Source organism: Streptomyces sp. NPDC059373 (assembly GCF_042751495.1).
Lineage (GTDB): Bacteria > Actinomycetota > Actinomycetes > Streptomycetales > Streptomycetaceae > Actinacidiphila.
The window spans coordinates 71,759-128,221 of record NZ_JBHYXC010000014.1 but is presented as its reverse complement, the minus strand read 5'-3'; the positions used below and the strand labels follow the sequence as shown (position 1 = coordinate 128,221).

Annotated in this window: 51 protein-coding genes (1 of these 51 running past the window's edge); 17 read left to right on the top strand and 34 right to left on the bottom strand. The window is 70.6% G+C overall.

What is annotated here, in order from left to right; genetic code table 11:
* Positions 1–1,237: the 5' portion of a gamma-glutamyltransferase gene (gene ggt / locus ACFXJ5_RS20710; protein ID WP_384632736.1), read on the bottom strand. The gene continues 557 nt to the left of window position 1, outside the view; the window shows 1,237 of its 1,794 coding nt (coding positions 1–1,237); the start codon lies at positions 1,235–1,237; the stop codon falls past the left edge of the window.
* 103 nt (positions 1,238–1,340) lie between these two features.
* On the opposite strand from ggt, the gene ACFXJ5_RS20705 reads away from it, so the two are divergent.
* Together ACFXJ5_RS20705 and ACFXJ5_RS20700 are read left to right on the top strand one after the other, a co-directional pair.
* Positions 1,341–2,090 carry a hypothetical protein gene (locus ACFXJ5_RS20705; protein ID WP_384632733.1) on the top strand — a complete coding sequence of 250 codons (750 nt, stop codon included), beginning with the start codon at positions 1,341–1,343 and terminating at the stop codon, positions 2,088–2,090.
* 4 nt (positions 2,091–2,094) lie between these two features.
* Positions 2,095–3,267, top strand: a complete 1,173-nt coding sequence (locus tag ACFXJ5_RS20700) for a low temperature requirement protein A (RefSeq protein ID WP_384632731.1) — start codon at positions 2,095–2,097, stop codon at positions 3,265–3,267.
* Here the strand turns inward: ACFXJ5_RS20700 and ACFXJ5_RS20695 are convergent.
* Positions 3,248–4,135: an SGNH/GDSL hydrolase family protein gene (locus tag ACFXJ5_RS20695; RefSeq protein ID WP_384632728.1), complete on the bottom strand. Its 888-nt coding sequence runs from the start codon at positions 4,133–4,135 to the stop codon at positions 3,248–3,250. The genes ACFXJ5_RS20700 and ACFXJ5_RS20695 overlap by 20 nt on opposite strands.
* Positions 4,136–4,351: 216 nt before the next feature.
* Here ACFXJ5_RS20695 and ACFXJ5_RS20690 point away from each other — a divergent pair, with 216 nt between their 5' ends.
* Positions 4,352–5,944 (top strand): CocE/NonD family hydrolase, encoded by a 1,593-nt coding sequence (locus ACFXJ5_RS20690; protein ID WP_384632725.1) that lies wholly within the window; start codon positions 4,352–4,354, stop codon positions 5,942–5,944.
* Positions 5,945–6,005: 61 nt separating this feature from the next.
* On the opposite strand, the gene ACFXJ5_RS20685 is transcribed toward ACFXJ5_RS20690, so the two are convergent.
* The 3 genes from ACFXJ5_RS20685 to ACFXJ5_RS20675 all read right to left on the bottom strand — a co-directional run bounded on the left by ACFXJ5_RS20685 (position 6,006) and on the right by ACFXJ5_RS20675 (position 7,176).
* Complete coding sequence (locus tag ACFXJ5_RS20685; RefSeq protein ID WP_384632723.1) at positions 6,006–6,344, bottom strand: hypothetical protein; 339 nt, start codon at positions 6,342–6,344, stop codon at positions 6,006–6,008.
* 149 nt (positions 6,345–6,493) lie between these two features.
* Complete coding sequence (locus ACFXJ5_RS20680; protein WP_384632720.1) at positions 6,494–6,745, bottom strand: TfoX/Sxy family DNA transformation protein; 252 nt, start codon at positions 6,743–6,745, stop codon at positions 6,494–6,496.
* 29 nt (positions 6,746–6,774) lie between these two features.
* Positions 6,775–7,176 (bottom strand): ATP-binding protein, encoded by a 402-nt coding sequence (locus ACFXJ5_RS20675; RefSeq protein WP_384632717.1) that lies wholly within the window; start codon positions 7,174–7,176, stop codon positions 6,775–6,777.
* A gap of 325 nt (positions 7,177–7,501) precedes the next feature.
* On the opposite strand from ACFXJ5_RS20675, the gene ACFXJ5_RS20670 reads away from it, so the two are divergent.
* Positions 7,502–8,332 carry an XRE family transcriptional regulator gene (locus ACFXJ5_RS20670; protein ID WP_384632714.1) on the top strand — a complete coding sequence of 277 codons (831 nt, stop codon included), beginning with the start codon at positions 7,502–7,504 and terminating at the stop codon, positions 8,330–8,332.
* 35 nt (positions 8,333–8,367) lie between these two features.
* Here the strand turns inward: ACFXJ5_RS20670 and ACFXJ5_RS20665 are convergent, their stop codons facing one another.
* Positions 8,368–8,811 carry a DUF6278 family protein gene (locus ACFXJ5_RS20665; RefSeq protein WP_384632712.1) on the bottom strand — a complete coding sequence of 148 codons (444 nt, stop codon included), beginning with the start codon at positions 8,809–8,811 and terminating at the stop codon, positions 8,368–8,370.
* 99 nt (positions 8,812–8,910) lie between these two features.
* On the opposite strand from ACFXJ5_RS20665, the gene ACFXJ5_RS20660 reads away from it, so the two are divergent.
* Entirely contained in the window at positions 8,911–9,699 is a 789-nt protein-coding gene (locus ACFXJ5_RS20660; RefSeq protein WP_384632710.1) for a hypothetical protein, read from the top strand.
* On the opposite strand, the gene ACFXJ5_RS20655 is transcribed toward ACFXJ5_RS20660, so the two are convergent.
* From ACFXJ5_RS20655 to iolC, 11 genes are all read right to left on the bottom strand, one after another.
* The gene (locus ACFXJ5_RS20655; protein WP_384632708.1) at positions 9,666–10,445 is read right to left on the bottom strand and encodes an exodeoxyribonuclease III; all 780 of its coding nucleotides are present in this window, start codon (positions 10,443–10,445) and stop codon (positions 9,666–9,668) included. The genes ACFXJ5_RS20660 and ACFXJ5_RS20655 overlap by 34 nt on opposite strands.
* 47 nt (positions 10,446–10,492) lie before the next feature.
* A complete protein-coding gene (locus ACFXJ5_RS20650; RefSeq protein ID WP_384632705.1) occupies positions 10,493–11,140 on the bottom strand; it encodes an MBL fold metallo-hydrolase in 648 nt (215 codons plus the stop codon).
* A 39-nt stretch (positions 11,141–11,179) separates the two neighbouring features.
* Positions 11,180–12,427, bottom strand: a complete 1,248-nt coding sequence (pcaDC, locus tag ACFXJ5_RS20645; protein WP_384632871.1) for a bifunctional 3-oxoadipate enol-lactonase/4-carboxymuconolactone decarboxylase PcaDC — start codon at positions 12,425–12,427, stop codon at positions 11,180–11,182.
* Between the two features lie 66 nt (positions 12,428–12,493).
* The gene (locus ACFXJ5_RS20640) at positions 12,494–13,015 is read right to left on the bottom strand and encodes a hypothetical protein (RefSeq protein WP_384632702.1); all 522 of its coding nucleotides are present in this window, start codon (positions 13,013–13,015) and stop codon (positions 12,494–12,496) included.
* An 11-nt stretch (positions 13,016–13,026) separates the two neighbouring features.
* A complete protein-coding gene (locus tag ACFXJ5_RS20635; RefSeq protein ID WP_384632699.1) occupies positions 13,027–14,163 on the bottom strand; it encodes an ROK family glucokinase in 1,137 nt (378 codons plus the stop codon).
* Between the two features lie 131 nt (positions 14,164–14,294).
* Positions 14,295–15,014 carry a GntR family transcriptional regulator gene (locus tag ACFXJ5_RS20630; protein WP_384632868.1) on the bottom strand — a complete coding sequence of 240 codons (720 nt, stop codon included), beginning with the start codon at positions 15,012–15,014 and terminating at the stop codon, positions 14,295–14,297.
* A 138-nt stretch (positions 15,015–15,152) separates the two neighbouring features.
* Complete coding sequence (locus ACFXJ5_RS20625) at positions 15,153–16,646, bottom strand: CoA-acylating methylmalonate-semialdehyde dehydrogenase (protein WP_384632696.1); 1,494 nt, start codon at positions 16,644–16,646, stop codon at positions 15,153–15,155.
* A gap of 69 nt (positions 16,647–16,715) precedes the next feature.
* Positions 16,716–18,587, bottom strand: coding sequence for a 3D-(3,5/4)-trihydroxycyclohexane-1,2-dione acylhydrolase (decyclizing) (gene iolD, locus ACFXJ5_RS20620; protein WP_384632693.1), 1,872 nt, complete (start codon positions 18,585–18,587; stop codon positions 16,716–16,718).
* Entirely contained in the window at positions 18,584–19,519 is a 936-nt protein-coding gene (gene iolB, locus ACFXJ5_RS20615) for a 5-deoxy-glucuronate isomerase (protein ID WP_384632690.1), read from the bottom strand. The genes iolD and iolB overlap by 4 nt, the downstream gene beginning before the upstream one ends.
* 28 nt (positions 19,520–19,547) lie before the next feature.
* On the bottom strand, positions 19,548–20,426 hold the full coding sequence (locus ACFXJ5_RS20610; RefSeq protein ID WP_384632687.1) for a Cgl0159 family (beta/alpha)8-fold protein: 879 nt from the start codon (positions 20,424–20,426) through the stop codon (positions 19,548–19,550).
* Positions 20,423–21,379: a 5-dehydro-2-deoxygluconokinase gene (gene iolC / locus ACFXJ5_RS20605; RefSeq protein WP_384632683.1), complete on the bottom strand. Its 957-nt coding sequence runs from the start codon at positions 21,377–21,379 to the stop codon at positions 20,423–20,425. Before iolC ends, ACFXJ5_RS20610 begins: the two co-directional genes overlap by 4 nt.
* 263 nt (positions 21,380–21,642) lie before the next feature.
* Between iolC and ACFXJ5_RS20600 the strand changes: the two genes are divergently transcribed.
* The 7 genes from ACFXJ5_RS20600 to ACFXJ5_RS20570 all read left to right on the top strand — a co-directional run bounded on the left by ACFXJ5_RS20600 (position 21,643) and on the right by ACFXJ5_RS20570 (position 28,679).
* The gene (locus ACFXJ5_RS20600; protein ID WP_384632680.1) at positions 21,643–22,656 is read left to right on the top strand and encodes a sugar ABC transporter substrate-binding protein; all 1,014 of its coding nucleotides are present in this window, start codon (positions 21,643–21,645) and stop codon (positions 22,654–22,656) included.
* Positions 22,656–23,732, top strand: a complete 1,077-nt coding sequence (locus ACFXJ5_RS20595; protein ID WP_384632865.1) for an ABC transporter permease — start codon at positions 22,656–22,658, stop codon at positions 23,730–23,732. The genes ACFXJ5_RS20600 and ACFXJ5_RS20595 overlap by 1 nt, the downstream gene beginning before the upstream one ends.
* 5 nt (positions 23,733–23,737) lie before the next feature.
* Positions 23,738–24,592 (top strand): ATP-binding cassette domain-containing protein, encoded by an 855-nt coding sequence (locus ACFXJ5_RS20590; protein WP_384632677.1) that lies wholly within the window; start codon positions 23,738–23,740, stop codon positions 24,590–24,592.
* A gap of 140 nt (positions 24,593–24,732) precedes the next feature.
* On the top strand, positions 24,733–25,644 hold the full coding sequence (locus ACFXJ5_RS20585; protein ID WP_384632674.1) for a sugar phosphate isomerase/epimerase family protein: 912 nt from the start codon (positions 24,733–24,735) through the stop codon (positions 25,642–25,644).
* A gap of 20 nt (positions 25,645–25,664) precedes the next feature.
* Positions 25,665–26,687, top strand: a complete 1,023-nt coding sequence (locus ACFXJ5_RS20580) for a Gfo/Idh/MocA family protein (protein ID WP_384632671.1) — start codon at positions 25,665–25,667, stop codon at positions 26,685–26,687.
* A gap of 6 nt (positions 26,688–26,693) precedes the next feature.
* Complete coding sequence (locus ACFXJ5_RS20575) at positions 26,694–27,548, top strand: sugar phosphate isomerase/epimerase family protein (RefSeq protein WP_384632669.1); 855 nt, start codon at positions 26,694–26,696, stop codon at positions 27,546–27,548.
* 96 nt (positions 27,549–27,644) lie between these two features.
* A complete protein-coding gene (locus ACFXJ5_RS20570) occupies positions 27,645–28,679 on the top strand; it encodes a Gfo/Idh/MocA family protein (protein WP_384632666.1) in 1,035 nt (344 codons plus the stop codon).
* A 61-nt stretch (positions 28,680–28,740) separates the two neighbouring features.
* On the opposite strand, the gene ACFXJ5_RS20565 is transcribed toward ACFXJ5_RS20570, so the two are convergent.
* The gene (locus tag ACFXJ5_RS20565) at positions 28,741–30,945 is read right to left on the bottom strand and encodes an N-acetylmuramoyl-L-alanine amidase (protein ID WP_384632663.1); all 2,205 of its coding nucleotides are present in this window, start codon (positions 30,943–30,945) and stop codon (positions 28,741–28,743) included.
* Positions 30,946–31,291: 346 nt separating this feature from the next.
* Here ACFXJ5_RS20565 and ACFXJ5_RS20560 point away from each other — a divergent pair, with 346 nt between their 5' ends.
* On the top strand, positions 31,292–31,816 hold the full coding sequence (locus ACFXJ5_RS20560; protein WP_384632660.1) for a hypothetical protein: 525 nt from the start codon (positions 31,292–31,294) through the stop codon (positions 31,814–31,816).
* Between the two features lie 80 nt (positions 31,817–31,896).
* Here the strand turns inward: ACFXJ5_RS20560 and ACFXJ5_RS20555 are convergent, their stop codons facing one another.
* Positions 31,897–33,366, bottom strand: coding sequence for a hypothetical protein (locus tag ACFXJ5_RS20555; RefSeq protein WP_384632657.1), 1,470 nt, complete (start codon positions 33,364–33,366; stop codon positions 31,897–31,899).
* Between the two features lie 364 nt (positions 33,367–33,730).
* Here ACFXJ5_RS20555 and ACFXJ5_RS20550 point away from each other — a divergent pair, with 364 nt between their 5' ends.
* Positions 33,731–34,249, top strand: a complete 519-nt coding sequence (locus ACFXJ5_RS20550) for an FBP domain-containing protein (protein WP_384632654.1) — start codon at positions 33,731–33,733, stop codon at positions 34,247–34,249.
* Between the two features lie 68 nt (positions 34,250–34,317).
* On the opposite strand, the gene ACFXJ5_RS20545 is transcribed toward ACFXJ5_RS20550, so the two are convergent.
* Positions 34,318–35,547, bottom strand: a complete 1,230-nt coding sequence (locus ACFXJ5_RS20545; RefSeq protein WP_384632651.1) for a carbohydrate-binding protein — start codon at positions 35,545–35,547, stop codon at positions 34,318–34,320.
* Positions 35,548–35,762: 215 nt separating this feature from the next.
* Between ACFXJ5_RS20545 and ACFXJ5_RS20540 the strand changes: the two genes are divergently transcribed.
* Complete coding sequence (locus ACFXJ5_RS20540; protein WP_384632649.1) at positions 35,763–36,464, top strand: hypothetical protein; 702 nt, start codon at positions 35,763–35,765, stop codon at positions 36,462–36,464.
* A 27-nt stretch (positions 36,465–36,491) separates the two neighbouring features.
* Here the strand turns inward: ACFXJ5_RS20540 and aroA are convergent, their stop codons facing one another.
* From aroA to ACFXJ5_RS20475, 13 genes are all read right to left on the bottom strand, one after another.
* Positions 36,492–37,730: a 3-phosphoshikimate 1-carboxyvinyltransferase gene (gene aroA / locus ACFXJ5_RS20535; RefSeq protein WP_384632646.1), complete on the bottom strand. Its 1,239-nt coding sequence runs from the start codon at positions 37,728–37,730 to the stop codon at positions 36,492–36,494.
* 91 nt (positions 37,731–37,821) lie between these two features.
* Positions 37,822–38,313: a hypothetical protein gene (locus ACFXJ5_RS20530; protein WP_384632643.1), complete on the bottom strand. Its 492-nt coding sequence runs from the start codon at positions 38,311–38,313 to the stop codon at positions 37,822–37,824.
* A 62-nt stretch (positions 38,314–38,375) separates the two neighbouring features.
* Positions 38,376–39,575, bottom strand: coding sequence for a cytochrome P450 (locus ACFXJ5_RS20525; protein WP_384632640.1), 1,200 nt, complete (start codon positions 39,573–39,575; stop codon positions 38,376–38,378).
* 35 nt (positions 39,576–39,610) lie between these two features.
* A complete protein-coding gene (locus ACFXJ5_RS20520) occupies positions 39,611–40,255 on the bottom strand; it encodes a bifunctional 4-hydroxy-2-oxoglutarate aldolase/2-dehydro-3-deoxy-phosphogluconate aldolase (RefSeq protein WP_384632637.1) in 645 nt (214 codons plus the stop codon).
* An 85-nt stretch (positions 40,256–40,340) separates the two neighbouring features.
* On the bottom strand, positions 40,341–41,318 hold the full coding sequence (locus ACFXJ5_RS20515; protein WP_384632635.1) for a sugar kinase: 978 nt from the start codon (positions 41,316–41,318) through the stop codon (positions 40,341–40,343).
* A 148-nt stretch (positions 41,319–41,466) separates the two neighbouring features.
* Positions 41,467–41,889: a ribonuclease gene (locus ACFXJ5_RS20510; protein WP_384632862.1), complete on the bottom strand. Its 423-nt coding sequence runs from the start codon at positions 41,887–41,889 to the stop codon at positions 41,467–41,469.
* A 77-nt stretch (positions 41,890–41,966) separates the two neighbouring features.
* On the bottom strand, positions 41,967–42,836 hold the full coding sequence (locus tag ACFXJ5_RS20505) for a hypothetical protein (protein WP_384632632.1): 870 nt from the start codon (positions 42,834–42,836) through the stop codon (positions 41,967–41,969).
* Positions 42,837–42,857: 21 nt separating this feature from the next.
* On the bottom strand, positions 42,858–44,969 hold the full coding sequence (locus ACFXJ5_RS20500) for an alpha-galactosidase (protein WP_384632629.1): 2,112 nt from the start codon (positions 44,967–44,969) through the stop codon (positions 42,858–42,860).
* 92 nt (positions 44,970–45,061) lie between these two features.
* The gene (locus ACFXJ5_RS20495) at positions 45,062–47,662 is read right to left on the bottom strand and encodes a CBM35 domain-containing protein (protein ID WP_384632626.1); all 2,601 of its coding nucleotides are present in this window, start codon (positions 47,660–47,662) and stop codon (positions 45,062–45,064) included.
* A gap of 483 nt (positions 47,663–48,145) precedes the next feature.
* Entirely contained in the window at positions 48,146–49,237 is a 1,092-nt protein-coding gene (locus tag ACFXJ5_RS20490; protein WP_384632623.1) for a LacI family DNA-binding transcriptional regulator, read from the bottom strand.
* A gap of 14 nt (positions 49,238–49,251) precedes the next feature.
* The gene (locus tag ACFXJ5_RS20485) at positions 49,252–50,598 is read right to left on the bottom strand and encodes an ABC transporter substrate-binding protein (protein WP_384632621.1); all 1,347 of its coding nucleotides are present in this window, start codon (positions 50,596–50,598) and stop codon (positions 49,252–49,254) included.
* Between the two features lie 68 nt (positions 50,599–50,666).
* The gene (locus ACFXJ5_RS20480) at positions 50,667–51,518 is read right to left on the bottom strand and encodes a carbohydrate ABC transporter permease (RefSeq protein WP_384632617.1); all 852 of its coding nucleotides are present in this window, start codon (positions 51,516–51,518) and stop codon (positions 50,667–50,669) included.
* A 13-nt stretch (positions 51,519–51,531) separates the two neighbouring features.
* Complete coding sequence (locus ACFXJ5_RS20475; protein ID WP_384632614.1) at positions 51,532–52,497, bottom strand: carbohydrate ABC transporter permease; 966 nt, start codon at positions 52,495–52,497, stop codon at positions 51,532–51,534.
* 315 nt (positions 52,498–52,812) lie between these two features.
* Between ACFXJ5_RS20475 and ACFXJ5_RS20470 the strand changes: the two genes are divergently transcribed.
* Both ACFXJ5_RS20470 and ACFXJ5_RS20465 read left to right on the top strand, forming a co-directional pair.
* Positions 52,813–53,640 carry a serine hydrolase gene (locus tag ACFXJ5_RS20470; RefSeq protein WP_384632611.1) on the top strand — a complete coding sequence of 276 codons (828 nt, stop codon included), beginning with the start codon at positions 52,813–52,815 and terminating at the stop codon, positions 53,638–53,640.
* A gap of 142 nt (positions 53,641–53,782) precedes the next feature.
* Positions 53,783–54,733, top strand: a complete 951-nt coding sequence (locus ACFXJ5_RS20465; RefSeq protein WP_384632608.1) for an alpha/beta hydrolase — start codon at positions 53,783–53,785, stop codon at positions 54,731–54,733.
* A gap of 77 nt (positions 54,734–54,810) precedes the next feature.
* On the opposite strand, the gene ACFXJ5_RS20460 is transcribed toward ACFXJ5_RS20465, so the two are convergent.
* On the bottom strand, positions 54,811–56,271 hold the full coding sequence (locus ACFXJ5_RS20460; RefSeq protein WP_384632605.1) for an MFS transporter: 1,461 nt from the start codon (positions 56,269–56,271) through the stop codon (positions 54,811–54,813).
* Positions 56,272–56,463 lie beyond the last annotated feature (192 nt).

Here is a 56,463-nt window from a genome sequence, read left to right as displayed (position 1 = left end):
CGGCCACCGTGAGGTGCGTGGTGTTGTCGCCCTCGTACGTGGTCGGCGCTGCGGTGCCCGCGGTGGTGCAGGCGGTCGGGTTGCTGGGATCGCCGGGGGCCAGCGGGCTGGTGAGGACGGCGTCGTCCTTGATCAGGCAGGCGCGGGAGTCGGCGTACGACTGGGAGAGCAGCCCGGCGGTCGGGACGTTCTCGTACGCGGGGTCGCCGACCCAGCGGCCCCGGTCGGCGAAGGCGATGCGGCTGGCCTCGAGGTAGCGGTGGAGGTACTGGGCGTCGGTGAGCTTGGACAGGTCCGTGCCCTCGAGGATGTTGAGGGCCTCGCCGACCGTCGTGCCGCCCGAGGACGAGGGGGCGATGCCGTAGACGTCCAGGCCGCGGTAGGAGACCTCGGTCGGGGCCTGCTGCTTCGCCCGGTACGCCTTCAGGTCGGCGGCGGTGAGGTCGCCGGTGCGCACGACGCGGCTCGAGGCCGGGTCGACGGGCGGGTTGCGGACGGTCTTGACGATGTCGGCGCCGATGTCGCCGGAGTAGACGGCCTTGACGCCCTTCTTCCCCAGCTCCTCGTACGTACTGGCGAGGTCGGGGTTGGTGAAGGTGGAGCCGACGACCGGGAGTTCGCCGCCGGGGAGGAAGAGTTTGGCGGTGTCGGGGAAGTCGGCGAAGCGGGCCTGGTTGGACTCGGTCTGGCTGCGGAAGGTGTCGTCGACGGTGAAGCCGTCGCGGGCGATGCGCTCGGCGGGCCGCAGGACCGACGTGAGGGACTTGGAGCCCCAGGTGTTGAGCGCCGTCGACCAGGTGGCGGGGGTGCCGGGGACCCCGACGCTCAGGCCGCTGGTGACGGCGGCGTCGAAGGGGATGGCCTGGCCGTTCTCGACGAAGAGCTGGTCGGTGGCGCTGGCGGGGGCGGTCTCGCGGCCGTCGATCGTGGAGACCTTGTGGGTGCGGGCGTTGTAGTAGACGAAGTAGCCGCCACCGCCGATGCCCGAGGAGTACGGCTCGGTGACGCCGAGCGCTGCGGCGGTGGCCACGGCGGCGTCGACCGCGTTGCCGCCCTGCCGCAGTACCTCGATGCCGGCGGCCGACGCGTCGGCGTCCACGCTCGCGACGGCGCCGCCGTAGCCGACGGCCACCGGGACCTTCGCCGGTGTCGAGGGCGCGGCCTGGTTCGGGGGCGCCGCGCCCACCGAGATCAGGGCCGCTCCGACGGCGAGCAGCGACACATGGCGACGACGCATACGGGGACCTCCACTTGACGACCGCGACCGTCTGCGCAGCCTAACGGGATTCGTCTCCTCCGTCAGGAACACGTCACCTCGAACGCCGCTACGATTCGCGCTCATGAGCGACGACGTCCGCAACATCATCCTGGGCCTTGCCGCCAGCGCCATCAGCGCAGCGCTGGGCTGGTTCGTCCGCACCTACCTGTGGCGCCGCAAACTCCACCGCCAACAGCGCTTCTTCGGGCTGCCCACCGGCTCCGAGTGCCTGCTGGTGGTCAACCGCGACCCGGGCGCACGGGAGTGGAGCGTGGCGCGCCACGACGTCTTCGCGCTGATCGAGCTGGCCGCGCTGATCAAGGACTGCCGGGCGCACGCCGAGATCCTGCCGCACGACACGGCGTGGCAGGGCTTCGGGGCACGTACCGAGTTCTGCATCGGCGGTCCGGTGTCCAACCAGCGCATGGCGGCCCACCTTCGCTCCATGCTCCCCGGCGTCGAGGTCAACCCCGACAGCATCGGCCCGGACCGGGGCGCCTTCACCATCGACGGCGAGACCTACCGCCTGGACAAGGGCTCGGTGGAGTACATACTCCTGGCCCGCCTCGCCGCCGACGAGAACACCGGGAACAGCCGCCCGGTCTTCCTCTCCAGCGGCCAGACCGCGATCACCAACCAGGCGGCCGTGCGCTATCTCGCCCGCCACTACCCGCGCCTGGCCCGCAAGTACGGGCTGGACGGCTCCTTCTGCCTGCTGCTGAAGGTGGTCAACTCGCAGGCGTACGGCCCCGACGTCGTGGAGGTCGTCGCCGACGTCACCCGGGCGGCATCCACGCCGAACAGCCGTGCGGCAGCCATAACGGCAGAATGACGGCGTGAGCCGACCGAACACCACCGCCCCGAGAACCGCCTGGCTGCGCCCGATGACGGCCCGCGACCCCGCGGAGCCGCATCGCGCGTCCACCCCGCTGGAGCTGCTCTTCGACCTGTGCTTCGTGGTCGCCGTGGCCCAGGTGGCGGCGCAACTGCACCACGCGCTGTCCGGAGACCACGCGTCGACCGGGGTGGTCAGCTACCTCATGGTGTTCTTCGCGATCTGGTGGGCCTGGATGGGCTTCACGTGGTTCGCGTCCGCGTACGACGTCGACGACGTCCCGTACCGGCTGACCACGTTCGTCCAGATCACCGGCATCCTGATCCTGGCCGCCGGGGTCCCGCGCGCCTTCACCGAGCACGACTTCACGCTGCCGGTGATCGGTTACGTCATCATGCGGACCGGGCTGGTCTCGCAGTGGCTGCGGGCGGCGCGCTCCCACCCGCAGGGGCGCGCGACCGCCCTGCGTTACGCCGTCGGGACCGTCGCCATCCAGTGCGCCTGGACCGGCTGGCTCTTCCTGCCCCACTCGTGGCAGACCGCCGCCTTCGTGGCCCTCGGGCTGCTGGACGTCTGCGTCCCCATCTGGTCCGAGGCCGCCGGGCAGACCCCGTGGCATCCGCACCACATCGCCGAGCGCTACAGCCTGTTCACCCTCATCGTCCTGGGCGAGTCGGTGCTCGCGGCGACGCTGGCGGTGCAGCAGGCGATCGACGAGCGGGAGACCCCGCTCGCCCTGTTCAGCGTGGCCGGCGGCGGCCTGCTGATCGTCTTCTCCGTCTGGTGGCTGTACTTCGCCAAGCCCGCGGCCCAGTTCCTGACCTCCAACCGGGCCGGCATCCCGTGGGGTTACGGCCACTACCTGATCTTCGCCTCGGCGGCGGCCGTGGGCGCGGGGCTGGCGGTCAACATCGACTACGCCACGCACCACGCCCACATCTCGCACACCGCGGCGGGGGCCACCGTGACCGTGCCGGTCACGGTGTTCCTGCTCGTGCTGTACGTCCTGCACATCCGGCCGCATCATGTGCCGCTCCTCCACAACCTGCTGTCCCCCGTCGCGGCGGCGCTGGTGCTGGCCATGACCTTCACCGGCATCCCCGTGCTCGCCACCGGACTGATCCTCGCGGCCCTGGTGGCGGCCTCGGTGGTGATCAGCCGGCCGGCTGCCTGACGCAGAGCCGGTCGAGGACGGCGGCCGCCATGGCCTGCTCCCCCAGGGCGTTGGGGTGCGCGGGGGCGGCGGGCGAGGCCGGGGTCAGCGGCTCGATCCAGCGGACGCCGGGGGCCTGGCACATGTCGTGGCCGATGGTCGGGGTGTAGGTGTCGACGTACGTCGCGTGGGCGGCCCGCGCCTGACGGGCGAGCATGGCGTTGACCCCCTTCTCGGTGTCGCGGAGATACGCGAAGTCGCCGTCGGCGAAGGGCACCGAGGGACGGCAGCCGACGCCGCTGTCGGGGAGCAGGTCCGGGTAGCCGACCACGACGACGCGGGCGCGCGGGGCGCGCTGGTGGATGCCGGCGAGGACGGCCGCGACCTTGGGGGCGGTGTCGCGGATGTTGGTCTGGAGCTGGTCCGTGCCGCTCGCGTTGTAGTGCGCCCGGCACGGGCTGCCGGTCGGGTCGGTGGCGGCGACGCCGGCGCAGGTGGCGATGATGCTCCCGAAGCCGACGTCGTTGCCGCCGATCTGGAGCGTGACGAGCTCGGTCGCCCTGGTGACCGCGTCGAGCTGCGGCGGGTTGGTGCCCTGCGCCTGCCACATCTCCTTCGTGGTGGCGCCGCTGCAGCTCACGTCGGTGAGGGCGGTGCGGGCGAGCCGCTGCACCACGAGGGACGGGTAGTTGCTGCTGGAGCGAAGGCAGTTGGCGTCCGTCTGGACCGGGATGAGCGGTCCGGCCGTATACGAGTCGCCGAGGGCGACATAACCGCGGCCGCCGCCATGACCGTGGTCGTGGGCGGCGGCCGGAATGGCGCTGCCTGCGGTGAGTGCGACGGTGGCGCCGAGTGCGGCGACCCCCCGGACCAGTGTGCGTCTGCGCATCTGTGACCCTCCCCCTGTGTCGACGCTGACGTGCTCAGATTCAGCGCACGCGGGGCGGGTGTCAATGGCCGGGACGACAGTTCGCTCAGCGGACTGACGTTCCTTCAGGGCAGTCGACCAATCGTTACTCGTGCGTAACACTCACGAGTATTACCCTCGGTAATCCGACGAGGTTACTCTCCAGTCACTTAGCATCCGGCGTGACTGGAGCCGCACATGGGAACTCACCGCACCGCAGCAGCCTCTGTCTCCGCAGCCCTGCTCGCCACCACCGCGCTGGGAATCACGGCACCGACCGCATACGCCTCGCCCGCGAGAACCACCGCCGGCGTCACCGCCATCGCGTCCGCCCCGACGGTGAGGTCCGTCGACATCCCCGGATCCGGCGGGATCACCCTCCAGAGCAGCGTGACCACCCCCGGCGGCTACGACGGCTCGCAGCGCTATCCGCTGCTGGTGCTGCCCAGCAGTTGGGGCCTCAATGAGGCGCAGTACACCGTCGCGGCCCAGAAGCTCGCCGGCGCGGGCTATGTGGTGGTCAGTTACACCCCGCGCGGCTTCGGCAGCTCCGGCGGCGAGATCGACGTGGCCGGCCCCAAGGACACCGCCGACGCCACCCAGGTCATCGACTGGGCGCTGGCCCACACCCCGGCCGACCCGGACCGGATCGGCATGGCGGGCGTGTCGTACGGCGCCGGGATCAGCCTGCTCGCCGCGGCCGCCGATCCCCGCATCAAGGCGGTCGCCTCGCTCAGCGGCTGGGCCGACCTGGTCGACTCCATCTTCTCCGGCCGCACCCAGCATCTGCAGGCGGTCGCGCTGCTCGGCGGGGCCGCGTATCTCACCGGCCACCCCAGCGCCGAACTGCGGCAGATCCTCTCCGACTTCCTGACCTCCCGCTATGACAAGGAGGACCAGATGCGCGCCTGGGGCAAGCTGCGCTCCCCCATCACCTACCTGGACCGGCTCAACGCCAACGGAGCCGCGGTGATGCTGGCCAACGGCTGGGGCGACTCGATCTTCCCGCCCAACTCGTACGCCGAGTTCTACGACAAGCTGACCGGCCCCAAGCGTCTGGAGCTGCGCCCGGGCGACCACGCCACCAGCGAGGCCACCGGACTGCTCGGGCTGCCCAACGACGTATGGACCGACACCCGGCGCTGGTTCGACCACTACCTCAGGGGATCCGCGAACGGCATCGACGCCGAGCAGCCCGTCCAGCTCAAGTCCCGCACCGGATCCGGCGGTTACGAGGGCTACCGGAGCTGGTCGGCGGTCCCGGCCGCGACCCGTACGATCCCGCTGGCCACCACCAAGCGGATCCTGGCGAACGTCGACTCCGGCGCCGACGGCGGCACCATCTTCCTGACCAGCCTGCTCGACCAGATCGCCCAGATCCCTCCGGTCGTCTCGGTACCGCTGCTGCCGCGCGCCGTCGCGGCGGTCTGGCGGTCCGGCACATACAGCAGCGCCCAGCACATCCGGGGCACCGTCAAGCTGCACACCACCATCAGCCCGGCCGCGGCCACGGGAACCTTCGTCGCCTATCTCTACGACGTGGACGCGCTCGGCACCGGCAAGCTCGTGACGCACGCGCCGTACACCTTCACCGACCGGACGGCGGGCAGGTCCTTCGGCGTCGACCTCGAGCTGTTCTCCACGGCGTACGACGTCCCGAAGGGGCACCGGCTGGCGCTGGTGATCGACACCGTCGACCCGCTGTACATCGAGCACAATCCGGCACTGTCGACGATCACCTTCTCGTCTCCGGCCGGCGATCCGTCCACGCTCTCTGTGCCGGTGAGCTGACATGGCGGAGCCCCCGGGTCACCGACCCGGGGGCTCCGCTCAGTTGCTCAGCGCACGGGGCTCAGGAGCTGGAGGCCTGCGGCGCGGCGCTGGCCTGGCCGCCGCCACCACCGCAGCCGCCCCGGCCGCCGAAGCCACCGGACGGCATGCCGCTCGGCCGGCCCGAGGGCATCCCCGACGGCCGGCCACTCATCTTTCCGGTCGGCATACCGGACGGCCGGCCCGATCCGCCGAAGCCGCCGCCGGGGCGGCCGCTCGGACAGGCGGTGCTGCTCGGCTGGGTTCCGCTGCTGCTGGACGATGAGCCCGAGCCACAGCCGGCCAGCAACAGCGTCGAGGCAGCCAGTAGTGCGACGGCGGCGGGGACCGTCCGGCGGCGAGTCCTCAGGACACGAGTCATGGGTCAGTAGCTCCTCAAAGGTCCGGCGCACGAGACGCCCGGATATCAGCTGTCCCACGAGCCAATCCCATCTGCCCATGCCCGCACTGTGCTGCCACTGTGAATACCGTATGCACATGGTCAAGGGAGGTTTATGCCCAGGAGTTGCGTCAGCCAAGGACGCGGTCGACGAGGGTGTCCCGTTCCGGCTTGGGGATGGCGGTCCACCGAGTCCCGCGGATCGCGCCCTCCAGGGCGAGCAGGGTGTGCGTGCAGGCGTCCTCCGGGAGCTCCGCCCGGATCTTCTCGAAGGCCCGGCCGGCGCCGAGGCGGCGCAGCTCGTCGGCGTCCGTCACACCGGCGCGGCGCAGGCGCTCTGCGAGGACCGCTCCGATGTTCGGCATCTGCTGCAGGGAGTCCATGCCGACATCATGCACCGCCGGACGGTCCGTCAGACCGCGATCTCGGCCCAGACACGCTTGCCGCCCGGGAGGAGTTCCGTACCCCAGCGGAAGGTGTAGGCGGCGACCAGCTGAAGCCCGCGGCTGCCCTCGGCCGTGGTGGGGAACGGCCCGGTGAGGATCAGGCAGGGCAGAGAGCGGGAGCAGTCGCGTACCGAGATGTGCACAAGAGTGAGTCTGCGCCACAGCGTCAGACCGATCTGGCGGCCGCCCGCGTGTCGTACGGCGTTGGTGACCAGCTCGGCGAGCACCACGCTCGCCGTCTCCATCAGGTGGTCGAGGCCCCACACGTCCAGGGTCGCGTCGAGGATGCGGCGGGCCTGACGCGGGGCCTGCTCGTCGCAGGGAAGGAAGACTTCGCCGACGAGCAGGGTGATCGGCGGGTAATCCACGGGTTCGACGGGCTGGGCCGGTTCGGCCGGTTCGGGCGCGGTATTCCGGGGTATTCCGTCGGTGGGCGCCTCACCGGTATCTCGATGGATTGGTGCCTGAGCAGCCAGGTTTTCACGCATATGTCCACCTCATTTGTGGGGCAGGTGGCGCTGAGCATCTCGTGAAGACCCTGTGAAAGCGATACCCCCGCGCTATTCTCACTGCGATATACCCCCTGGTAACTCGACTGGGGGCCGTCTGCGCGGGCGGGAGAGTTCACCCATGTCTGGTCCAGCATCTCCGTCTTCTCCGCTTTCTCCCCCTTCTCCGCCTTCCGGAGATTTCGTGGAGATACCCGACTGGGCCTGGCAGCGGACCGAGATACGCGAGGCCCTGCGCGGCCGCGACGCTGGCGCGATCCTGCGCTTCGCCCAGCAGTACGGCGGGGCGAGCCAGTCGAGAATCGCCGCCGCCACCGGGCTGTTGCAGGGGCGCGTCAACGAAATCGTCCGCAACCGGCGGGTGGTGGTGCGGATCGACGTCTTTGAACGGATCGCGGCCGGCCTGCGTATGCCTGACGAGGCGCGGATGCTGATGGGGCTCGCGCCGGTCCGGTTCAGCCAGTCCGGGCCGCTGGATCTGCTGGAGCATCCGCAGGTCGCGGCCGTGTCGCGTACGAAGGCGGAGGCGGTGACGGAGATCCGGCAGGCGGCGGAGAACGCCCGGTCGGCGGATGTGGTCGCCGTACGGGCCCTGGGCATGATCGCGATGGGCGATTCGCTGCTGCGGAGGGCGTTAACGCGCCCGGACCGTGAATGCGTGCCACGGGTACGCATCATGGTGCTGCATCACGAGAGCCCGGCGGTCTCCCGGATCGCCGAGGAGGTGGGCGAGACGGCCCGCTTCTTCTCGGCGAGCCTGCGCTTCGCGGAGGAACTGCTCGGCGAGCTGGCCGAGGAGGGCACCCTGAAGCTGGAGGTCTACCGCTACCGGACGCCGCCGGTCTGGCGGATGATCCGGTTGGACGACGCCTCCTTCGTGGCGGTCATCGGCGCGCGCAGCGACCCGCACGCGTCGCTGGTCTACCGGTTTGCGCCGACCCCGCCGGCCACGTTATCCGCCGGCTTCGAGCGGTACTTCGAGGCCTTGAGGGACGGCGCCGAACGAGTGATCTGACCGCGCCGGGGCTTGGGGCCTGGCGCTCCCCAGCCCTACGACACCTCGGCGTAGGCCTGCGACAGCTCCGGCGTGCCGCTCTCGGCCCAGCCGTGGCCGATGTCGACGACATCGACCTCGCGTCCGGAGTCGAGCGTCACCACCGGCTGCCCGTTGGGCCACACCCGCCAGGCCGCGCCCGGCACGGTACGGATGATGACGGTGCCGAGGTAGAGGCCGGCGTCGTTGCCCAGCCAGGGCACCTCCTCAGGGTCGTCGCGCCAGCGCGGCAGCAACTGGTCCAGGCGCTCCAACGACGCGGCCGTGTCGTCGAGTTCGACCCCTGCGGACGCGGCCTGCTCACGCAGCAACCCGCACTCCGCCAGCAGCTCCGCCACGCCCTGCGGGTCGTCGGCGATCGGACCGATCACGGCCACACCGCGGGCTTCGCCCTGCCCCGCGCGCCGCTTGAGCCACTTGTCCAGGAACGGGATGTCCATGCGCTCAGCCTGGCACATGCCGGGGAACGACACGTTGTATACGTTCTGTTGCCGCACAATACGTTACGTAAGGATGCCCGGCGATCGAAGGGGCATGCAATGCGCGACGAACACCACGAGCGCGAGGCCGCCGACCGCGCCTGGCGGTTACTGGCGCAGCTCGCCCACAGCGCGCCGGGAGTGGTGCGGCTGGCATCGGGGGCCACGGACGCCGAGATCGACGCGTGGGGCGTGCCGTTGCCGGCCGGTGTACGGCAGCTCGCGCGGCGGGTGCGGGCGTTCCGGATCGCGGAGAGCGAGGAGTACCGGCTCGCGCCGGAGCGGGGGCTGGCGTCGGGCGGGTGGGCGACCGGGCCGCCGGGATCGGCCCATCTGATCCATGAGGCGGGCGGGGACGCGCTGTTCGTGGACGTGGACTGTACGAGCGGGGCGTGGGGCCGGGTGTTCGCGGCGTCGGGTGCCGGGGTCTTCCACGAGACGTGGGCCTACGCCGCCCCGTCTCTGGTCGCCTGGGTCTCCGCGCTGGCGCGGGCCGGGCTGGCGGCGCTGCGCGCGGCCGACGACGAGAGCCTGCTGCTGGAGCGCCTGACCGAGGCCTCGCACGTCATGTCGTACCGCCCCGACCTGCGCGGCACGCCGGTGCCGCAGGCCCGCGCCGGGTCCGACGCGGGCATGGACCCGGAGCTGGCGTCCGTACTCGCCGGGCTGCCGGACGACGCGCTCGTGGTCGACCTGCGCGAGGTCCGGGCCCCGGCCACGCTGCACCTGCCGTGCCCGCCGGCGCTCCGGGGCGGCTATGTGGAGTTCCAGCGCCGGGTCGGCGGGCGGTTCGCCGTGGGCTTCCCCCGGCCGGCTCAGACGTCGAGGTCGACCACGACCGGGGCGTGATCCGAGGCGCCCTTGCCCTTGCGCTCCTCGCGGTCCACGTAGGCGTCGCCGACGGCCTTGGTGAAGGGCTGGTTGGCGTAGACGAGGTCGATGCGCATGCCCCGGTTCTTGGGGAAGGCGAGCTGCCGGTAGTCCCAGTACGTGTACGGGCGGTCGTACTTCAGCGGGCGGGGCACCACATCGCTCAGCCCGGCCTCGCGCAGCGTGGCCAGGGCGGCCCGCTCGGCCGGGGTGACATGGGTCAGGCCTTCGAAGACCGCCGGGTCGTAGACGTCCTCGTCGGTCGGCGCCACGTTGTAGTCGCCGAGGATGGCGAAGGGGCGCTCGCCGGCCGTGTCCTCGGCCGTGGCGGCCTTCAGCGCCTCGAACCAGCGGAGCTTGTACGCGTAGTGGTCGTGCTCGACCTCACGGCCGTTGGGCACGTAGACCGACCAGACCCGGACCGGACCGCAGGTGGCGGACACCGCACGCGGCTCTTCCACCTCCTCGTAGAGCGGGCCGCCGGGCAGGCCCTTCACCACGTCCGCCAGGCCGACGCGGGAGAGCAGTGCCACCCCGTTCCACCGGCCGGTGCAGTTGACGGCGGCCTCGTAGCCGATCGCGCGGAGCTCGTCGAAGGGGAACTGCTCCTCGGTGCACTTGGTCTCCTGGATGCACAGCACATCCGTGCCGGAGCCTTCGAGCCAGGCCAGCAGCCGGGGAAGGCGGGCGGCGATCGAGTTGACGTTCCATGTGGCGATGCGCATGCCCTCGAATGTACCGCCCGCCTCTGACAGTCGGAGGGAGCGGTGCTTCAGCCGAGGTCGAGGCTCTCGCCCGGCGTGAGCCGACCGTGCTCGGCGCCGCCGATTCCCGGGCCGTTGGGGCCGAGCCCGTTGTTGTAGACCATGATCCCGATGTCTGTCAGCAGCCCGTCGTGCACGTCGATCGCCCGCTGCGGCTTGACCTCGCGTACGTAGTCGATGACCTCGCTGATCTTGTTCCACGGCGCGTGCACCGGGAGCAGCAGGGTGTCGACCGGGCTGTCCGGTACGGTCAGCGCGTCGCCCGGGTGGAAGACGCTGCCGTCGACCAGGTAGCCGACGTTGGTGATGCGCGGGATGTCCGGGTGGATCACGGCGTGCAGCTGGCCGTGCACCTGGATGTCGAACCCGGCGGCGGAGAAGGTGTCGCCCTCCCCCACCGTGTGCACCCGGCCCGGGAAGGCCGCCGCGACCTTCTCGGCGACGCTGCTCAGGGTCCAGATCTCGGCCTCGGGGCTGGCCTCCAGCGCGGCCCGCAGTCGGTCCTCGTTGAAGTGGTCGAGGTGTTCATGGGTGACGAGGACGGCCTCGGCGCCCACGGCGGCGTCCTCCTCGCTGAAAGTACCGGGGTCGATGACGAGCGTGCGCCCGTCCTTCTCCAGCCGGACGCAGGCGTGGCCCTTCTTGGTCAGCTTCATGGTGTCCATGATGGCCGACCGGGGCCCGCCCGGAGATCATCAACGTGGTGCTGTTTCTTCCTGGATAACGCGCTGCGCGACCGCGAAGGCGGAGTTGGCGGCCGGCACCCCGCAGTAGACGGCGGTGTGCATCAGCACCTCCTTGATCTCGGCGGGGCTGAGCCCGTTGCGCAGTGCGGCCCGGGTGTGGAAGGCCAGTTCGTCGTAGTGGCCCCGGGAGGCGAGGGCGGTGAGGGTGATGACGCTGCGGGTGCGGCGGTCGAGGCCCTCGCGGGTCCAGATCTCGCCCCAGGCGTAGCGGGTGATGAATTCCTGGAAGTCCTCGGTGAACTCGTCGGCGCCCGCGCCCGCCCGGTCCACGTGCGCGTCGCCCAGCACCTCGCGGCGCACCTTCATCCCGGCCTCGTACGGGTCCGGGCGCACCTCCCCCGCCGGCCCGGCCGGTTCGGGCGCGGCAGGGGCGGCGACGGAAACGGGAGCGGCGACGGGCTCGGCCACCGGTACCGGCACGAGCACCGGCGGCCCGGCCCAGGCGGTGCCGAAGTGCCGTACGAGAAGGTCGGTGACGGCGGCGGGCTGCTCGACCGGGACGAGGTGCGAGGCGCCCGGCACGATGGCGAGCCGCGCGTCCGGTATGCCGGCGACCAGGACCCGTGCGTCGGCCGGGGGCGTGACGGGGTCCTCCGCGCCGCCGAGGACGAGGGTCGGCACGGTGATGCGGGCCAGTTCCTCGCGCAGGTCGTGGGCGGCCATGGCCTCGCAGGCGGCGATGTAGCAGCCGGGGTCCGTGGTGCGCACCATCTGCACCGCCCACTCGACGATGGCGCCCTGGGTCGCCCGGAAGCCGTCGGCGAACCAGCGCTCGGGGGCGCCGTGCGCGATCTGGCCGAGTCCGTTGGCCCGGACGATCACGCCGCGCTGCCGCCACTCGTCGGGGGTGCCGTAGCGGGCGGAGGTGGAGATCAGGGCGAGGGAGGCGACCCGGTGCGGGGCGCGCAGGGCGAGCTGGGTGCCGACGGCGCCGCCGATGGAACAGCCGGCGTAGCCGAAGCTGTCGATGCCGAGCCCGTCGAGGGTGGCGAGCAGCCGGTCGGCCAGCTCGGCGGTGGCGGTGGCCGGCTCCGCGGGGGCTCCGCCGTGGCCGGGGAGGTCGTAGCGCAGGACGCGCCACTGCCGGGTCAGCTCGGGCACCTGGCGGTCCCACATGTGCCAGGTGGTGCCCAGGGAGGGACCGAGTACGAGTACGGGAGCGTCCTCGGGGCCGTCGAACCGGTGCTGGAGGGTCATGTTCTCGTCGCTCACCCGCGTCACGCTACCGAGGGAACCTGGACCCGGGGCCACCGCCCCCTGGGTTCAGAAATTCATCGTGGACACGACATAGACCATGGGGTAGTTCGGATTCTTCAGGTCCACGGTGATCCGGTGGTCCGGCTTGTCGCCGTGCTGGGTCAGCTTCACCCCGGCCCAGTCCTCCCCGGCGGCGAAGGCCCAGCGGACCGTCCGCTGCTGCTTCGCGGTGACCGTGACGGTGCCGTCCTTCAGCGCCTCGCGGCTGGTGCCGACCTGGGCCAGGAAGGTGTCGAGGCCGCCCGCGCTGGTCTGGAACTGCACGTAAAGGGTGCTGGTCGCCCAGGAGTTGGTCTCCAGATAGCCGACCTGCTGCGACCCGCCCGGGATCGGGATCTCGTAGATCCGGCGCTGCACCCTGGTGGGCCAGTAGTGCGTGATGGTGGTCGCGGCGGCCTGCTTCTGCTTCTCCTCGCCGCCGTCCCGGCTCTGCTCCGCCGAGATGATCACATAGCCGATCGGCACGAGGACCAGCAGCGGTACGACCGTCCACTGGACCCAGCGCGGCGGCTTTCTCGGGGTTGCCATGCGTACGGTGCTCACTTGCCGAACACTCCCGCGTATCGCTCGTACCGCTCCACCCTGCGGCGGTTCGCCCGCCGGAAGCGCCGGGCCACCAGGCGCGCCAGGTCCGCGGCCCCGACCATCCCGGCCTCCGGGCCGAGCTGCGCCTTGGCGATACGGGCCTCCGGCCGGTAGCCGCGCCCGGTGAGATGCCTGCGGAAGGCCTCCCGCGCCGGGCCGATCAGCAGGTCGTCGGCCGCGCTGACGCCGCCGCCGATCACGAAGCAGGACGGGTCGAGGGCGGCCGCGAGGTTGGCGATGCCCACGCCCAGCCACTGCCCGATGTCCTGGAACAGCTCTATGCACATGGCGTCGCCCTCGCGGGCCAGCTCTGTGATCAGCGGCCCGGTGATGTCGGCCACGTTGCCGCCGACCCGGTCGATGATCCCGTACGCGACCGGCGACTCCGCCAGCGCCAGCTCCCGGGCTTCCCGGACCAGGGCGTTGCCCGAGCTGTACTGCTCCCAGCAGCCCCGGTTCCCGCACGGGCAGCGGTGCCCGCCCGGTACGACCTGCATGTGGCCGAACTCCCCGGCCACCCCATAACGCCCGCGCTTGACCTGGCCGTCCTCCAGGATCGCCCCGCCGATGCCGGTGCCGAGGGTGATCATCACGAGGTCGTTCTCGCCGCGCCCCGCGCCGAAGCGCCACTCGGCCCAGGCCGCGGTGTTCGCGTCGTTGTCCACCATCACCGGGACCAGCAGGCGCTCGGTCAGCCGGTCCTTGAGCGGCTCGTCCCGCCACGATAGGTGGGGCGCGAAGAGCACCCGGGACCGGTCCGCGTCCACCCAGCCGGCGGCCCCGATGCCCACGGCGTGCACGTCGTGCCGCTCGGACAGGTCCAGGACCAGTTCGGTGATGGTGTCCTCGACCACCTTGGGACTCTTGGACTTGTCCGGCGTCTCCGTCTGCAGCTTCTCCAGGATGTTGCCGTCGGCGTCGACCACCCCGGCCATCACCTTCGTCCCGCCGATGTCGATCCCGACGGTCGGCACACGCGGTGCGGTGAGATGGGACCGGCGCTCCCGCCGGCCCACCGTGCTCAGCAGTGTGCTGCTGCTCGACGAACGTGCTGTGGCGCCCCGGTAGGTCCGGTCACGGTACGTGCTCATCGACTCAGGTCGTCTCTCCGGATCGGGTACGGGTGGGCGGGCTCGGCGCGGATGGTTCCCCTGAGATTCTGCCTCACCGGCGGGCCTGGTGCGGCGGCGCTCGTCAGCCCCGGCCGAAGGTCGGGGGAGGGTCAGGAGCGTACGAGGAGCTGGAACTCGAAGGCGTAGCGCGAGGCCCGGTAGATGTGCGTGCCGTACTCGACCGCGCGGCCCTTGTCGTCGTACGTCGTCCTGCGCATCGTCAGCAGTGCCGCGCCCGCCTCCTCGGCGAGCAGTTCGCTCTCCTCGGCGGTGGCGCTGCGGGCGCCTATGGCCTGCTGGGCGCTGTGCAGGGTGACGCCGGCGCCGCGGAGCAGCCGGTAGAGGCCGGTGGCCTCCAGCTTGTCGGTGTCGAGGTCGAGGAGGTCGGTGGGCAGGTAGTTGGTCATGTACGCCATGGGCTCGCCGTACGTCGACCGCAGCCGTTCCAGCACGACCACATCGCTGCCCTCCGCGATACCGAGCGCGGCGGCGACCTCGGCGGAGGCGGCCTGGACCTCGTTGCGGCGCACGTGGGTGGCGGGGCTCTGGCCGGCGGCCTGGAGGTCGTCGTAGAGGCTGCTCAGCTCCAGCGGGCGCTTGACCTGGCTGTGCACGACCTGGGTGCCGACGCCACGGCGGCGTACCAGCAGGCCCTTGTCGACCAGCGACTGGATGGCCTGCCGGACGGTGGGGCGGGACAGGCCCAGCCGTCCCGCCAGCTCGATCTCGTTGCCGAGGAGGCTGCCCGGGGAGAGCCGGCCGTGCTCGATCGCGCCCTCCAGCTGCTGGGCGAGCTGGTAGTAGAGCGGGACCGGGCTGGACCGGTCCACGGCGAAGTCGATGAGGGCGGACTCTGGCTTGGACACAGGGGGAGAGTAACCGCCCGTGCGGGCGCCATGGAACTCAGACATCACATTGTCCGAACATAGAGACCTTCCCTGTTCCCCCTGTGTCCATCGCCGGCGTCCTCAGTTGTGGCTGGGGAAGCCGAGGTTGATGCCGCCCTCCGAGGGATCGGGCCAGCGGGTGGTGACGACCTTGCCACGGGTGTAGAAGTGGATGCCGTCGTTGCCGTAGATGTGGTGATCGCCGAAGAGCGACTCCTTCCATCCCCCGAAGGAGTGGTAGCCCACCGGCACCGGGATCGGCACGTTGATGCCGACCATGCCCGCCTGCACCTCCAGCTGGAAGCGGCGGGCCGCGCCGCCGTCCCGGGTGAAGATGGCGGTGCCGTTGCCCCAGCGCGAGCTGTTGATCAGCTTGATGGCCTCGTCGTAGGTCTCCGCGCGGACCACGCACAGCACGGGGCCGAAGATCTCGTCCTTGTACGCGTCGGCGGTCACCGGCACCTTGTCCAGCAGTGAGACGCCGACGAAGAACCCGTCCTCGTGGCCCTCGACCGTGAGCCCCGTGCCGTCGACGACGCCCTCGGCGCCCTGGGCGGCGGCCCCGGTGACGTACGAGGCGACCTTGTCGCGGTGCTCGCCGGTGATCAGCGGGCCCATCTCGGAGGCCGGGTCGTTGCCGGGGCCGATGACGAGGTTCTTGGCCCGCTCGGCGATCTTCCCGACCAGTTCGTCGCCGGTGTCGCCGACGGCCACGACCACCGAGACGGCCATGCAGCGCTCGCCGGCCGAGCCGTACGCGGCGTTGATGGCCTGGTCGGCGGCGTAGTCGAGGTCGGCGTCCGGCAGGACCAGCATGTGGTTCTTGGCGCCGCCCAGGGCCTGGACACGCTTGCCGTGCTCGATGGCGCGGGCCTGGATGTAGCGGGCGATCGGCGTGGAGCCGACGAAGGAGACGGCGGCCACGTCCGGGTGCTCCAGGATGCGGTCGACCGCGACCTTGTCGCCCTGAACGATGTTGAGCACCCCGTCCGGCAGCCCCGCCTCGGAGGCCAGCTCGACCAGCCGGAAGGAGGCGGAGGGGTCCTTCTCGCTGGGCTTGAGCACGAAGGTGTTGCCGCAGGCGACGGCGAGCGGGAACATCCACATCGGCACCATGGCCGGGAAGTTGAACGGCGTGATGCCGGCGACGACGCCCAGCGGCTGCCGGATCGAGGAGACGTCCACCCCGCCGGAGACCTGGGTGGACAGCTCGCCCTTCAGCTTCTCGGCGATGCCGCAGGCCAGTTCGACGATCTCCATGCCCCGGGCGACCTCGCCGAGCGCGTCGGAGTGCACCTTGCCGTGCTCGGCGGTGATCAGCGCGGCGATCTCGTCGCGCCGGGCGTCCAGCAGCTCGCGGTACTTGAACAGAATGCCGGTGCGCTTGGCCAGCGAGACCTGCGACCAGCTCTCGTACGCCTGGCTCGCGGCAGCGACGGCCGCGTCCACGTCCTCCACGGAGGCGAAGGCAACCTGCTTGTCCTGCTCACCGGTGGCCGGGTTGTATACGGGGCCGTAGCGGTCGGAGGTGCCCTCGACGGGCTTGCCGCCGATCCAGTGGGTGATGGTCCTCATGAGGGCGAGCCTTTCTGGGTGGTTTCCGCACCCTTCGGGCGCGGTGTTCTCAAACGCCGGACGGGCTGGTTACAGGTGGCGGCGGCGGTCGGCGACGTGGCGTTCGTACGTCTTGCGGGCCTCGATGGCGGCCTCGCGGGAAGCGACCTCGGCCACCGGCACGTCCCACCAGGCCTGCGCGGCGGGGGCGGTCGGGGTGGGGTCGGTCTCGACGTAGACGCAGGTCGGCCGGTCGGAGGCGCGGGCCGCGGCGAGGGCCGCGCGCAGTTCGCGTACGGTCTCGGCGCGGATCACGTCCATGCCGAGGCTGGCGGCGTTGGCGGCCAGGTCCACGGGAAGCGGGTCGCCGCTGAAGGTGCCGTCGGCTGCCCGGTAGCGGTAGGCGGTGCCGAAGCGTTCGCCGCCGGTCTCCTCGGAGAGGCCGCCGATGGAGGCGTATCCGTGGTTCTGGATGAGGACGAGGTTGACGTTGATCCCCTCCTGGACGGCGGTGACGATCTCGGTCGGCATCATCAGATACGTTCCGTCGCCGACCAGCGACCAGACGGGCGTCTGCGGCGCGGCCATCCGCACCCCGATGCCGGCCGGGATCTCGTAGCCCATGCAGGAGTAGCCGTACTCCAAGTGGTACTGGCGGGGGCTGCGGGCGCGCCAGAGCTTGTGGAGGTCGCCGGGGAGGGATCCGGCGGCGTTGATGACCACGTCGTCGTCGCCGACCACGGAGTCCAGGGCGCCCAGCAGCTGGGTCTGGGTGGGGCGGGCGTCCTCGTCGGGGGCGGCGTAGGCGGCCTCGACCACGCTGTCCCAGCGCTCCTTGCCGGCGCGGTACTCGGCTTCGTACGCCGGGTCCACGCGGTGGCCGGCGAGGGCCGAGGTGAGCGCCTCGAGCCCGGCGCGGGCGTCGGCGACCAGGGAGAGGGCGCCGAGTTTGTGGGCGTCGAAGGAGGTGACGTTGAGGTTGAGGAACCGGACGCCGGGGCCCTGGAACAGGGTGGAGGACGCGGTGGTGAAGTCGGTGTAGCGGGTGCCGACGCCGATGATCAGGTCGGCCGTGCGGGCCAGGTCGTCGGAGACGGCGGTGCCGGTGTGGCCGATGCCGCCCAGGTCGGCGGGGTGGTCGTGGCGCAGCGAGCCCTTGCCGGCCTGGGTGGAGGCGACGGGGATGCCGGTGACGTCGGCCAGCGCCTTCAGCGCCTCCTCGGCCTCGCTGTGGTGGACGCCGCCGCCCGCGACGATCAGTGGCCTGCGCGCCGCGCGAACGGCTGCCGCGGCGTCCGCGAGCGCGGCGGGGTCGGCGGCCGGACGGCGTACGTGCCAGACCCGCTCGGCGAAGAACTCCTCGGGCCAGTCGAAGGCCTCGGCCTGTACGTCCTGCGGCATGGCGAGGGTGACGGCGCCGGTCTCGGCGGGGTCGGCGAGGACCCGCATGGCGTTGAGGGCGGCGGGGATCAGCGACTCGGGACGTACGACCCGGTCGAAGTAGCGGGACACCGGCCGCAGCGCGTCGTTGACCGAGATGTCGCCGGAGACGGGGTGCTCCAGCTGCTGCAGCACCGGGTCGGCGACCCGGGTGGCGAAGGAGTCGCCGGGCAGCAGCAGGACGGGGATGCGGTTGACGGTGGCCAGGGCCGCGCCGGTGACGAGGTTGGTGGCGCCCGGGCCGATGGAGGTGGTGACGGCCTGCGCGGAGAGCCGGTTGAGCTGGCGGGCGTAGCCGACGGCGGCGTGCACCATGGCCTGCTCGTTGCGGCCCTGGTGATAGGGCATCACATCCTGGGCCTCGATGAGCGCCTGGCCGATGCCCGCGACATTGCCGTGGCCGAAGATGCCCCAGGTCCCGCTGATCAGCCGGTGGCGTACGCCGTCCCGCTCGGTGTACTGGGCGGACAGGAACCGCACCAGCGCCTGGGCTACGGTCAGGCGGCGGACGGACTGGCTCATCGGGACCTCTCGGGGGACTCGGCTGGGGGCTCGGCGGAGGGCTGGGCGGGGGCTTCCGGGACGGCGGTGTAGAGCGGCAGGCGGGGGTCGACGGGCTGCTGCGGCCAGGTGTCGCGGATCCAGGCGTGGTCGGGGTGGTCGCAGATCAGCCAGGCGCGCTCGGCGCCCGGCCCCGCCATGACGTTGAGGTAGTACATGTCGTGGCCGGGGACGGCCATGGACGGGCCGTGCCAGCCGTCGGGGATCAGGACGACGTCACCGTCGCGGACCTCGGCGAGGACGTCGGTGTTGCGGCCGTGGCCGGACGGCGAGACCCGCTGGTAGCCGATGCCGACCTTGCCGTGGGCGGACGCGATCTCGAAGTAGTAGATCTCCTCCAGCCGCGACTCCCCCTCGCGGTCCTCGTCGTGCTTGTGCGGCGGGAAGGAGGACCAGTTGCCGGCCGGCGTGATCACCTCGACCGCGATGAGCTTGTCGCACTCGAAGACCCCGGCGGCGCCGAAGTTGTTGACCTGGCGACTGCAGTTGCCGCTGCCGCGCAGCTCGACCGGCACCGACGAGGCGGGCCCGTAACGGGCCGGCAGCCGCCGCTCGCAGCGCGCGCCGGTGAGGGCGAAGCGCCCACCGGCCTTGCTGGCGATCGACACGTGCCCGTCCCGGGGGACGTACGCGAAGTCGCTGACGCCCGAGAAGACGCTCTCGCGACCGGCGAGCCGGAAGGTCGCGCCCTCGACGGCGACGGTGCAGGAGCCGGACAGCGGCAGCACGATCCACTCGCTGTCGCCGGTGGCGAAGTCGTGCCAGCCGCCGGGCGGCAGTTCGAGAATCCTCAGGGAGGAGTATCCCCAGCCGGCCCGCCCGGGGTCGATGTCGACGGCGTAGGGGCCGTCGGCGGCCTTGCCGGCCGCCAGGTGGTATTCGGTGCTGGTCATGGTCCGAGCCTCCCCTTGTCCGTCTCCGTCACAGCAGACCGACGGCCGTGTCGACGGCGGTCTCGACACTTCCCTCGGCCGGGTAGAGCAGCGAGCGCCCGACGACCAGGCCCTGGACGGTCGGCAGGCGCAGCGCCTTGCGCCACTTCTCGTACGCGGCGTCCTGCTCCTTGCCGACCTCGCCGCCGAGCAGGACGGCCGGCAGTGTCGAGGTCTCCATGACCGCGGCCATCTCGTCGACGTCGTTGGTCACCGGGACCTTCAGCCAGGTGTACGCGGAGGTACCGGCCAGGCCGGAGGCGATGGCGATCGACTTGGTGACCGCCTCGGCGCTCAGGTCGTTCACCACCTTGCCGTCGAGGCGGCGGGAGATGAAGGGTTCGACGAAGATCGGGAGGTGCCGCTCGGCCATGTCGTCGATGGCGCGGGCGGTGGAGAGCAGGGTGGTCAGGGAGCCGGCGTCCTGGTAGTCGATACGCAGGAGGAGCTTGCCCGCGTCGAAGTTGAGGCGGGCTATGTCCTGGGCGCGGTGGCCGGTGAAGCGGTCGTCGAGCTCGAAGGCGGCGCCGGACAGGCCGCCGCGGTTCATCGAGCCCATGACGACCTTGCCCTCGAGGGCGCCGAGCAGCAGCAGGTCCTCGAGGATGTCGGCGGTGGCGAGCACCCCGTCGACGCCGGGGCGCGAGAGCGCGACGCAGAGCCGTTCCAGCATGTCGGCGCGGTTGGCCATGGCGAACTTGCGGTCGCCGACGGCGAGTGCGCCGCGCGCCGGATGGTCGGCGGCGACGATCATCAGCCGGCCGCTGTCGCCGATCAGGGGGCGTCGCAGGCGTCTGGCTGCCGCCTCGGCGATCGCCTCCGGGTGCTGGGTCCGCACCTTCACCAGGTCGGAGATGCTGATGCTCAACGGTCGCTCTCTTCTCGCAGGAGGTCCTCGACCTCGGTCTCGGTGGGCATCGCGGACGAGCAGGCGAGCCGGGATGCGACCAGGGCGCCGGCGGCGTTGGCGTAGCGCATGATCCGCTCCAGCTGCCAGCCGGCGAGCAGGCCGTGCACCAGTGATCCGCCGAAGGCGTCGCCCGCGCCGAGGCCGTTGACCACCTCGACCGGGACCGGCGGCACCTCGGCGACGGTGCCGTCGCGGTGCACGGCGAGGACGCCCTTGGGGCCCTGTTTGACGACGGCGAGTTCGACGCCGGCGTCGAGCAGCGCCCGGGCGCAGGCCATGGGTTCGCGTACGCCGGTGGCCACCTCGCACTCGTCGAGATTGCCGACCGCCACGGTGACGTGCTTCAGGGCCTGGGTGTAGTAGCCACGGGCCTCGGCGGGGTCCTTCCAGAACATCGGGCGCCAGTCGAGGTCGAAGATCGTGATGCCGCTCCTGGCCCGTGCCTCCAGCGCGGTGAGAGTCGCCGAACGGCTGGGCTCCTCGCAGAGCCCGGTGCCCGTGATCCAGAAAACGCGTGCCTCGCGCACCGCGTCCAGGTCCAGCTCCTCGGGACGAATCTCCAGGTCGGGGGCCTTGGGCAGGCGGTAGAAGTACAGTGGGAAGTCATCGGGCGGGAAGATCTCGCAGAAGGTGACCGGCGTCGGATAGGCGGCTACCGGGGTCACCCAGCGGTCGTCGACGCCGAACTCCTTGAGGGCCTGATGGCAGTACTCGCCGAAGGGATCGTTCCCGGTGCGGCTGATCACTGCGGTGGAGCGGCCGAGCCGGGCGGCGGCCACCGCGACGTTGGTGGCCGAGCCGCCGAGGAACTTCCCGAACGTCTCGACCTGCGGCAGCGGCACACCTGTCTGGAGGGGGTAGATGTCCACCCCGATCCGGCCCATCGTGATCAGGTCGTACGGCTCGGTCATGGGCTGTGCTCCTTGTCGTCCGTGTCGCCCTCTGGTGTAGTCCTGCCGCAGGAGCGATGTCAACAGTATGTCCTTACATTCGAACGTCCGGACCCTCTGAGCTGCAGGACGTTACTGTGTCGTTACGTCGAGATGAATTGATGTCCTGACAAAGTCTTGACAGCGGCTCGGGGGAGGAGTTTGCTCCCGTTCTGCAACGGCAGCGTTAACGCCCAGCGCGCTCTCTTCCTTTCCCCCTCTCACCGCAGCGAGGTGCAGGACCGATGGAACGCAAGATCAGAACCCGCAAGGCCATGGCCATCGCCGCCGCTTGTGCGGCCGGCATCGTTCTGGCCGCCGGCTGCTCCAGCAGCTCGGGCGGCAAGAAAGCCACAACGGCGGCCGACAACGCCTCCGCCGGCAAGGCCACCACCGCCCGCATCAAGGTCGCGATGATCACTCACGCCGCCCCGGGCGATACCTTCTGGGACCTGGTCCGCAAGGGTGCCCAGGCGGCTGCGGCCAAGGACAACATCCAGCTTGTCTACTCCAGCGACCCCAATGCCGCCAACCAGGCCAACCTGATCCAGAACGCCATCGACCAGAAGGTCGCCGGCATAGCGGTCACCCTGGCCCATCCCGACGCCCTGAAGAGCGAGATCGCCAAGGCCAAGGCGGCCGGCATCCCGGTGGTCGGCTTCAACTCCGGCGTCGCCGACTGGAAGCGCCTCGGCGTGCTGTCGTACTTCGGCCAGGACGAGATCATCGCCGGCCAGGCCTTCGGTACGAAGCTCAACTCGCTCGGCGCCAAGCACGCGATCTGCGTCGAGCAGGAGCAGGGCCAGGTCGCGCTGGAGGAGCGCTGCGCGGGCGTGAAGAAGACCTTCAAGGGCAAGACCGACATCCTGTACGTCAATGGTGCGGACATGCCGTCGGTGAAGTCGACGATCACCGCCAAGCTCCAGCAGGACAGCTCCATCGACGAGGTCGTCACCCTCGGCGCGCCGATCGCGATGACCGCCCTCCAGTCGGTGTCCGACGCGGGGAGCAAGGCCAAGGTGGCCACCTTCGACCTCAACAAGGCCGCGGTCAACGCCATTCAGAGCGGCAAGATCCAGTTCTCCGTGGACCAGCAGCCGTACCTGCAGGGCTACCTCGCCGTCGACGCGATGTGGCTCTACAAGTACAACGCCAACTACAGCGGCGGCGGCGCCGCTCCGGTGCTGACGGGTCCGGCGTTCGTCACGAAGGACAACGTGGGACCGATCGTGAAGTTCGCACAGAACGGGACGCGGTGATCTCCATGCCCCAGCAGGCAGCGCCGGCGGCGGCTTCGCCGCCGGCCTCCGCCCCCAGGAAAACCGACGGTCGGACCGTGCAGCGTTCCCTGGTGTTCCGACTGCTGGCGCGGCCCGAGATCGGCGTCTTCCTCGGCGTCGTCGCGGTGTTCCTCTTCTTCTTCGCCGTGGCTCCGACCTTCCGGCAGGCCAGTTCCATGGCCACCATCCTCTATCAGTCATCGACCATCGGGATCATCGCTCTGCCCGTGGCCCTGCTGATGATCGGCGGCGAGTTCGACCTCTCGGCCGGTGTCGCGGTGATCACCTCGTCGCTGACCGCCAGCATGGTCAGCTACCAACTGACCATGAACGTCTGGGTGGGCGTGATCGCCGCCCTCATCGTGTCGCTCGGCATCGGCGCCTTCAACGGCTGGCTGATGGAGAGGACGGGCCTGCCGAGCTTCCTGATCACCCTCGGCACCTTCCTGATGCTCCAGGGCATCAACCTCGCGGTCACCAAACTCGTGACCGGCAATGTCGCGACCAACGACATCAGCGACATGGAGGGCTTCAACCAGGCGAGGAAGGTCTTCTCCTCCAGCTTCACCGTCGGCGGAGTCGAGCTCAAGATCACGGTGGTGTGGTGGCTGATCTTCGCCGCGCTGGCCACCTGGGTGCTGCTGCGCACCAAGTACGGCAACTGGATCTTCGCGGTCGGCGGCAACAGGGACAGCGCGCGAGCGGTCGGTGTGCCGGTGAAGTTCACCAAGATCACCCTGTTCATGGCCGTGGGCTTCGGCGCCTGGTTCGTCGGCATGCACCAGTTGTTCGCCTTCAACACCGTGCAGTCCGGTGAGGGCGTCGGTAACGAACTGCTCTACATCGCCGCCGCGGTGATCGGCGGCTGCCTGCTCACGGGCGGCTACGGATCCGCGATCGGCGCGGTGTTCGGCGCCTTCATGTTCGGCATGGTCACCCAGGGCATCGTCTACGCCGACTGGAACCCCGACTGGTTCAAGGCCTTCCTCGGCGTCATGCTGCTCGGCGCCACCCTCATCAATCTGTGGGTCCGCTCCCAGGCGACCCGGAGGTGACCGCCATGACAGACACCACCGCCCCCGCGCCCCTCGTCGAGCTCAGGGCCATCGGCAAGTCGTACGGCAACATCCGCGCACTGCACGACGTCGATCTCGTGGTCAAGCCGCAGAACGTGACCTGCGTGCTGGGTGACAACGGCGCCGGCAAGTCCACCCTCATCAAGATCATCTCCGGGCTGCACCAGCACACCGAGGGTGAGTACCTCATCGACGGCAAGCCGGTGAAGCTCAGCTCCCCGCGGTCCGCCCTGGACGAGGGCATCGCCGCCGTCTACCAGGACCTGGCGACGGTGCCGCTGATGCCGGTCTGGCGTAACTTCTTCCTCGGATCCGAGATGACCCGCGGCCCCTGGCCGGTCCGGCGTCTGGACATCGAGGCCATGAAGAAGACCGCCGACGAGGAACTGCGTGCCATGGGCATCATCCTCGACGACCTCGCCCAGCCCATCGGCACCCTGTCCGGCGGCCAGCGCCAGTGCGTGGCGATCGCCCGCGCCGTCTACTTCGGCGCCCGCGTGCTGATCCTGGACGAGCCCACCGCCGCGCTCGGCGTCAAGCAGTCCGGTGTCGTACTGAAGTACATCGCGGCCGCACGCGACCGCGGCCTGGGCGTCATCTTCATCACCCACAACCCGCACCACGCCTATATGGTCGGCGACCACTTCACCGTACTGCGGCTCGGCACACTCGAACTGAGCGCCGACCGCAGCGAGGTGAGCCTGGAGGATCTGACCAACCACATGGCCGGCGGCGCCGAGCTGGCCGCGCTGAAGCACGAGCTGGCGCAGGTGCGCGGAGTCGATGTGGAGGGGCTGCCGGAGCTCGGCGACGTCGCCGCCGAGAGCAAGGCATCGTGACAGGACGTCCGAATGTCAGTACCACGTATTGACGACCGCCCAGACGGACGGCGAAGCTTCACCCGACGGAGCTTCGCGGGCACCCCATCCGCACCGACCATGTCCCCGGTCAGCGAAGACCGGTGAGAGGAGCCCTCCTCATGACCGCCCCCACCCCCGCTCTGGACCGGATCCGGATCGGCTCGGCACCCGACTCGTGGGGCGTCTGGTTCCCCGACGACCCGCAGCAGGTCCCCTGGCAGCGCTTCCTCGACGAGGTCGCCGGCTCGGGGTACTCGTGGATCGAGCTCGGCCCGTACGGATACCTGCCGACCGATCCGGCCCGGCTCACCGAGGAGACCTCCCGCCGGGGGCTGACCGTCTCCGCCGGGACCGTCTTCACCTCCCTCCACAAGGGCGAGGCCGTCTGGGACGCCACCTGGAACCACGTCAGCGAGGTCGCGGCGCTCACCCAGGCGATGGGCGCCCGGCACCTGGTCGTCATCCCGTCCTTCTGGCGTGACGACAAGACCGCCGAGATCATCGACGACGTCGAGCTGAGCAGCGCGCAGTGGCACGACCTGGCCACCGGCATGGAGCGGCTGGGCCGGCAGGTCCGCGACACGTACGGGCTGGACATCGTCGTCCACCCGCACGCGGACACCCACATCGACACCGAACGGCACGTCGAGCAGTTCCTCGACGCGACCGACTCCGATCTGGTCAACCTGTGCCTCGACACCGGGCACTACGCCTACTGCGGCGGCGACAGCGTCAAGCTGATCGAGACGTACGGGGAGCGGATCGGCTACCTGCACCTCAAGCAGGTCGACCCCGAGATCCTGGCCGACGTCGTCGCGAACGGCGTCCCGTTCGGGCCCGCCGTCAAGCGCGGCGTGATGTGCGAGCCGCCGGGTGGGGTGCCCGCGCTGGAGCCGGTGCTGGTCGCCGCGCAGAACCTGGGCGTCGACCTGTTCGCCATCGTCGAGCAGGACATGTACCCCTGCCCGCCGGACCAGCCGCTGCCGATCGCCCAGCGCACCCGCAAGTTCCTCCGCTCCTGCGGGGCCTGACCACTACTTCGAGGGACGAGATGACTCAGCAGGGAACACTCGGCGTCGCCGTCATCGGCACCGGACGGATGGGCGCGGACCACGTACGCCGGATCAACGACGTGATCAGCGGTGCCCGCGTCGCCGCCGTCGTGGACATCGACGCCGAGCGCGTCAAGGCGATCGCCGGCGGCTTCGAGGGCTGTGCGGCGTACACCGACCCGGCGCAGGCGATGGCCGACCCCGGGGTGGACGCCGTACTCATCGCCTCGCCGGGCCCGGCGCACGAGGCCACGCTGCTGGCCGCCTTCGAGCAGGACCTCCCCGTGCTGTGCGAGAAGCCGCTCACCCCGGACGCCGCCTCCGCGCTGCGGGTGCTGGAGGCCGAGCAGAAGCTGGGGCACCGCCGGGTACAGGTCGGCTTCATGCGCCGGTACGACCGGGAGTACATGAAGCTCAAGGCGCTGCTGGCCTCCGGCGAGCTGGGCCGCCCGCTGATGCTGCACAACCGGCACCGCAACGCCTCCGTACCGCCCGGCTTCACCAACGCCATGCTCATCAACGACTCGGTCGTGCACGAGATGGACGTGACCCGCTGGCTGCTGGACCAGGAGATCACCGCCGTCACGGTGCTGCGTCCGAAGGCCTCCGGGAGTGCCCCGGAGGGCCTGGACGACCCGCAGTTCGTGATCTTCGAGACGGACGGCGGCGCGCTGGTCGACGTCGAGATCAACGTCAGCTGCGGCTTCGGCTACCAGGTGCAGGCCGAGGCGGTGTGCGAGAACGGCACGGCCCGGATCGGCGATGTCCACGACCTGCTCGTCAACACCGCCGGCCGCTGGGGCGGCACCGTCGCCCCGGACTTCGTGGAGCGCTTCGAGGACGCGTACGACCGCGAGGTGCAGGCCTGGGTCGACGCCACCCGGCGCGGCGAGGTCACCGGCCCGAGCGCCTGGGACGGTTACGCGGCCGCCGCCGTCTGCGAGGCGGGCGTCCGCGCGCAGAGCGAGGGCCACCGGGTCGAGGTCGAGCTGATCGAGCGCCCCGCGCTGTACAGGAGCTGAGCCGATATGAAGATCGCTCTCGACCCCTACATGATCCGTCACATCCCGCTGCTGGAACTGCCCGCCGTGGTAGCCGAGTTGGGCTACGACTGGATCGAGCTGTCCCCCCGCGAGGACTTCATCCCCTTCTTCCGCCACCCGCGCATCGATGACGGCACGGTACGGAAGTTCCGCAAGGCGCTGGACGCGGCCGGCGTCGGCGTCTCCTCCGTACTGCCGCTGTTCCGCTGGTCGGGGCCGGACGAGGACGAGCGGCAGGCGGCGGTGCGCTACTGGAAGCGGGCCGTCCAGATCACCTCCGACCTGGGCGTCGACAGCATGATCTCGGAGTTCAACGGCCGTCCGGAGGAACCGAGTCGCAGCGAGGCCCAGTTCTGGAAGTCGATGGACGAGCTGCTGCCGCTCTTCGAGCGCGAGGGCATCCAGCTGGCCATCGAGCCGCACCCGGACGACTTCATCGAGAACGGCTACGACGCGGTCAACATGATCCGTGGCATCAACCACCCGAACGTGAAGTTCCTCTACTGCGCGCCGCACACCTTCCACATCGGCAACGACGCGCCGGGGATCATCGCCTACGCGGGCGATCTGCTGACCCACGTTCACCTGGCCGACGTCCTCGACCACACGGCGTCCTCCGGCAACCGCTACATCCTCAACCCGCCGGGCACGGCGGCGCGGGTCCACCAGCACCTGGACATCGGCCAGGGCGAGGTCGACTTCGACGAGCTGTTCAAGGCGCTGCGGGACAACGGCTTCGACGGCACGCTGACGGCCTGCGTCTTCGCGTGGGAGGACCGTGCCAGCGAGTCCAACCTGTTCATGCGCGACGCGATCAGGGAGTACGTCGCCTCCTGGTGAGGTCCCGTCAGCCGCGCGGGCGGGGGGTCGCCTCCCCCAGCTCCCCGTCCGCGCTCACCTCACCATCACCCCTGCCACGGAAGGGTGTTCACCACCATGCGCATTGCACAGCTCGGCGTCGGCCGCATCGGTACCTTTCACGCGGCGACCCTGCACGACCATGCCGACGTCCGGGAACTGCTGATCGCCGACGCCGATCCGGCGCGGGCCGCGGCGGCCGCCGAGCGGCTCGGGGCCGGTGCCCGGGCTCTCGGGTCCGTGGACGAGGTCTTCGCGCCGGGTGCCGTGGACGCCGTCGTCATCACCTCGGCCACCGCCGCGCACGCCGAGCTGATCCGCCGGGCCGCGCGGGCCGGGCTGCCCGCCTTCTGCGAGAAGCCGATCGCCTCCGACCTGGCCGGGACCATGGCCGCCCTGCGGGAGGTCGAGGCGGCCGGGACCGTCCTGCAGATGGGCTTCCAGCGCCGCTTCGACCCCGGCTACCGGGCCGCCCGCGAGGCCGTCCGCCGTGGGCGCATCGGGCGGCTGCACACCGCCCGGGCCATCACTTCCGACATGGCCCCGCCGCCCCCGGAGTTCATCCCGCTGTCCGGCGGGCTCTACCGGGACTGCCTGGTCCATGACTTCGACATCCTGCGCTGGGTCACCGGCCACGAGATCACCGAGGTGTACGCGATCGGGGCCAACGGCGGCGCGAGCTTCTTCGCCGAGGCCGGCGACGTCGACACCGCGGCCGTACTCCTGACCCTGGACGGCGGGGCGCTGGCCACCGCCACCGCCACCCGCTACAACGGCGCCGGCCACGACATCCGCCTCGAAGTCTGCGGCACCACCGACACCCTCGCCGTCGGCGTCGGCCCCCGCACCCCGGTCACCTCCGTCGAAGCCGGTTCCGCGCCCGGCGTCCCCGACCCCTGGACCGGTTTCCTCGACCGTTTCGGCTCCGCCTACCGGGCCGAACTCGCCGCATTCCTGCGGGTCGTGGCCGGTGACCTGGTCAATCCCTGCGACGGCCGGGACGCTCTGGCCGCGCTGCTGGTCGCCGAGGCCTGCGAGGTGTCGCGGCACGAACGTCGGCCGGTGGAGGTCGCCGAGATCGCCGACCGGGCTGCCAAGCCGGAGGCGGCCTGACACGTCGGCGCCCGGCCCTCAGGCCTGGACAGGACCTGAGGGCCGGGCGCCGACGTTCACCTCACTTGATGTAGACCAGGCCGTCGGTGGTGATCGTCGGGCGGCCGCTGGTTCCGACCACGACGATCTTGACGGTGTGCTTGGCACTGCTGGACCAGCTCTTGGTCCAGATCGCCTGGCGGTACTTGGTGGTGCTGGACTTCAGATCCACCGTGGTGACCTTGACCCCGTCCACGTAGACGTAGGCCTGGCCGGACGTGGAGGCACGGGAGACCACCCAGGCCGCCGACCGGCCGGTGAAGGTCCATGTCAGAGCGGCGTTCTTGGAACCGCTGGAGTAGGACTTGCCGCCCAGGTAGCTGCTGGACGACTTCGTGGTCCACGTGCCGGACTTGACGGCCGAGGTCTCCTGCAGGATCACCGGGGTGAAGGCGGGCGAGGACGTGCGGTAGTTGCCCGCGTAGTCGTAGGCCCGCATCGACCAGGTCGTGGCCGCGCCGGACTTGACGGTGTGGTTCGCGCTGGTGGTCGTCGGTCCGTACGTCACCGCCGTCGGGGCCAGCAGCTTGACCTGCTTCAGCGCGGCGTTGTCGGCAGCCGCCCAGCTCAGCTTGACCGGCACGGCACTGGTACTGACCGTGCCGGTGCGCAGGGAGAGTCCGGGCGTGGTGGTGAAGGTCGGCGCCGTCGTATCGGCCCGGAAGGCCAGCGCGGCGGTCGTCGTCGTCTTGCCGGACTGGTGTACCGCCCGGATCTTCACCGTGTGCGTGCCGAGCGCCAGGGTGGTCTGCGCGGAGGTCGCGGTCCCGGCAGCCGTGGCCGCGACCTTGTCGTCCACCAGCAGCTCGAACTTCGAGATCAGCGAGGCCGGCGTGGTGGCCGACCAGTTCACCGTGATCGCGCCCTTGGTGTAGTACGTCGAACCCGAAAGGGCCGCACCGGACACCGACCCGACGGCAAGCCCCTGCACCGGGCCCGCTGCCCAGGTGCGGATGGTGGGCAGCTGGGCGTAGAGCAGGTTGCCGGGGCACTCGGTGTTGTAGCCGTCGCGGTGACCGGAGATCCGGTTGAACGTGTACGTCGAGCCCGCGGTGAACGCGGTGCCGGTGTAGTTGCTCTGGGTCGCGCCCGCGGTCAGCTGTACGGTGCCGGCCGGGTCACCCCCGTACTGACCGAGCTTCCACGCGGCGATCTCGGCGACCGAGGCCAGCGCCGCCTGGGAGGGCGCGACCGCGCTGTAGTCACCGAGCATGGAGATGCCGGTGGACTCCCGGTTGAATCCGTAGGTGTGCGCGCCCAGGACCGGCAGGTCCACGCCGCCCTTGCGGCCCTCGAAGATCGTGCCGCACTTGTCGACCAGGAAGTTGTAGCCGATGTCGTTCCAGCCGTTGCTCTTGACGTGGTACTCGTAGATGCCGCGTACGATCGCCGCCGATTCGTCGCAGGTGTAGTCGTTGGTGCCCGCGGTGTGGTGAACGAACACCGCCTTCACGTCGGCGTTGTACTCCGAGGGGTCCGGGCTGATCGACTCGTCCGCGCCCCAGTCGGCGCGCGACACGATGGACGGCTTCGGTGCGGTCGACGCCGGTGCGGTCGGAACGGTGGCCGTCGGCGAGGCCGAGGCGGTCGGTGACGCGGAGTCCGTGGGCGACGCGGAGTCGGTGGGCGAGACCGAGGTGCTCGGGGATATCGAGTCCGTGGGCGACACCGAGTCCGTCGGCGAAGCGGAATCGGTCGGCGAAGCGGAATCGGTCGACGACGCCGAAGCGTCGACGGCGAAGGCCGCCGACTGCGGATGGGCGTCCGCCGCCTTGGCCTCCTCAGCGGTCACACCGGGATCGACCAGGTCCAGCCGCAGACCGGCCGGCAGACCGCTCGACGCCGTTCCGTCCTCGGCCACGACCCGCGCCTCGACGGCATTGGACGGACCGACCCACAGCGGCTCACTCGCGCCGCGGACGCCGGCCCCGACCTCGTCGGGCTGAGCGTCGCCGGCCTCCAGCTTCTGCCAGCCGCTCCACTCACCCGTCTCGCTGCTGCGGGTCCGCACCTGGGCCGTGCCCTTGATCTGCGCCTTCGCGCCCTTCCAGCTGACGCCCAGCATCGAGAACGACCCGGTGTCCGTCTGCGGCAGCTCCCGCTTGTGACTGCCCGCCTCCTTGAGAGCGAGGGCGTGTACCCCGCCCTTGCGGACCTTCGTCCGCCCTCCGTCATCCGACGGATTGGCCAACGCGACAGCCACCACACCGGTGCTCCCGAGCACCACCGCGCCGACGGTCAGCCAAACCCGGCGCTTCAGACTCAGCGGCCTGTACGCATGCGTTCTACGCGGGCTCAATGCCCCCCACCCCTCATGAGTTTCTTGCGGCCCACCAGTCACAGAAGGGGCCCCGTTCTGTTCAGCGTCCGCAGCCCCGAAACCGTCACAGCAGACCGATCGTAAACCAAGCTCACCCCATGGCTTCCAACCGCATTGTCATGGCATAGACAAAGTCCCGGTCAAGCCGAGTCCGCTCATAGCAAAGGGTCTACCCGCATAGAACTCCCCGGTGCTGTCATGCCCACATCCGCCCGGAACTCTGCCGGGCAGCACCGATCGGGAGACCCCCACCATGTCCCGAATACCCCGCCCCTTCACGGCGGCCCTGTCCACGCTGGCCCTCACCGCGGCCGGCCTCACCCTCGCCACCGGCACCGCGCACGCGCAGACCTGCAGCCAGGACTACCTGCCGCTGCCCGACCCGTCCTGCCAGCCCGGTGTGTACAACTCGGACGTCACCCAGTCCACGATCGACAGCACGATCTGCGTCTCCGGCTGGACCGCGACCGTACGGCCCTCAAGCTCGTACACGACCGCCCTGAAGAAGACTCAGATCGTCGAGTACGGCTACACCGACACCTCGACCTCCGACTACGAAGAGGACCACTTCGTCCCCCTCGAACTCGGCGGCTCCCCCAAGAGCGCCCTCAACCTCTGGCCCGAGCCCGAGTACGGCACCAAGACCGCCGCCAACAAGGACACGGTCGAGAACAAGCTCAAGAAGGCCGTCTGCGCCGGCACCATCACGCTCTCGCAGGCGCGCACCCACATCGTGAGCGACTGGACCACCGCCCTGTCGGACCTCGGCCTCAGCTGAACCGACCCCGCACCACCGCACCCTGCGCCCCGCCGCCCGCACCGGCGGGGCCGCACTCGTCGAAGCCGCCCGGACGGGGGCTAGTAGCCCGTACCGAAGGTCGACACGACGTAGGCGCACTCGGTGTAGATGTAGCCGTACTTGAGCTTGGCCGTGTCGGTGCCCACGGTCGCGGTGGAGGAACCCGCGGACTTGTGGAGGAAGTACGTCGTGCCGGCGGGCAGCATGATCGTCTTCTTGGGGTAGTTCGTACCGCCCTTGCACGCGGAGAAGGACGCCGTCAGCTCGCTGGAGTACGTCGAGCAACTGCCGCACGCCTTGAGCTTGAAGCTGCCGGTGACGGGGCCGGTGTAGAGGATCTCGACCTCGTCGGGACTGTCGTTGCTGACCGTGACGGAAATGCTGCCGCCCGAGGACATCGAGGGCAGGTGCTTGCCGGCGGCGGGCGTCTCCTTGGCGATCTCGGCGGCTATGGCTGTCTTCTGGGCGCGCGAACGGTTCTTGTCATTCCGGTACTTGTTGACAAAGCCGTTCAGCGTGTCGAGCGCCGCGCTGAAGTCGCCGTCCTTGTACTCGGCCACACCGCAGGCGTACGTACCGGACTGCACCTGCCGGTCGGCCTTGGCGGCGTCCTTGCTCAGAGCGGCGGCGACTCCCGCCTTCTCGCCGGGCAGCACCGAGGCCTGGACGCTGAGGGTGGTCAGCCGCACGTTGGCCGAGCAGGGGTCCTTGCCCTTCAGGCCCTTGGCGGCCTCGTCGATCATGGAACTGACGGCCGGCTCGACCTTCGCGGCCTGCCGGGACTTGGGAAAGGTGGTCAGCAGCTCGCCGAGGTCCCCGCCGTCCGGCGTGGCGCTCGCGGCGGAGGCGAGGTCGTCCACCCCGCACTCGTAGAGCGAGGTGGCGAGCCGGTCGTCGGGCCAGGTGACCAGCGAACCGAGGTCCTTCTCGCCGACGGTGTCGGGCAGGGTGCGCAGGTACTTCAGGGGCGCTATCGCCTCGCAGTACTTCTTCTCGTCGTACGGCGATCCGACCGTGCTGTAGTACGTGCTCAGGCTGTCCGGAACGCGTTGGGCCGCCCTCGAGTCCGGGTGGCCGTCCTTGAGGTCGCGGTAGACGGCCAGCGCCTTGCGGTAGTCGGACTCCGCCGTGCCGAAGGACGTGCCCTTGGCAGCCTTGACCAGCCGGTCGGCCTCGTCCAGGCGGCCGAGAAGCATCTGCTCCGTCGCCTCGTCACGCGCACCGTCGTACAGGACCACGCCCCCGACGGGCACCGCGAGGAGCACCAGGGCGAGCGCGATGGCGACGTACGACCGCGGCGGCCAGGCCAGCGGGGTGCGCAGGCCGCGGAAGGCGCCGTGAAGGGCGGCGAGTGCCAGGAAGACGACGTACGCGGTGATGACGCCGCCGGCGACACCGTCCGGGTCAGCGGGTAAGGCGATCAGCAGCAGGACGGCGGTCGCGATCCAGCACACGGCCGTCGCGAACCAGCGGCGCAGCAGGGCGTAACCCAGCCCGAGACCGGTGAGGTTGAGAAGACCGACGGCCACGGCCCGCAGCGGGTCCGCCGGCCCGCGCGGTACGGGAGGTACAGGCGGTGCGGGCGGCATCGGCGGCACATAAGGCGGATGGGACGGCTGCGGCGGCACCGCGAAGCCCCCGAACTCCCCGGATCCCTCGGCTCTTTCCGCCCCGCCCTGCTGGTCCCAGGCCATCGCGACTCCCCCCAGTCGTCGAACGTGCACCACGCGTTCGCGATTGTAACGCTCCGCACCCGCCCCGGAAAAGACCTTTGAGCCCCTTTCAGCCGAGGTCAGGGGGTTTTCTGGCTGCGTATTGTCCACCGCTGTGAGCTGCGGCCCGCGCCGTAATTCCCGCGACACCGCATCGCCGCGATGTTAAGTTTCCGGCACCATGGACCCGATCGACGAGACCCAGATCCGCGGATCGTTCGCCAACTGCTCGAAGGGCGAAGCCCGCAGGCTGAGCCTCCCCCGGGGTGGTCTGGACGCCCTCCCCTGGGCCGACCTGGACTTCCTGGGCTGGCGCGACCCCGGCGCCCCGGACCGGGGCTACCTTGTCGCCGAGCGGGACGGCGAGCTGGTCGGGCTGACCCTGCGGGCGCCGTCGAGCGGGCGCCGGAGCCTCGTGCGGACCAGCCTGTGCTCGGTCTGCGTCACCTCCCACGCGGGCTCCGGGGTCGAGCTGCTGACCGCGCCAAAGGTCGGCGCCGCCGGCCGCCAGGGGAACACCGTCGGCATCTACATGTGCGCCGACCTGGCGTGCTCGCTGTACGTACGGGAGAAGAAGACGTCGATGCTGGTCCGGCGGTTCGAGGAGACGCTCACCGTGGACGAGAAGATCGCCCGCACCCGTTCCAACCTGGCCCTGTTCATGGCCAAGGTCTTCGACGGCGCCGGGGCGAAGCCGTAAACCACGCGCTCGGCGACCCGGTTGCGGGCCGCCGAGCGCGTGGCGTCAGGCGTATGAGGGGGATCCGCTCAGCAGGCGCCCTCGTCGAGCCAGACACCCCATTCACCGGTGGTGCCGGGCACCTCGTTCTGGGTCCACCACTTGGCCTTCCACTTGTGGCCGCTGTAGGAGACCTCGTTGCCGGCCGTGTAGATGGCGGTGCTGCTCCAGGCGGCCACCGTGCAGGTGCCGGGGTTGGTCGGCGTCGGCGTGGGGGTCGCGGTGGGGGTGCTGGTGGGCGGAGTCGCGCCCGCGAACTTCACCGAGTACTTGGTGAAGTCGTACGCCGACTGCGTGACGCTGCTGCACGTGCCCGAGGTGGTGCCGTTGTTGTCGGGCGGCGAGCACTGGCGGTCGCGGTTGACGGACCAGAAGGTGAAGCGGGCCATGCCGTGACTGGTGGCGTAGTCCAGGACGGTCTGGAAGTCGGCCTGGTAGAAGTACTCGCCGGTGTCACTGCGGCCGTTCATGCCGGAGAAGCCCTCGTGGGCGTACGCCGTGGCGGCACTCCAGCCGAAGGTGGACTGGAGGATGGAGTTGAAGCTGGTGAGCGCGCTGGTCTGGGCGGCTGCGTTGTTGAAGCCACCGTCGAACGGCATGATCGAGAAGTTGTTCGGCGTGAAGCCCTGCGACTTCGCCTCGTTGAGCATCTGCGTCCCGAACCAGCCGGTGCCGGCGGCGGTGCCGGCCGTGGTGACGGAGATGTAGATACCGGGGTTGTTCTGCTGGAGGATCTTGGCGGCGCCGATCTCGTTGTGGATGGCCGCCGTGTTCTCGTACTCCGGCTCCTCGAGGTCGAAGTCCATCGCCTTGAGGCTGTACTTGTTGATGACCTGCTGGTACGCGGCCGCCGTCGCTTCCGGCGTCCCGCAGGTCTGGCCGAGCTTGGTGCCGCCGTAGCCGCCGATGGAGACGGATACGTCGCCGCCCTTGGCCCGGATGGTGTTGATCACGCCTGCGACGGCCGTGTCCGAGGAGACGGCGCCGCCGCCGTCCCAGGTGGGCGTACAGCCACCGCCGTTGGGGGCCAGAATGAAGGCCAGTTGGAAGGCCTTCAGTCCCGTGGCGTCCATGACGGCGCCGGGGTCCGGCGGATTGTTGTCCAGCGGCATGAGATAGGGCGCGGCGGCATACCAGTTGCTGCTGAGTGTTGCAGCGGTAGCCGTCTGACCGGTGGCGACGACGCCGGCCAGACCGGCGACCGCGAGTGCGGCCGCCAATCCGGCGGCGGCGAGTGAACTGAATCTGCGCGTGCGCACGGAACCCTCCGAGGGGGGAAGAGGGCCGCAGCCCTCAACGGAGTGGTACAGACCAATGCCCCATAGGGTGGCCCGTTGAAGCGACCGCGTCAATGGATTGGACTGGACCAATTCACCCGGGGTTCACAGGGGCGACAATCGGTCGAGTGAGGCCGTGGAGGTGGCTGGTGATTCGCCGGTGGTGGTTCCTGGGGTTGTTGCGGGGTGGCGGTGCGGTGTCCGAACACCGGGCGGCGGGCCGGAAATTGTCCAGGGAACAGCAGGAACTGGTGCTGCGCGAGTGGGAGGTGCTGCGCGAGCGGCTGCAGGGCTACGCATCGGCGCGGGTGGCCGACGCGGGAGATGTGCTGCGCGAAGCGGAACTCCAACTGACCGGGCGGACCGCGCAGAGCGCCGTGCGGCGGAACTACGAGTGGGCGCTGGAGGCGTACGAGGCAGCGGGGAAACTGCTGGACGAGGCGGCGGATCTGCCGGACCTGGCGGCGGCGGTGATCCTGGCCGAGCGTGCGGTCGAGCGCTTCGCGGCCGCGCAGTCCATGAGCGCCGGGCAGCGGGTACGACCGCCGGTGACCCGGTGTTTCTACAACCCTCTGCACGGCGCACGGCAGCCGGCGCCCCGAAAGACCGGCCGGCCCGCCCGCAGGATCGGCCGACGCGAGGCAGCGGCGGACCGAAGGCCGGCCTGCGAATCCTGCCGCCGGGCGATCCTGGCAGGCCACATGCCCGACGTCCTCCCCGCGTTGATGCCCGTCAAGGCGTCACGACGGCGGACGGTGCGGGTGTTCGTGCCGTATTACGTGCTGCCCCAGCAGTGGTCGCTGTGGTCGGCGACGGCGTGCGGGGCGTACGGCGACGACTCGCCGGGCCTGGTGCTGCGCGGCGAGCACCGGCGCCGTACGCCGGAGATCGCGAGGTGAGCGGTGGAGGGACGAGCGGACGCCGGCTCACAGACCCCAGGCGCGGCGCAACTCGCCGAAGGCGTCGTGGAATTCGGGGAAGGTCTTCTTCACGCAGCCCGGCTCGTCGAAGGTGACGCCACCGGGGATGCGGAGGCCGGCGACGGCGAAGCTCATGGCGATGCGGTGGTCGCCGTGGCAGGCGATCTCGGTGGAGGTCGGGACGCCTGGGTGAATCTCGATCCAGTCGCGGCCGGTGTCGACGCGGATGCCCTGGCGGCGGAGATTGGAGGCGCAGGCCTCGAGCCGGTCGCACTCCTTCACCCGCGTGTTGTAGACGTCCTCGATGCGCACCGGCCCGTCGGCGAAGGGCGCGATGGCGGCCAGGGTCGGCATGGTGTCGGAGATGTCGCGCATGGCGGCCGTCACGCCGGACAGGCGGCCCGTGCCGGTGACCGTGGTGGCGTCGGGGCGGATGTCGACGCGGGCGCCCATGCGCTCGAGCACGTCGACGAAGCGCAGGTCGCCCTGGAGGGCGTCGGTGCCGAGGCCGGGGACGGTGACCTCGCGGCCGGTGAGGGCGGCGGCGGCGAAGAAGTAGCTCGCGGTGGAGGCGTCGGGCTCGATGTCGTACGTGGTGGCGCGGTAGCCGCCGGGCGGGACGGACAGCGTGTCGCCGTCGCGTACGACCTCGACGCCGAAGCGGCGCATCATCGCGAGGGTGATCTCGACGTACGGGGCCGAGACGAGCCCGGTGACGCGGATGCGCAGGCCCTCGGCGGTCAGTGGGCCGGTGAGGAGGAGGGCGGTGAGGAACTGGGAGGAGAGGCCGGCGTCGAGTTCGATCTCGCCGCCCTTGATGCCGTCGGCGACGACGGTGAGCGGGAGGTGCCCATCGGCCTCCTCGTGCCGGATGTCCACGCCGAGCGTGCGCAGGGCCTGGGTCAGGGGCGCGACGGGGCGGCGGCGCATCTGCTGGGAGGCGTCGAAGCGGAAGGTCCCGTGGCCGGCGGCCGCGAGGCCGGGCAGGAAGCGGGCGACGGTGGCCCCGTCACGGCAGTAGACGTCGGCCTCGGCGGCCGCGGGCCCGGCCGGGGCGCCGGTGATGCGCCACTCGGCGGGGCCGGGCTCGAGGTCGTAGCCGAGGGCGGTCAGGCCCTGGGCGAAGGCCTCGGTGTCGTCGGAGACCAGCGGCCGCCGCAGGACGGTGGTCCCCTCGGCGGCCGCCGCCAGGAACAGCGCCCTGTTCGTGATCGACTTCGACCCCGGGACGGCGACTACGGACACGGGTGGACCTCCGGCGGTGCGGGTGGGACGTACCGGGGCATCCAATCACGGTGCCGGGGCAGGGGCCGTGACGTTCCGCATGGCGGCGCCGCTACTCCCCCTCCCCCAGCCGCCGCCAGACCATCTCCGCCGGCACGGCCGCGCCCACCTGCAGCGCTGCGTCGTCGAAGACCGCGTACGGCGAGTGGTTGAAGGGCGCCTTCGCGGCGTCGGCGTCCGGCGGGCAGGCACTGAGGCCCAACTGCACGCCGGGGACGGCCTCCAGGACGCGGCTGAAGTCCTCGGAGGCCATGATCGGGTGCTCGGCGGTGCGCCGGCGCTCGGGTCCGTAGAGGTCGGTGACGACGTCCTGGCCGAGGCGAACGGCCTCGGCGGCGGCGATCACGGCGGACGACGAGGTGGCGCGGGCGCTCGTCGCCCTCCCGGAGACCCGGGTGGTCGCCACCTGCGTCGGCGAGGCGGATCGCGTCGCCGGGCTGTGGCTGCCGGGGCTCGCGGACACGCACCGGCCGGCGGCGATGATGGCCGTACGGTTTCCGGAGGTGCGGATCGTGCGGTGGCTGACGGGGCTGTGGACCGTCAAGCGGATGGGCCGGCTCCTGGACGACCGGGGACGGGCGCGGGGGCCGGCGCCGTATGTCCGGCCTACGGCCCAGCCGTGGGCGTGAAGCGGACGGGGAGGTCGCGGACGCCGCGCATGAGCAGCCCGGGGAGCCAGTCGAGCAGCGCCGGGTCGGTGTCGAGCTCCAGGGCGGCGGTGCGCTCGAGGAGCGAGCGGACCACGATCCGGCCCTCCATGCGGGCCAGCGGTGCGCCGAGGCAGTAGTGCAGTCCGTGGCCGAAGGCGAGATGGCCGCGGGGGTCCCGGCGGATGTCGAAGCGGTCGGGGTCGTCGAAGCGCAAGGGGTCGCGGTCGGCGGAGGCCAGGGCGACCAGGACGACCTCGCGGGCCGGGATGACGGCGCCGGCGATGTCGACGGGCTCGGCGGTGAAGCGGTAGGTGGAGGTCTCGACCGGGCCGTCGTAACGGAGCATCTCCTCGACGGCGCCGTCGAGAAGGCTCATGTCGGCCCGGAGGGCGGCGAGTTGGTCGGGGTGGTCGAGCAGGGCCCGTACGCCGTTGGAGATCAGGTTGACCGTGGTCTCGTGCCCGGCGATCAGGAGCAGGAAGGCCATGCCGGTCAGCTCGGAACGGGACAGCCGGTCGCCGTCCTCGGCGGTGGTGCGGATGAGCGCGCTCATCAGGTCGTCGCCGGGCGAGCAGCGCTTGTCCTCGATCAGTTCGTTGAGATACGCGGACAGCTCCACGAACGCCGCGCGCTCGGCCTCCGGGCTGGTGGGGGCCACCGCCTCGTTCGACCAGTTGCGGAAGGCCGCCCGGTCCAGGTCGGGCACGCCGAGCAGTTCGCAGATCACGGTGATGGGCAGCGGGTAGGCGAGCGCGTTCACGAGGTCGACACGGCCGTCCGGGGCGGCCAGCATCGCGTCGAGCAGCTCGTCGGTGATCCGCTGGACCCGCGGGCCCAGGGCCTCGACCCGGCGCATGGTGAACTCCCTGGCCACGAGCTTGCGCAGCCGGGTGTGGTCGGGCGGGTCGGAGTTGAGCATGTGTACGCCGAGGAGCTCTTCCTCGTACGTGTTCCAGCCCATCAGCCGGAAGTTCTTCACCAGGCGGGGGTCGGCGAGCGCGGCACGGGCCTCCTCGTGGCCGACCACCAGCCACAGCTCACCCCCGTCGGGGGTGCGCACATGGTGCAGGGGGCCCTGGGCGCGCAGTTTGGCGTAGACCGGGTAGGGGTCGGCAGTGAAATCGTCGCCGTAGACCGTCAGATCCACCGTTTCCATCCTGGCACCGTAACTCTGCGGGCAGGGCGGCCGCGTCAGTCTTGCGGACGATCGCCGGAGGCTGCCTCCTCCAGACGGCCGAGAAGATCCGCCACCCGCTTGACGACGACATCCCGGTCGCCGTCGGTCAGCGCGGCGCCCATGCCGCACGCGGCCGCACCGGCGGCTATCCACTGCGGGGCGTCCTCGAGGGTGACCCCGCCGGTCGGCAGCAGCGCGGCCTGCGGGAGGGCGGCCCGTACGTCCCTGATCCAGCCGGGACCGTAGGCGGAGGCGGGGAAGAGCTTGAGGGCGTCGGCGCCCAGCTCCAGGGCGCGGACGACCTCGGTGGGGGTGCTGACGCCCGGGAAGACCGGGATGCCGTAGCGGTGGCCGGTACGGATGACCTGCTCGTCCAGGCTCGGGGAGACCAGGAAGCGGGCGCCCGCGTCGACGGCCATCCGGGCGGAGGTGGCATCGAGGACGGTGCCGGCGCCGATGATCGCGTCGTCGCCGACCTCGCGGACGAGGGTGGTGACGGCTTCGAGTGCGAAGGGCGTGGTGAGCGATATCTCGATGGTCGTGAGCCCGGCGGAGAGCAGACTGTCGGCCGCGGCGGCGGCCTGGTCGTAGCTCTCCTTGCGGACGATGGCGAAGACCCGCTGGGCCAGTGCGGCCCGGGTGATCTCCCAGCGGTACACGGCGGATCGCCGTCCTTCCTTGGGGTCCCCCCGGCCCCGAGGCCGGGGGAGGTCGGTCTTCAGCTGCTGAAGCGTGGTCAGGGTCTCAGCGGTGCACGGAGTCCGTGCCGTGTGCGAAAGCGGCGAGCGCGCGGTCGCGGCCCGCCGCCATGGGCAGTCCGGCGGTGTCGGTGGGCGTCTGCACGACCAGGGCCGCGACGGTGGCCGCCTCGGCCAGCGCGGGCTGCGGCGGCAGCCCGCGCAGCCAGGCCGACAGATATCCGGCCGCGAAGGCGTCCCCCGCGCCCACCGGATCCGCCACCGGAACCGCGAAGGGCTGTTGCGTCCAGCGCCCTTGGGCGGTGACCGCGCAGGCCGAGTGGTCGGCCCGCTTGATCACGACGGCTCTCGCCCCGCCCGCTATCAGGTCGTCGGCGGCGTCGTCCGCCTCATGGCCGGTCAGCAGCTCCAGCTCATCTGCGCCGGCGAACACCAGGTCGGCCTCCGCCAGCAACGGCCCGACGGTCTGCGCCCATTGGGCCGCCCCGCCGAGCTTGTGGCGCACATTGGGGTCGAACGACATCGCGAGCCCGGCCTTACGGGCCCCGTCGATCAGCCTCCGGGTCGCGGCGGCGGCCACGGCGGAGAGCATCGGCGTGATGCCGGTGATGTGCAGCAGCCGCGCGCCGCGCAGCGCCTCGGCCCGTATGTGCTCCGGCGCGAGCAACGAGGCGGCGGAGCCCGACCGGTAGTACTGCACGTCGATGCCGCCGGCCGCGAGGCTGTCCCGCAGCAGCAGCCCGGTCGGCGCCTGCGGATCCACCTCCGCGTACGACACGTCGACCCCGTCCGCCCGCAACTCGCTCAGCACCGCTTCACCGGCCGGATCCGCCCCCGTGCGGCCTATCCACCGCACCCGGTGGCCCAGCCGGGCCAGCCCCACCGCCACATTCGACTCCGCCCCCGCCACCGACCGCCTGAACCGCACCGCGCGCTCCAACGGCACCCCCGGCTCGGCCAGCATCAGCAGCATCGCCTCGCCGCAGGTCACGACCTCCGGCCGCGCCACTTCCTCCCCTGCCACCGCCGCCTCCCCGTGCGCCCCCGCGCTTCCCCGTTCGGTCCTCGCACCACAAACGCTATCCGCTGCCACCGACAACAGGGGGCACGGGCGCGTAAAAGGGCGCGGCCGCCGTGGACGGCGGCCGCGCCCGGAGGCGGCGGAAACGGGCTCAGCAGGTGAAGTCGATCAGGTCGAACGTCGCGTAGTGGTCGGACGTGTAGTAGTCCTCGTCCGTCGCCTGACCGGTCACGATGCGGCGCGCGCCGCGCGTGGACGAGCCCGGTGTCTTGACCGTGTACTCGTGGTAGTACCCGGAGGCCTGGCTCGGCAGGACTCCCTCACTGTTCCGGAAGACCGTCCCGTCCTGGCTGTACGGGAACGGCCCGTCGGAGGCGATCAGGTCGAGCGTGTCGTACGCCTGCGAGGGCAGCGACGAGTAGCAGATGTCGCCGACCGACGCGGCCGACACCGTGCTTGTGACCGCGGCCGTCGCGGGGGTGGGGGACGCCGCGACGGCCGGGCCGCCCAGGAGAAGTGCAGAGGCGAGGGCCCCGAGGGCCCCGATGCGAACAATCCGTGGGGGGAATTTCACCATGGCCCAACGGTAGTTGGGCCGACCCGGGGCCGGGGCTACCGTAATCAGCCATTTACATGTTCACATCAAATCTTCTACGCGTGTTCACCTGCGGGCCGAGGTGGCCGGCGCAGCAGTGCACGCAGCGGGCCCGGCACCTTCAAGCGGCCGGTGAAGCGGCCGAAGTCGACCGCGTACAGGGTCTCGTTCGCCCACCAGAACAGCCGGTCGTCGCACGGATCGTCGGCGGTGCAGAAGCCGACGCGGGCGCGCTCCAGCAGAGCGCGGGCCGCCTCGTCGACGCCCTCGGGCCGGACCGGGCACAGCAGCACCTCGCTGTAGCGGGGCAGCGCGACCAGCACGCCGTACGGGCACGGGCCGGGCAGGAAGCGCTCCAGGGCCGGCAGGGCGCTGGTGACGTACGGACTGCCGGGCTTGCTGACACTCCTGACCTGATGGTCGTCGTCGGTGACCGTGAAGGACGGCAGCTCGTCGCGCAGGGTGTTGGCGAGGGCGTGGCTGCCCGGGTCGTGGATGACCAACTGGTCGGCGCGCTCCCGGCTGAGGCGGCCGCGGCCGTCGAGCATGATGACGATGTCGAGCAGATCCCCGTACGGGGTGCACATCAGCTGCTGCCGCTCGGCCTCGGGCAGCCTCGGGGTGACCTGGACGCGCAGCCGCTCCTCCAGCGGGCCGAGCCGGTCGCGCTCCGCCATGGCCGCCGTGACCTGGGCCGCCTTGGCGGCGAGCCAGGCCTCCACCCGCCCCGGCCAGGACGCCTGCGGCACAGCGGCGCAGGCCGCCGTGATCGCGTCGAGCGAGATGTCGGCGTGGGCGTCACCGACCGGCAGTACCAGCCGTCCGCTGTCGGCGTCGAGCATGGCGTGCGGCGCCAGCACCGGCAGCAGGTCGGCGACCAGCGCCCGTATGTCGGTCGCGACCGCAACCTCGTGTTCCGTCTCCATGCGCCCGTTCATACCAAACCGTCAGACCTCCCGCACCAAGTGGATCAGCGCGCTCGCGTTGTCGTCCGGGGCGAGATCCAGCGGCAGTCCGTGGCTGGAGAGGACGGCGCCGTGGTGGACCGCGCCGGTCGCGGCATCGCGATAGCGGGCGACGGGGTCGAGGCCGCGGAGGGGAAGGGCGGGGTCGGGGTGGCCGAAACGGCGGGCGCGGCGGGCGACGATGACGGCGGCTTCGGAGCCGTCCGGGGCGAGGTACTGGACGGCGTACAACTCACCACCGCCCAGCCGGTACTGGAGGCCGTGCTGGACGAGGGGGCGGACGGTCTTGTACGCGGCGACGAGTTCGGCGGCGCGCGACAGCTCGACGTCGCTCCAGCGGGTGAGGTCGCCGCCGATGGCCAGGAGGCCGGCCATGGCGACGTGGAAACGGAAGTCGAGGGGCAGGCTGCGGCGGGTGTAGGGGTTGGGGCTGTCGGTGACCCAGGCACCCATGACGCGGGCGGGGTAGAGCTGGGAGAAGCCGTGCTGGATGTCGAGGCGGTCCAGGGCGTCGGTGTTGTCGGAGGTCCAGACCTGGTCGGTGCGGGCGAGGATGCCGGGGTCGAGGCGCCCGCCGCCGCTGCTGCAGGACTCGATGCGCAGGTTGGGGTGGGCGGCGCGCAGCCGGTCGATGACGGCGTAGAGGTTGCGTACGTGGCCGGTCCACAGCAGCTCGGCGTCGCCCTCGGCGTCGGGCCAGCCGGCCTCGGTGAAGGGGCGGTTGAAGTCCCACTTGAGGAAGTCGATGTCGTTCTTGGTCAGCAGCTCGTCGAGCCGGTCGTACATCCAGGCGGCGACATCGGGGCGGGCGAGGTTGAGGACGAGCTGGTTGCGGTGCTCGGTGCGACGACGGGTGGGGTGGTGCAGGACCCAGTCGGGGTGGGCGCGGTAGAGGTCGCTGTCGGGGTTGACCATCTCGGGTTCGACCCACAGGCCGAAGCGCATGCCCAGCTCGCGGACCCGGCTGATCAGTGGCGTGAGGCCGTCGGGGAAGCGCTGGGGGTTGGGGGTCCAGTCACCCAGGCCCGCCGCGTCGTGCGTACGGGCGCCGAACCAGCCGTCGTCCATGACGAACAGCTCGACGCCGAGCGCGGCGGCCCGCTCGGCGAGCACGATCTGCCCCTCGACGCTGACGTCGAACTCGGTGGCCTCCCAGGAGTTGTAGAGCACGGGCCGCAACTCCCCAGGGTGCGGCAGCACATGGTCGAGCAGATAGCGGTGCCAGGCGCGGCTGGCGCCGCCGAAGCCGCCCTCGGTGTAGGCACCGGCGCTGACCGGGGTGCGCAGTTCGGCGCCGGGGAGCAGTTGCCAGGTGATGGGTGCGTGGCCGAAGCCGGCCGAGACGGCGACACGTTCGGTGGGGAGGCGCTGGACGGTGAGCTGCCAACTGCCGCTCCAGGACAGGGCGCAGGAGTGGACAGCGCCGTGCTCCTCCGTGGCGGTGCCGTCGTCCAGCATGACCCAGGGATTGGCGTGGTGGCTGGTGGTGCCCCGGCGGCTGCCCAGCACCGTCTCACCGTACGGCAGCCCGGTGCGGGTGAGCTGGGTCTCGGCGCCCCACTGGCCGTGCACCTGGCTGAGCCGGTAGTCGGCACGGCGCGGGACGGTCCAGGTCGCGGAGTCGGCGCGGACCACCGTGACGGGACCGTCCACCGCTTCGCTTCCGGTGTGCCGGAGCACCAGGTGACGCTCCATCACATCACTGCGAGGACGCACCCGGAAGTGCGCCTCGACGGTCAGTGGGTAGTGCCGGTCGGCGAAGGCCAGGACGAGCGTGTCGTCGGTGCGGTACTGCCCGGTGAAGCGCAGCTCCAGATCCCGCACGCCGTCGGCGAAGCGGACCTGGAGGGCGGCGTGTCCGTAGCGCAGGGCGCCCGCGGCGTCGAGGGCCAGGGCGCCGTCCGCCGCGTCCTCGAACTGCCGTCCCGGCAGCGGCCGTTCGAGGAGCGAGGTGGCCTGTTCCAGGGTGAGCACCGGGCCCCAGTGCAGGCCGCGCAGCCGGTCCTCCTCGTCGAGGTGCAGGACGTACGAGGAGGCTGGTCCGGACAGGACCCACAGCCGGTGGTCGGGGTCGTGGGCGATGTACGGGGGCATGGCGGCAGGCCTTTCGGGCGGGGGTGCTGCGGGGAGCGGTGGGCGGGCCGCCGCCGCGGCGAGGCGACAGCGGCCCGCAGGAGGCGATGGCGTCAGCCGAGCACCGGCGCCACCTCGATGTAGTCGATGTCGGGCGCGTAGCCGGAGGAGTTGGAGAAGGCCAGGGTGTTGGTGCCGGCCGCGAGGGTGACGGTGGTGGGGAGCGTCCAGTAGTCGTTCCAGCTGTAGGTGTTGCGGAAGGTGAGCGTGCCGGCGGTGCCGCCGTTCACCGACAGGTCGGCGGTGCGGGACTCGACGTTGGTGTTGTAGTTGCCGGTGCCGGAGCGGTCGTTGTCGGAGTAGTGGATGACGACGGTGTACCGGCCTGCGGCCGAGGCGCTGACGCTGCCGAAGGTGAGCTTGTTCGCCGAGCCGTTGCCCACGTAGCCGACGTTCTTGCCGCCCGAGGCCCAGCTGTCGGTCTGGGTGACCGCCGTGCCGGTGAGGGTGGCGTTCTCGGCCTGGTAGGTGGTGACGCCGGTGGTGGACCCGGCGCCGGTGACCTTCAGATCACGCAGCGAGATGGTGGCGCTGCTGCTCGGGGTGATCTTGATGCGGTTGATTCCGGCGGAGAGGAAGAGCTTCGTGCTCGTCGTGGTGGCCGAACCGCCGGAGGAGCCCAGAGTGGCGACGGTTGTGCCGTTCAGGGCGAGGGCGGTGGAGCCGCCGGCCGAGGTGTAGTCGGTGCTGACGGTGTAGTAGCCGTCGGTGGCCGCGTAGCCGTCGAAGGTCGTGCTGCCGCCGCTGGTCAGCACCACCGCGCCGGTGCCGGTCTCGCCGACGCTGCTGTACGAGTACGTGGCGCTGCCGCTGGTGTCGGCGAAGGCGGCCTCGTACACGGTCTCCGGGGTGCTCGGCACCGCGGTCAGATCGATCTTGTCGAGGGTGACCTCACCGGTGGCGGTGCCCAGGGAGGAGTTGGAGACGGCGAGCGCGATGGTGTGGCTGCCGGCGCTGAGCGTGACGGGGACGGTGACGGTACTGCGGTACTGCCAGTTGAGGGTGGACGGGTATTTCACGAACTGCGGGTTCGCGCCGTCGACGGTCAGCACCTGCTGGGAGGGGGTGCCGTGCTGGTTGCCGTAGAAGATGCCGAGGTTGTACGTCCCCGCGCTGGGGACCGAGACCGAGAAGGCGACCTTGCTGTCGGAGGCGCTGAGGTAGCCGACGTCCTTGGTGCCGGAGGTGGCGTAGCCCTGGTAGTTGGACGCCGTGCCCTGGGTGACGACGGAGGCGTCGGTGATGGTGGCGTTCTCGGCCTCGTAGGAGGCGCTCCACGGCACGGTGGGCGCGGTGGCGGTGCCGCCGCCGTTGGGGGTGACGGTGATGCGGTAGGCGGACATGGCGTTCAGGCCCGTCAGCGGGACGGTGATGCTGCCGCTGGAGGGGGTGTAGGCGGCGCGGGATATCGTCAGCGGCGCCGCCGAGGCGCCTTCGTACCCGCTCCAGTTGAGGGCCTGGACGGTGACCTCGACCTGGCTGCCGAAGGTCGCGCTGGGGATGTTGTTCAGCACGACGTTGGTGTCGGAAGCGGAGCCGCCGACGATGACCTGGGCCTGCTTGCGGGTGGTGTCGAGGGATGCCATGCCCTGCAGGGTGTCCGTGGTGTTGGCCGACGGCGGGGTGACCTTGACGGTCTTGCCGGTCAGGCCGGCGTACCAGCGCCAGAACCACCAGGTGCTGTTGGGTGTATTGGTGCGTATGGCGGTATTGCCGTCGAGGTTGCCCGCCATGTCCCAGTAGGCCTGCTCGCCGTAGGACTTGGTGTTCTCCAGCATCGAGGTCCACTGCACCATCTGGCCGGGCACCGACAGGTCACGCCGGTCGGCGTACTCGTCGATGTTGATGGGGCGCGCGCTGATGCTGCGGGCGGTCTCCAGGGCCCGGTAGGTGGTGTAGTGGCTCTGGTAGTCGGCGAGCGAGCCGGGGTTGAGCTCGTGCCAGGTCATCCAGTCCGGCAGCTCGGAGTTGGCCTTGGCGTAGGTCAGGAAGTCGCCCAGGAACGTGGAGTTGTACGAGGCCGTGTTGGGCCCGCCGATGACCGCGGCCGGGTAGTCCGCCTTGATGCGGTCGTAGACGGTCGACCAGTCCGCGAGGAACTTGTCGCGGGCGGTCTGGTAGGTCGAGGTCGTGGAGGAGTTGAGACCGGTGTACCAGATGCCGTCCGGCTCGTTGAACGGGACGAAGACGACGTCGGACGCGTACGAGCTGGCCTTGATGGCGTTGACCACGGTGTCGACCTTGGTCAGGTAGTCGGCGATGCCCAGGTTCTGGTAGGGCCAGTCGGAGTACATGTCCTGGATGTTGCAGAAGAGCTTGCCGCCGCCGTTGCGCTTGAAGGACGCGGCGACCTTCAGGATGTCGCCGTTGGGGTGCTGCGCGCCGCCCGGCGGCTTCTGGGAGACGGTGGTCAGCTTGAGCGGCGCCAGCAGGTTGTCGCCCGGGACGCCGTCGTCGCTGAGGCCGTACAGCGAGCCGTTGGCGCCGTGCAGCACGTCGCCGGTGGTGGTGCCGAGGTCTGCGGTGAAGGTCTGGGTGGCGGCGGAGGCGGGGGAGGACGTCCCCAGCGTGGTCAGGAGCAGTGCTGCGGTGGCGAGCAGTGCGCCGGTCAGGGCGTGCCTGGGGCGTCGCATGCGGCTCGTGCGGGTGGGCATCGGTACCTGGCTTCCTCCTCCCGCTGCGCTGCGGGAGGGCTAGGTGGGGCTGTGGGATGTGAACGCTCACATCCCCCGCGAATGTGAGTGGCTCGGGTGGAGCTCGGTTCCGCGAGTGCGTGGGTCGGCGTTCTGGGGCAGCTTGCTTACGGCCGCCGCTGTTTGAGCGGCTCGGTAGGGCGTCGTGCTTGGGGGCCACTTTTTGTGCGGCTCGGTAGGGCTTCGTGCTTACGGCCCGCGCTTCGTGCGGCTCAGTAGGGCTTCGTGCTCGAGGGCCACTTTTTGAGCGGCTCGGTTCGCCTCCGTTGCGCTGAGTCACTGTGGGGGCACCTCCCAGACGGAGTCTGGGGGAAGTCGATCGTGCTCGCTCGCTCGTTCCTCGCGAACTGCGCGCGTTCTCCTTTACGACAGCGACCGCTCCACTTCGGCTCACTCGCCGACGGCGCACCCGGCACCGAGGGATGAGGGATTTTGGGACAGGTGTCAGGGGTGCCGTGCGGGGGCGGGGCCGCTGCTCTCGCGGACGATCAGTTCCGGCTCGGCCCAGAGGGGGAGGGCGGGGGCGGTCTCGGGCTCGAGGAGGCGGTGGAGCATGCCGAAGCAGCCACGGCCGAGGCCTTCGAAGTCGAGGCGGACGGTGGTCAGGGCGGGGTGGACGTAGGCGGATTGGGGGGCGTCGTCGAAGCCGACGACGCTGAGGTCGGCCGGGACGTCACGGCCGGCTTCCCTGGCGGCGCGGAGGACGCCGAGGGCGAGGTCGTCGTTGCCGCAGAGAACGGCGGTGACGGCGGGGTCGGCCAGGAGGGGGCGGGCGGCGAGGTAGCCGGAGCGGGGGCTCCAGCCGCCGTCGAGGGGTTCGGGGAGCGGTTTACCGGCGGCGCGGAGGGCGTCGCGCCAGCCTTCGGCGCGCTGGCCGATGCGGGTGGTGGAGGACGGGATCTGGACGTAGTGAACGGTTTCGTGGCCGAGGCCGAGCAGGTAGCGGGTGGCCTGGGCGGCGGCCGCACGGTCGTCCAGCCAGACCTGGGGCCGGTCGCCGGGGCGGCCGTCCTCGGGGCGTTCGACGACCGCCGCCGCCGGGAACTCGGCGGGCAGTGCCTGGAGCGCCCGTACGCCGGGGGCGTCGAAGGCGATCACCAGGACGGCCTCGCCGGGGCGGCTGACCCGGCCGGCGACGTCCGCGGGCTGCTGGGCCGAGCTGGCGTCGAGGACGCTGATCCCGACGGTGAAGTCGGCGGCGCGGGCCGCCTCCTCGATGCCCTTCAGGGTCGCCGAGGCACCGTAGAGGGAGGTGTCGGAGGTCAGCACGGTCACCGAGCGCACCGCGCCGCCGGCCAGGGCCCGGGCCATCCGGTTGGGGGTGTATCCCAGCTCGGCGATGACGTCGAGGACGCGGGCGCGGGTCGACTCCTTGACCCGGGGGTGGCCGTTGACGACCCGGGAGACGGTCTGGTGGGAGACGCCCGCCTCCTTGGCGACGTCCCAGATGCTGACGGCCCGGGGGCGGTCGGCAGCGGCTGCTTCCGGGGCCGGCGGCCCCCCGCTGGGACGGGGGGCCGGGGTCGCTTCCTGCATGGTGGGGTGAACTCCTAGTCGGTGATGGCGGCGTTGGACTCGGTGTTCACCTTGTCCGCGGCCTCCTTCGGGGTCTGCTGGCCGAGCCAGACCTGGTTGAAGGGGTCGAGCACCTTCACGTTGTACGTTGACGAGGAGGTGGTCAGCGGGTAGCCGATCGTGGTGCCCTCGGCGCCCTTGGAGAAGGCGCTGACGTCCACGCCCCGCTTCTTCCAGTACGCCACGAAATCCTTGTTCAGGCCGGGGATCGACGGCCACACCGTACCCGCCGACACGATGATCTTCTGCGACTCCTCGGAGCCGAGCCATTTGATCAGCTCCCATGCCTCCTTCGGGTGCTTGCTCCCGGAGTACAGGGCCTGGCTCAGACCGTTGTACACGGTGCCCTGCCCGACCGGTCCTGCGGGCAGCAGGGCCAAGCCGAAGTTGCCCTTCAGCGAGGTCTGGTAGGCGCTCAGGTCCCAGCTGCCGTCCCACACCACGGCGGCCTGCTTACGGGCGAGCACCTGCGGCAGCGAGGCGCCGTTGGGGGTGTTGGTGACCGAGGCCGGAACCGCCACGTGGTACTTCAGCCGCAGGTCCTGGACGAACTGGATGGCCTGGACGCAGGACGGCTGGTTGATGGTCCACTTGCCCCAGGCCTTGTCCTGGAGCTTGCAGCCGTTCTGGGTGGCGAAGTCCCACCAGTCGGTCTGGCCGTTGGGCGAGGCCAGCGCGAGACCGTACTGCTTGACGTGCTTGCTGTCGAAGCCGGACTCGTTCGGGTGCTTGCCGTTCTGGTCGACGGTGAGCTTCTGAAGCGCCTTGACGAAGGTCCCGCCGTCGGTCGGGTTCCAGGTGAGGGCGGACAGCTGGTCCTGGGTGAGGCCGGCGGTCTTGAGCATGGTCTTGTTGTAGACCTGCTCGATGGTGTCCCAGTCCTTGGGGAGGCCGTACTGCTTGTCGCCCTGCTTCCAGCCGGCGGTGAGCTTGGCGTCGTACACCGACAGGTCGACCTTGTCCGCCTTGATGTACGGGGTCAGGTCGGTGAGCACGCCCTGCTTGGCGAACTGCGGGAAGTACGCCACGTGGTCCCAGAAGACGTCCGGCGCGGTGCGGCCGGCCATCTGGGTCTGGAGCTTGCTCCAGTACTGCGCCCAGGCGTTCAGCTCGATCTTGACCTTGATGTTCGGGTGCTTCTTCTCGAAGGCGTCGACGGACTTCTGCACGGCCGGCTTCTGAACCGCGTCCCAGATCCCGTAGCGGAGGGTGACCGTGCCCCCCGAGGCGCTCGAGCCGGACGAGCCGCAGGCGGTGGTGAGGCCGAGCAGGACGGCGCCCGTGGCGGCGGTCGCCAGGACTCTTCGGGAGCGTGCGGACATGGTGGAGGTCCTCTTCTCTACGGGGGCGGGTGTGCGTGGGGGTTTTGGGGGAGCTTGGGACGGCCGGTCTACTTCAGCCCGGTGAGGGCGATCGACCGGACGATGTGGCGCTGGAACAGCAGGAAGACGGCGATCAGCGGCAGCAGCGCGAGCGCCGCGCCGGCCAGCACGATGTGCGGCAGGTCGGAGACATGCTCTCCCTGGAGGGCGGCGATGCCGACGGTGATCACCTTGGTGCGGTCGCTGTTGGTGATGATCAGCGGCCAGATGAGGTTGTTCCAGGTGTTGATGAAGGTGATCGTGGCCAGCGTGGCCAGGATCGGCTTGCTCAGCGGCAACATGATCCGTACGAGGATCGACAAGGTGCCGGCCCCGTCGATCCGGGCAGCGGCCTCCAGGTCGTTCGGGATGGTCCGGAAGTGCTGCCGCACCAGGAAGATCCCGTAGGGGGTGCCGAAGACGGTGGGCAGGATCAGCCCCGCGTAGGTGTCGACCAGGCCCATGTCCCGCATCATCAGGAAGAGCGGTACCAGGGTGATCATCTGCGGCACCATCATGGTGGCGATGTAGCCCCAGAACAGCAGGTCCCGGCCCGGGAACTCCAGCCGGGCGAAGGCGTACGCTCCCATGGCGCTGAAGACCACCTGGCCGGCGGTGACGGTGACCGCGACCAGCAGGGTGTGCAGCAGGAAGGACGACATGCCGTACTGGTTCCAGACGGCGGTGAAGTTGCCGAAGGTGGCCGGGTGGGCCGGAGCCCAGGCGTCGGTGGTCAGCAGATCCTGGGGCCGCTTGAACGAGGCGTTGAGGATCATCAGGTAGGGCGCGATGGACAGCAGAGCCCCGGCGAGCAGGACCGCGTAGAGCGTGGTGCGGCCGAGGGCGGTGCCGATGGTGCGATGGGTGCGGTCGGTACTCATGACGGGGGCGCCCTCAGCTGAAGTCGTAGACGGTGCGCTTGCGGAAGTACAGGAACTGGGCGGCCGTGACCAGCAGGATCAGCGCGAAGAGCAGCATCGCGAGCGCGGAGGCGTAGCCGCTGCGGAAGAGCTGGAAGGCCTGCTGGTAGATGTGGTAGTTCATGGTGTCCGTGGAGCCACCGGGGCCGCCCTGGGTCATGACGTAGACGGTGTCGAACATCTGGAACGACCCGATGACGTTGGTGACGAGGACGAAGAACATCGAGGGGCGCAGCAGCGGCAACGTGATCTTGAAGAACCGCTGGAGGGTCGTCACCCCGTCCATGTCCGCGGCCTCGTAGAGGGACTCCGGGATCGCCTGGAGACCGGCCAGCAGGAAGAGCATGGTGTAGCCGGTGTACTGCCAGACGTTGACCGAGGCGAGCACCGGCATCGCCCAGGTGGTGGACGACAGCCACTCCGGGCCACTGATGCCCAGCAGCGACAGGAACTGGTTGATCGCGCCGTGCTCGGGGTCGAAGGCCCAGCTCCAGATGATGCCCAGGGCCACCGGCATCGCCATCCAGGGCAGGACGAAGAGCACCCGGATGACCTTGCCGCCGCGGAGCTTGCGGTTCATGGCGAGGGCAAGCAGCAGGGCGAGGACGGTTTGGGCGGGAATGTTCAGCAGGACGTAGTAGAGCGTGTTGCGCACCGAGCGCCAGACTTCGCTGTCGCCCATCATCTCGCGGTAGTTGGCCAGTCCGACGAAGCGCGGGGAGCCCATCAGGTTCCAGTCGAAGAAGCTGATCACCACCACACCGATGATCGGCGCGACCAGGAACAGTACGAAGCCGATCAGGCTGGGCGCCAGCAGCACGTACGCCTCGACCGCCTGCCGGAACCTGCGGGGTATCCGGGGACGGGCGGCGGTGGCCGAGGGTGAGGCCGGTGGGGCCCCGGCGTCCGCGGCTCGCCGCGCAGAAATGTTAGCGCTCACAATTTTCGACTCCGTGGGACTTCGACGGCAGGCGGTTACGGCAGGGTGGCGCAGCAGGGCATACGTCCAAGGGTGGGCCTTCTTCGGGAGACCCGTCCTTCCGACATCAGGCGTTAACGTGTCGGTGACGTAAGACATAGTGTTAGCGGTAACACTTTGGGGGCGTCAAGAGTCCTCGTACGACCTTTCTCTTGACGGAACGTCAGATGTGACGAAGACCGGGACCGTCCGGGCTAGCCGGACAACCAATTTCTCTGCTGAAGTGTCCCGTTCATAGGCATTGGCCAAGACATGACTGAACGGGACGGCTCCTTGATGCGAATACCCTCTGTGCTGGCGGCCACGGCCGTCGGCTCGCTGCTCGCCGTCGTCGCGGCGGCGGTCCCCGCGGACGCGGCCACCCCCACGGTGGCGTGCACCTCGACGAAGTCCGGGCTGGCCAAGGAGCTCAAGACCGACATCACCGCGGCGCTCAAGGGCCGCAGCAGCACCGTCTCGGTCGCGCTCTACGACCGGACCACCGGCACCACCTGCACCTACCGCGCGGGCTCGACGTACGACTCCGCGAGCGTGGTGAAGGCGACGCTGCTCGGCGCGCTGCTCCGCCAGGCCCAGGAGGCGGGCCGCGTGCTGACCACGCGCGAGAAGAAGCTGGCCACGGCCATGATCACCAAGTCGGACAACGACGCCACCACCACCCTCTGGAAGCAGGTCAAGGTCAAGGGCGTCCAGCACTTCCTCGACCTGGCGAAGATGACCCACACCACGCCCGGTTCGAACGGCTACTGGGGCCTCACCCAGATCACCGCCGCCGACGAGCTGAAGCTCCTGAAGCTGCTGACGTCCTCGAACTCCGTACTGACCAAGGGCTCACGCACCTACGAGCTGGGCCTGATGAACAAGGTCGTCTCCAGCCAGCGCTGGGGCGTCCCGGCCGGCGCCCCCAGCAGCGCCACGGTCCACGTGAAGAACGGCTGGCTCTCCCGGGCCACCCATAAATGGCGGGTGCACAGCATCGGCGCCTTCACCGGCAACGGGCACGACTACGGCATCGTCGTCCTCTCCCACGACGACAAGTCCATGGACTACGGCATCGCCACCATCGAGCGCGTCGCCCGAGCGGTCCATGCCGACCTGAAGTGACCGCGGCCGTCCCCGCCCGGCGCCCGCGCGGCTGTCGGGCGGGGACGGCGCATTTCCCGACGCCCGTCGGGTGACCTGCGCGGATGCGCCGTGGCACCGTTACGGCGAGGACGCGACGGAGCGTCCGACTCGGAGGGACGCCATGACGACCTACCCGCTCGATCCCGAGCTGATCCCGGCCCTGGCCATGATGCCCCGCGCCGATGTCTCCGACCTCGCCGGAGCCAGGGCCGAGATGGAAGGGATCGTCGCCTTCCTCAACGCCGACATAGACACCACCGGCGTCGACGTGGACGAGGTCCGGGTCCCCGGGTCCGACGGCGCACCCGACGTGGTCCTGCGCACCTACCGTCCGCAGGGTGTCACGGGACCGCTCCCGCTGGTCTACGACATCCACGGCGGCGGCTTCATGCTGGGCGCCCCCGAGATCGACCACGGCCACAATCTGGTGATCTGCCGGGAGCTGGGGGCGGCGGTCTTCTCCGTCGACTACCGGCTGGCCCCCGAGCACCCCTACCCCGCCGGTCTCGAGGACTGCTACGCCGGTCTGTCCTGGGCCGCCAAGAACGCGACCGACCTGGGAATCGACCCCGACCGCATCGCCCTCTTCGGCGGCAGCGCCGGCGGCGGCCTCGCGGCCGGCCTCGCCCTCCTCGCCCGCGACCGGGGCGGCCCCGCGATCCGCTTCCAGTTCCTCGGCGTCCCCGAGCTCGACGACCGCCTGGACACCCCGAGCATGCGGACCTTCACCGACACCCCGCTCTGGAACCGCCCCAACGCCGTGATCAGCTGGGACGCCTACCTCGGCGCCGGCATCCCCGGCACCCCCGCCGTCCCTCTGTACGCCGCCCCCGCCCGCGCCACCGGCGCCGACCTCGCCGGCCTGCCCCCCGCGTACATCTCCGTCATGGAGTTCGACCCCCTCCGCGACGAAGGCATCGACTACGCCCGCGCCCTGCTCTCCGCCGGCGTCACCGTCGAACTCCACCTCTTCCCCGGCACCTTCCACGGCTCCAACATGATCCCCCACGCCGAGATCTCCCAACGCGAAACCGCCGAGGCCCTGGCCGTCCTGCGCCGAGCCCTGCGATAGGGCCTTGGGGCAGAGAAGCACCGACGGAAGGTGCCTCGCGCCGGCGACGGAAGTGGGGCCGACCGTACGACCGGCCCTCAGCCGCTCGTCGGCGCGGCGGTGGTTGCCGAGGCGGTCGCGGGTGCCGGCGCGGCCTGGAAGCGGGCCGCGGTCCGGGTGGCGCTGGCGGTGGCCCGGTCCGTGGTGGTCAGGACGCCGAGGAGCGCGATGGCGGCGCCGCAGCCGACCAGGATCCACCAACCGGGGTGACCGGCCGCCGGGGTGAACGCACCGCCCGCTCCGCCGTGCGCGGTGACGAGCGAGCCCAGCACGGCCACGCCGAGGCAGTTGCCGATCTGTCTGCCGGTCGAGGCGATCGCGGCGGAGACCCCGGCCTGGGCGCGCGGCATGCCGGAGACCGCCGTGGTGGTGATCGGGGTGTTGACGAGGCCGAATCCGGTTCCGAACAGCACGTAGGCGGGCAGCATGGCCAAGGGAGGCGTCGCCGCGGTGACCCGGGTCAGCATCAGGGCGGCGACCGCGATGAGCACGCCCGCGGCGACCAGCGGCGGGCGTGGGCCGCGGGTGGCGGTGAGGCGGCCGGAGACGGGCGAGGCGATGGCGGTGGCCACGGCCATCGGGGCGGTGAGCAGGCCCGCGCGCAGCGCGCTGTAGCCGCGTACGTCCTGGAGGTACAGGGTGTTGAGGAACAGGAACCCGGACAGGGCGACGAACGCCGCGACGGCGGTGACGGCGGCTCCGGTGAACGGGATCGAGCGGAAGAACTGTGGGTCTATCAGGGGCAGTTCGCGACGCCGTTCGTAGGCGACGAGTGCCGTGGCCGCCGCGGCGGCCAGCGCGAGCAGGCCGACGATCGGCGTGCTGCCGTATCCGCGGTGTGAGCCTTCTACGATCGCGGACGTGACCGCCGTCAGCACCGTGACGACCAGCGCCTGGCCGATCGCGTCGGGGCGCCGCGCGGAAGCGGCTCGGGACTCGGGGACGTACAGGGCGGTCAGTGCGATCGCGGCCACCCCGACCGGCACGTTGATCCAGAACACCGAACGCCAGCCGGCCGAGGTGACCAGCAGACCGCCGACCACCGGGCCGAGCGCGAGGGAGATCCCGATCGTGCCGGTCCACACCCCGATCGCCCGGGCGCGTTCGCGGGGATCGGCGAAGGTCGCGGTCAGGATGGACAGGGCGACCGGGTTGAGCATACTGGCGCCCAGGCCCTGAACGGCGCGGAAGGCGATCAGCCAGGGCAGGCCGGGGGCCAGCGAGCAGGCGAGCGATCCGGCGGTGAACAGGGCCAGGCCGGCCTGGAACACGCGGCGGCGCCCGAGGCGGTCGGCGGTGGATCCGGCGAGCATCAGGAATCCGGCGACCGTGAGCGTGTAGCCGTCGACGATCCACTGAAGGCCGCTGACGGACGTGCTCAACTCCCGCTGGACGGCGGGCAGGGCGACGTTCACCGCGGTCACGTCCAGACCGGCGATCAGCAGGCTCGTACAGCACACGGCCAGGACGAGCACGCGGTGGTGGGCGGGGACCGGCATGTCTTCTCCCGGGGGTTGCCGCTGGGAAACCGAGGCGACACGGCCTACGAGAGCCGGGTCGGGGTCCGCCGCGCGCCGGGCGTTGGCGCCGGCCCGCGGCGGGCGGGGGGGGGGGGGGGTGTACGTGGGGGGGTCAGGGTGTCGCGTCGGGCCTGTAGTCGGTGTCGACGAAGTAGCCCATGGGCCCCATCG

What these genes read in the sequence shown, in the direction of transcription:
- ACFXJ5_RS20490 (WP_384632623.1), bottom strand. Translation starts at nt 49,237, where the DNA reads ATGCAGGAAGCGACCCCGGCCCCCCGTCCCAGCGGGGGGCCGCCGGCC.
- ACFXJ5_RS20470 (WP_384632611.1), top strand. Translation starts at nt 52,813, where the DNA reads ATGCGAATACCCTCTGTGCTGGCGGCCACGGCCGTCGGCTCGCTGCTC.
- ACFXJ5_RS20705 (WP_384632733.1), top strand. Translation starts at nt 1,341, where the DNA reads ATGAGCGACGACGTCCGCAACATCATCCTGGGCCTTGCCGCCAGCGCC.
- iolD (WP_384632693.1), bottom strand. Translation starts at nt 18,587, where the DNA reads ATGAGCCAGTCCGTCCGCCGCCTGACCGTAGCCCAGGCGCTGGTGCGG.
- ACFXJ5_RS20655 (WP_384632708.1), bottom strand. Translation starts at nt 10,445, where the DNA reads ATGCGCATCGCCACATGGAACGTCAACTCGATCGCCGCCCGCCTTCCC.
- ACFXJ5_RS20550 (WP_384632654.1), top strand. Translation starts at nt 33,731, where the DNA reads ATGGACCCGATCGACGAGACCCAGATCCGCGGATCGTTCGCCAACTGC.
- ACFXJ5_RS20575 (WP_384632669.1), top strand. Translation starts at nt 26,694, where the DNA reads ATGAAGATCGCTCTCGACCCCTACATGATCCGTCACATCCCGCTGCTG.
- ACFXJ5_RS20660 (WP_384632710.1), top strand. Translation starts at nt 8,911, where the DNA reads ATGCGCGACGAACACCACGAGCGCGAGGCCGCCGACCGCGCCTGGCGG.
- ACFXJ5_RS20460 (WP_384632605.1), bottom strand. Translation starts at nt 56,271, where the DNA reads ATGCCGGTCCCCGCCCACCACCGCGTGCTCGTCCTGGCCGTGTGCTGT.
- ACFXJ5_RS20665 (WP_384632712.1), bottom strand. Translation starts at nt 8,811, where the DNA reads ATGGACATCCCGTTCCTGGACAAGTGGCTCAAGCGGCGCGCGGGGCAG.
- ACFXJ5_RS20495 (WP_384632626.1), bottom strand. Translation starts at nt 47,662, where the DNA reads ATGCCCACCCGCACGAGCCGCATGCGACGCCCCAGGCACGCCCTGACC.
- ACFXJ5_RS20525 (WP_384632640.1), bottom strand. Translation starts at nt 39,575, where the DNA reads ATGGAAACGGTGGATCTGACGGTCTACGGCGACGATTTCACTGCCGAC.
- ACFXJ5_RS20465 (WP_384632608.1), top strand. Translation starts at nt 53,783, where the DNA reads ATGACGACCTACCCGCTCGATCCCGAGCTGATCCCGGCCCTGGCCATG.
- ACFXJ5_RS20590 (WP_384632677.1), top strand. Translation starts at nt 23,738, where the DNA reads ATGACAGACACCACCGCCCCCGCGCCCCTCGTCGAGCTCAGGGCCATC.
- ACFXJ5_RS20480 (WP_384632617.1), bottom strand. Translation starts at nt 51,518, where the DNA reads ATGAGTACCGACCGCACCCATCGCACCATCGGCACCGCCCTCGGCCGC.
- ACFXJ5_RS20505 (WP_384632632.1), bottom strand. Translation starts at nt 42,836, where the DNA reads ATGGAGACGGAACACGAGGTTGCGGTCGCGACCGACATACGGGCGCTG.
- pcaDC (WP_384632871.1), bottom strand. Translation starts at nt 12,427, where the DNA reads ATGACCCTCCAGCACCGGTTCGACGGCCCCGAGGACGCTCCCGTACTC.
- ACFXJ5_RS20485 (WP_384632621.1), bottom strand. Translation starts at nt 50,598, where the DNA reads ATGTCCGCACGCTCCCGAAGAGTCCTGGCGACCGCCGCCACGGGCGCC.
- ACFXJ5_RS20640 (WP_384632702.1), bottom strand. Translation starts at nt 13,015, where the DNA reads ATGGCAACCCCGAGAAAGCCGCCGCGCTGGGTCCAGTGGACGGTCGTA.
- ACFXJ5_RS20585 (WP_384632674.1), top strand. Translation starts at nt 24,733, where the DNA reads ATGACCGCCCCCACCCCCGCTCTGGACCGGATCCGGATCGGCTCGGCA.
- ACFXJ5_RS20685 (WP_384632723.1), bottom strand. Translation starts at nt 6,344, where the DNA reads ATGACTCGTGTCCTGAGGACTCGCCGCCGGACGGTCCCCGCCGCCGTC.
- ACFXJ5_RS20500 (WP_384632629.1), bottom strand. Translation starts at nt 44,969, where the DNA reads ATGCCCCCGTACATCGCCCACGACCCCGACCACCGGCTGTGGGTCCTG.
- ACFXJ5_RS20570 (WP_384632666.1), top strand. Translation starts at nt 27,645, where the DNA reads ATGCGCATTGCACAGCTCGGCGTCGGCCGCATCGGTACCTTTCACGCG.
- ACFXJ5_RS20650 (WP_384632705.1), bottom strand. Translation starts at nt 11,140, where the DNA reads ATGAAGCTGACCAAGAAGGGCCACGCCTGCGTCCGGCTGGAGAAGGAC.
- ACFXJ5_RS20690 (WP_384632725.1), top strand. Translation starts at nt 4,352, where the DNA reads ATGGGAACTCACCGCACCGCAGCAGCCTCTGTCTCCGCAGCCCTGCTC.
- ACFXJ5_RS20635 (WP_384632699.1), bottom strand. Translation starts at nt 14,163, where the DNA reads ATGAGCACGTACCGTGACCGGACCTACCGGGGCGCCACAGCACGTTCG.
- ACFXJ5_RS20600 (WP_384632680.1), top strand. Translation starts at nt 21,643, where the DNA reads ATGGAACGCAAGATCAGAACCCGCAAGGCCATGGCCATCGCCGCCGCT.
- iolC (WP_384632683.1), bottom strand. Translation starts at nt 21,379, where the DNA reads ATGACCGAGCCGTACGACCTGATCACGATGGGCCGGATCGGGGTGGAC.
- ACFXJ5_RS20695 (WP_384632728.1), bottom strand. Translation starts at nt 4,135, where the DNA reads ATGCGCAGACGCACACTGGTCCGGGGGGTCGCCGCACTCGGCGCCACC.
- ACFXJ5_RS20560 (WP_384632660.1), top strand. Translation starts at nt 31,292, where the DNA reads ATGTCCCGAATACCCCGCCCCTTCACGGCGGCCCTGTCCACGCTGGCC.
- ACFXJ5_RS20625 (WP_384632696.1), bottom strand. Translation starts at nt 16,646, where the DNA reads ATGAGGACCATCACCCACTGGATCGGCGGCAAGCCCGTCGAGGGCACC.
- ACFXJ5_RS20680 (WP_384632720.1), bottom strand. Translation starts at nt 6,745, where the DNA reads ATGGACTCCCTGCAGCAGATGCCGAACATCGGAGCGGTCCTCGCAGAG.
- ACFXJ5_RS20580 (WP_384632671.1), top strand. Translation starts at nt 25,665, where the DNA reads ATGACTCAGCAGGGAACACTCGGCGTCGCCGTCATCGGCACCGGACGG.
- iolB (WP_384632690.1), bottom strand. Translation starts at nt 19,519, where the DNA reads ATGACCAGCACCGAATACCACCTGGCGGCCGGCAAGGCCGCCGACGGC.